The 55,107-nt window shown below is 71.2% G+C and carries 53 protein-coding genes and 5 pseudogenes (2 of these 58 running past the window's edge); 37 read left to right on the top strand and 21 right to left on the bottom strand.

The window, feature by feature from the left end; translation table 11 throughout:
* On the top strand, window positions 1-821 hold the 3' portion of the coding sequence (locus ACSU6L_RS16160) for a glycoside hydrolase family 11 protein (RefSeq protein ID WP_437057487.1). The gene continues 133 nt to the left of window position 1, outside the view; only the last 821 of its 954 coding nucleotides appear in the window; the start codon falls outside the window, past its left edge; it ends in the stop codon at window positions 819-821.
* A gap of 35 nt (window positions 822-856) precedes the next feature.
* Window positions 857-1,813, top strand: coding sequence for a polysaccharide deacetylase family protein (locus ACSU6L_RS16155; RefSeq protein WP_437057485.1), 957 nt, complete (start codon window positions 857-859; stop codon window positions 1,811-1,813).
* A gap of 77 nt (window positions 1,814-1,890) precedes the next feature.
* On the opposite strand, the gene argS is transcribed toward ACSU6L_RS16155, so the two are convergent.
* Window positions 1,891-3,654, bottom strand: a complete 1,764-nt coding sequence (gene argS, locus ACSU6L_RS16150) for an arginine--tRNA ligase (protein ID WP_437064917.1) — start codon at window positions 3,652-3,654, stop codon at window positions 1,891-1,893.
* 131 nt (window positions 3,655-3,785) lie between these two features.
* On the opposite strand from argS, the gene lysS reads away from it, so the two are divergent.
* Window positions 3,786-5,528, top strand: a complete 1,743-nt coding sequence (gene lysS, locus ACSU6L_RS16145; protein WP_437057483.1) for a lysine--tRNA ligase — start codon at window positions 3,786-3,788, stop codon at window positions 5,526-5,528.
* 68 nt (window positions 5,529-5,596) lie between these two features.
* Here lysS and ACSU6L_RS16140 read toward each other — a convergent pair whose 3' ends face one another.
* The 3 genes from ACSU6L_RS16140 to ACSU6L_RS16130 form a co-directional block, all read right to left on the bottom strand.
* Window positions 5,597-6,877 carry a DUF2637 domain-containing protein gene (locus ACSU6L_RS16140; protein ID WP_437057481.1) on the bottom strand — a complete coding sequence of 427 codons (1,281 nt, stop codon included), beginning with the start codon at window positions 6,875-6,877 and terminating at the stop codon, window positions 5,597-5,599.
* 106 nt (window positions 6,878-6,983) lie between these two features.
* On the bottom strand, window positions 6,984-7,859 hold the full coding sequence (locus tag ACSU6L_RS16135) for a DUF3558 family protein (RefSeq protein ID WP_437057479.1): 876 nt from the start codon (window positions 7,857-7,859) through the stop codon (window positions 6,984-6,986).
* 105 nt (window positions 7,860-7,964) lie between these two features.
* Window positions 7,965-8,795 (bottom strand): DUF3558 domain-containing protein, encoded by an 831-nt coding sequence (locus tag ACSU6L_RS16130; protein ID WP_437057477.1) that lies wholly within the window; start codon window positions 8,793-8,795, stop codon window positions 7,965-7,967.
* 181 nt (window positions 8,796-8,976) lie between these two features.
* Here ACSU6L_RS16130 and ACSU6L_RS16125 point away from each other — a divergent pair, with 181 nt between their 5' ends.
* Window positions 8,977-10,170: an RtcB family protein gene (locus ACSU6L_RS16125; protein WP_437057475.1), complete on the top strand. Its 1,194-nt coding sequence runs from the start codon at window positions 8,977-8,979 to the stop codon at window positions 10,168-10,170.
* A 30-nt stretch (window positions 10,171-10,200) separates the two neighbouring features.
* Here ACSU6L_RS16125 and ACSU6L_RS16120 read toward each other — a convergent pair whose 3' ends face one another.
* From ACSU6L_RS16120 to ACSU6L_RS16105, 4 genes are all read right to left on the bottom strand, one after another.
* Window positions 10,201-11,466: a GNAT family N-acetyltransferase gene (locus tag ACSU6L_RS16120; protein ID WP_437057473.1), complete on the bottom strand. Its 1,266-nt coding sequence runs from the start codon at window positions 11,464-11,466 to the stop codon at window positions 10,201-10,203.
* Between the two features lie 26 nt (window positions 11,467-11,492).
* Window positions 11,493-11,681: a hypothetical protein gene (locus ACSU6L_RS16115; RefSeq protein WP_437057471.1), complete on the bottom strand. Its 189-nt coding sequence runs from the start codon at window positions 11,679-11,681 to the stop codon at window positions 11,493-11,495.
* The gene (locus ACSU6L_RS16110) at window positions 11,678-12,448 is read right to left on the bottom strand and encodes an SDR family NAD(P)-dependent oxidoreductase (RefSeq protein ID WP_437057469.1); all 771 of its coding nucleotides are present in this window, start codon (window positions 12,446-12,448) and stop codon (window positions 11,678-11,680) included. The genes ACSU6L_RS16115 and ACSU6L_RS16110 overlap by 4 nt, the downstream gene beginning before the upstream one ends.
* Before the next feature lie 128 nt (window positions 12,449-12,576).
* Window positions 12,577-12,912 (bottom strand): YnfA family protein, encoded by a 336-nt coding sequence (locus ACSU6L_RS16105; protein ID WP_437064915.1) that lies wholly within the window; start codon window positions 12,910-12,912, stop codon window positions 12,577-12,579.
* Between the two features lie 142 nt (window positions 12,913-13,054).
* Here ACSU6L_RS16105 and ACSU6L_RS16100 point away from each other — a divergent pair, with 142 nt between their 5' ends.
* From ACSU6L_RS16100 to ACSU6L_RS16065, 8 genes are all read left to right on the top strand, one after another.
* Window positions 13,055-13,522 carry a hypothetical protein gene (locus ACSU6L_RS16100; RefSeq protein ID WP_437057467.1) on the top strand — a complete coding sequence of 156 codons (468 nt, stop codon included), beginning with the start codon at window positions 13,055-13,057 and terminating at the stop codon, window positions 13,520-13,522.
* An 89-nt stretch (window positions 13,523-13,611) separates the two neighbouring features.
* Complete coding sequence (locus ACSU6L_RS16095; protein ID WP_437057466.1) at window positions 13,612-14,637, top strand: permease; 1,026 nt, start codon at window positions 13,612-13,614, stop codon at window positions 14,635-14,637.
* Window positions 14,634-15,380, top strand: coding sequence for a TIGR03943 family putative permease subunit (locus ACSU6L_RS16090; RefSeq protein ID WP_437057464.1), 747 nt, complete (start codon window positions 14,634-14,636; stop codon window positions 15,378-15,380). Before ACSU6L_RS16095 ends, ACSU6L_RS16090 begins: the two co-directional genes overlap by 4 nt.
* A 99-nt stretch (window positions 15,381-15,479) precedes the next feature.
* Window positions 15,480-16,565 (top strand): LLM class flavin-dependent oxidoreductase, encoded by a 1,086-nt coding sequence (locus ACSU6L_RS16085; RefSeq protein WP_437057462.1) that lies wholly within the window; start codon window positions 15,480-15,482, stop codon window positions 16,563-16,565.
* Entirely contained in the window at window positions 16,562-17,164 is a 603-nt protein-coding gene (locus ACSU6L_RS16080; protein WP_437057460.1) for an FMN reductase, read from the top strand. Before ACSU6L_RS16085 ends, ACSU6L_RS16080 begins: the two co-directional genes overlap by 4 nt.
* A 97-nt stretch (window positions 17,165-17,261) precedes the next feature.
* The gene (locus ACSU6L_RS16075; RefSeq protein ID WP_437057458.1) at window positions 17,262-17,996 is read left to right on the top strand and encodes a response regulator transcription factor; all 735 of its coding nucleotides are present in this window, start codon (window positions 17,262-17,264) and stop codon (window positions 17,994-17,996) included.
* Complete coding sequence (locus ACSU6L_RS16070; protein WP_437057456.1) at window positions 17,997-19,403, top strand: HAMP domain-containing sensor histidine kinase; 1,407 nt, start codon at window positions 17,997-17,999, stop codon at window positions 19,401-19,403.
* A gap of 25 nt (window positions 19,404-19,428) precedes the next feature.
* On the top strand, window positions 19,429-19,575 hold the full coding sequence (locus ACSU6L_RS16065; RefSeq protein WP_437057454.1) for a hypothetical protein: 147 nt from the start codon (window positions 19,429-19,431) through the stop codon (window positions 19,573-19,575).
* Window positions 19,576-19,581: 6 nt separating this feature from the next.
* Here the strand turns inward: ACSU6L_RS16065 and ACSU6L_RS16060 are convergent, their stop codons facing one another.
* Window positions 19,582-20,229: a peroxiredoxin-like family protein gene (locus tag ACSU6L_RS16060; protein ID WP_437057452.1), complete on the bottom strand. Its 648-nt coding sequence runs from the start codon at window positions 20,227-20,229 to the stop codon at window positions 19,582-19,584.
* 159 nt (window positions 20,230-20,388) lie between these two features.
* On the opposite strand from ACSU6L_RS16060, the gene ACSU6L_RS16055 reads away from it, so the two are divergent.
* Complete coding sequence (locus tag ACSU6L_RS16055) at window positions 20,389-21,006, top strand: TetR/AcrR family transcriptional regulator (RefSeq protein ID WP_437057450.1); 618 nt, start codon at window positions 20,389-20,391, stop codon at window positions 21,004-21,006.
* A gap of 38 nt (window positions 21,007-21,044) precedes the next feature.
* Here ACSU6L_RS16055 and ACSU6L_RS16050 read toward each other — a convergent pair whose 3' ends face one another.
* Window positions 21,045-21,731, bottom strand: a complete 687-nt coding sequence (locus ACSU6L_RS16050; protein ID WP_437057448.1) for a class II glutamine amidotransferase — start codon at window positions 21,729-21,731, stop codon at window positions 21,045-21,047.
* Here ACSU6L_RS16050 and ACSU6L_RS16045 point away from each other — a divergent pair.
* Window positions 21,663-22,316, top strand: a pseudogene (locus ACSU6L_RS16045) (helix-turn-helix domain-containing protein); the annotation flags it as partial. The gene ACSU6L_RS16050 and the pseudogene ACSU6L_RS16045 sit on opposite strands and share 69 nt — an antisense overlap.
* Window positions 22,313-22,859, top strand: a pseudogene (locus tag ACSU6L_RS16040) (flavoprotein). The pseudogenes ACSU6L_RS16045 and ACSU6L_RS16040, both read left to right, overlap by 4 nt.
* Window positions 22,860-23,247: 388 nt before the next feature.
* Here the strand turns inward: ACSU6L_RS16040 and ACSU6L_RS16035 are convergent.
* Window positions 23,248-23,874: a hypothetical protein gene (locus ACSU6L_RS16035; protein ID WP_198948478.1), complete on the bottom strand. Its 627-nt coding sequence runs from the start codon at window positions 23,872-23,874 to the stop codon at window positions 23,248-23,250.
* Window positions 23,875-24,136: 262 nt separating this feature from the next.
* Between ACSU6L_RS16035 and hemL the strand changes: the two genes are divergently transcribed.
* The 8 genes from hemL to ACSU6L_RS15995 all read left to right on the top strand — a co-directional run bounded on the left by hemL (window position 24,137) and on the right by ACSU6L_RS15995 (window position 32,259).
* Window positions 24,137-25,453 (top strand): glutamate-1-semialdehyde 2,1-aminomutase, encoded by a 1,317-nt coding sequence (gene hemL, locus ACSU6L_RS16030; protein WP_437057446.1) that lies wholly within the window; start codon window positions 24,137-24,139, stop codon window positions 25,451-25,453.
* Window positions 25,450-26,136 carry a histidine phosphatase family protein gene (locus tag ACSU6L_RS16025; RefSeq protein ID WP_437057444.1) on the top strand — a complete coding sequence of 229 codons (687 nt, stop codon included), beginning with the start codon at window positions 25,450-25,452 and terminating at the stop codon, window positions 26,134-26,136. The genes hemL and ACSU6L_RS16025 overlap by 4 nt, the downstream gene beginning before the upstream one ends.
* 146 nt (window positions 26,137-26,282) lie before the next feature.
* A complete protein-coding gene (locus ACSU6L_RS16020) occupies window positions 26,283-27,515 on the top strand; it encodes a polysaccharide deacetylase family protein (protein WP_437057442.1) in 1,233 nt (410 codons plus the stop codon).
* Window positions 27,516-27,581: 66 nt separating this feature from the next.
* Complete coding sequence (locus ACSU6L_RS16015; RefSeq protein ID WP_437057440.1) at window positions 27,582-28,181, top strand: TlpA family protein disulfide reductase; 600 nt, start codon at window positions 27,582-27,584, stop codon at window positions 28,179-28,181.
* A gap of 1 nt (window position 28,182) precedes the next feature.
* Window positions 28,183-28,950, top strand: a complete 768-nt coding sequence (locus tag ACSU6L_RS16010; protein WP_437057438.1) for a cytochrome c biogenesis CcdA family protein — start codon at window positions 28,183-28,185, stop codon at window positions 28,948-28,950.
* 4 nt (window positions 28,951-28,954) lie between these two features.
* Entirely contained in the window at window positions 28,955-30,655 is a 1,701-nt protein-coding gene (gene resB / locus ACSU6L_RS16005; RefSeq protein ID WP_437057436.1) for a cytochrome c biogenesis protein ResB, read from the top strand.
* Entirely contained in the window at window positions 30,652-31,764 is a 1,113-nt protein-coding gene (gene ccsB, locus ACSU6L_RS16000) for a c-type cytochrome biogenesis protein CcsB (protein WP_437057434.1), read from the top strand. The genes resB and ccsB overlap by 4 nt, the downstream gene beginning before the upstream one ends.
* A 75-nt stretch (window positions 31,765-31,839) precedes the next feature.
* Window positions 31,840-32,259, top strand: a complete 420-nt coding sequence (locus tag ACSU6L_RS15995) for an SRPBCC domain-containing protein (RefSeq protein WP_437057432.1) — start codon at window positions 31,840-31,842, stop codon at window positions 32,257-32,259.
* Window positions 32,260-32,263: 4 nt separating this feature from the next.
* On the opposite strand, the gene ACSU6L_RS15990 is transcribed toward ACSU6L_RS15995, so the two are convergent.
* The 3 genes from ACSU6L_RS15990 to ACSU6L_RS15980 form a co-directional block, all read right to left on the bottom strand.
* A complete protein-coding gene (locus tag ACSU6L_RS15990; protein ID WP_437057430.1) occupies window positions 32,264-33,805 on the bottom strand; it encodes a hypothetical protein in 1,542 nt (513 codons plus the stop codon).
* Window positions 33,805-35,898 (bottom strand): hypothetical protein, encoded by a 2,094-nt coding sequence (locus ACSU6L_RS15985; RefSeq protein ID WP_437057428.1) that lies wholly within the window; start codon window positions 35,896-35,898, stop codon window positions 33,805-33,807. Before ACSU6L_RS15985 ends, ACSU6L_RS15990 begins: the two co-directional genes overlap by 1 nt.
* 102 nt (window positions 35,899-36,000) lie before the next feature.
* On the bottom strand, window positions 36,001-36,966 hold the full coding sequence (locus ACSU6L_RS15980; protein ID WP_437057426.1) for an isopenicillin N synthase family dioxygenase: 966 nt from the start codon (window positions 36,964-36,966) through the stop codon (window positions 36,001-36,003).
* A gap of 186 nt (window positions 36,967-37,152) precedes the next feature.
* Here ACSU6L_RS15980 and ACSU6L_RS15975 point away from each other — a divergent pair, with 186 nt between their 5' ends.
* Complete coding sequence (locus ACSU6L_RS15975; RefSeq protein ID WP_437057424.1) at window positions 37,153-37,923, top strand: CDP-alcohol phosphatidyltransferase family protein; 771 nt, start codon at window positions 37,153-37,155, stop codon at window positions 37,921-37,923.
* Here ACSU6L_RS15975 and ACSU6L_RS15970 read toward each other — a convergent pair.
* Window positions 37,862-38,623: a TioE family transcriptional regulator gene (locus ACSU6L_RS15970; protein ID WP_437057422.1), complete on the bottom strand. Its 762-nt coding sequence runs from the start codon at window positions 38,621-38,623 to the stop codon at window positions 37,862-37,864. The genes ACSU6L_RS15975 and ACSU6L_RS15970 overlap by 62 nt on opposite strands.
* An 81-nt stretch (window positions 38,624-38,704) precedes the next feature.
* On the opposite strand from ACSU6L_RS15970, the gene uvrA reads away from it, so the two are divergent.
* The 4 genes from uvrA to ACSU6L_RS15950 all read left to right on the top strand — a co-directional run bounded on the left by uvrA (window position 38,705) and on the right by ACSU6L_RS15950 (window position 43,799).
* Complete coding sequence (gene uvrA / locus ACSU6L_RS15965; RefSeq protein WP_437057420.1) at window positions 38,705-41,146, top strand: excinuclease ABC subunit UvrA; 2,442 nt, start codon at window positions 38,705-38,707, stop codon at window positions 41,144-41,146.
* Between the two features lie 208 nt (window positions 41,147-41,354).
* Window positions 41,355-42,020, top strand: coding sequence for a DUF4097 family beta strand repeat-containing protein (locus ACSU6L_RS15960; protein WP_437057418.1), 666 nt, complete (start codon window positions 41,355-41,357; stop codon window positions 42,018-42,020).
* A 34-nt stretch (window positions 42,021-42,054) separates the two neighbouring features.
* Window positions 42,055-43,011, top strand: a complete 957-nt coding sequence (locus ACSU6L_RS15955) for an ATP-binding cassette domain-containing protein (RefSeq protein WP_437057416.1) — start codon at window positions 42,055-42,057, stop codon at window positions 43,009-43,011.
* On the top strand, window positions 43,008-43,799 hold the full coding sequence (locus tag ACSU6L_RS15950; protein ID WP_437057415.1) for an ABC transporter permease: 792 nt from the start codon (window positions 43,008-43,010) through the stop codon (window positions 43,797-43,799). Before ACSU6L_RS15955 ends, ACSU6L_RS15950 begins: the two co-directional genes overlap by 4 nt.
* 476 nt (window positions 43,800-44,275) lie before the next feature.
* Here ACSU6L_RS15950 and ACSU6L_RS15945 read toward each other — a convergent pair whose 3' ends face one another.
* Window positions 44,276-44,701: a DUF7848 domain-containing protein gene (locus ACSU6L_RS15945; RefSeq protein ID WP_437057413.1), complete on the bottom strand. Its 426-nt coding sequence runs from the start codon at window positions 44,699-44,701 to the stop codon at window positions 44,276-44,278.
* A 153-nt stretch (window positions 44,702-44,854) separates the two neighbouring features.
* On the opposite strand from ACSU6L_RS15945, the gene ACSU6L_RS15940 reads away from it, so the two are divergent.
* Both ACSU6L_RS15940 and ACSU6L_RS15935 read left to right on the top strand, forming a co-directional pair.
* On the top strand, window positions 44,855-45,766 hold the full coding sequence (locus ACSU6L_RS15940; protein ID WP_437057411.1) for a helix-turn-helix domain-containing protein: 912 nt from the start codon (window positions 44,855-44,857) through the stop codon (window positions 45,764-45,766).
* Window positions 45,714-45,836 carry a DUF397 domain-containing protein gene (locus ACSU6L_RS15935; protein WP_437057409.1) on the top strand — a complete coding sequence of 41 codons (123 nt, stop codon included), beginning with the start codon at window positions 45,714-45,716 and terminating at the stop codon, window positions 45,834-45,836. Before ACSU6L_RS15940 ends, ACSU6L_RS15935 begins: the two co-directional genes overlap by 53 nt.
* An 84-nt stretch (window positions 45,837-45,920) precedes the next feature.
* Here ACSU6L_RS15935 and ACSU6L_RS15930 read toward each other — a convergent pair.
* The 3 genes and pseudogenes from ACSU6L_RS15930 to ACSU6L_RS15920 form a co-directional block, all read right to left on the bottom strand.
* A pseudogene (locus tag ACSU6L_RS15930) lies at window positions 45,921-46,297 on the bottom strand (MFS transporter); the annotation flags it as partial.
* Between the two features lie 40 nt (window positions 46,298-46,337).
* Window positions 46,338-46,933 (bottom strand): annotated as a pseudogene (locus tag ACSU6L_RS15925) (TetR/AcrR family transcriptional regulator).
* A gap of 9 nt (window positions 46,934-46,942) precedes the next feature.
* Entirely contained in the window at window positions 46,943-47,557 is a 615-nt protein-coding gene (locus ACSU6L_RS15920) for a TetR/AcrR family transcriptional regulator (protein WP_437057407.1), read from the bottom strand.
* A gap of 87 nt (window positions 47,558-47,644) precedes the next feature.
* On the opposite strand from ACSU6L_RS15920, the gene ACSU6L_RS15915 reads away from it, so the two are divergent.
* The 3 genes and pseudogenes from ACSU6L_RS15915 (at window position 47,645) to ACSU6L_RS15905 (ending at window position 49,586) form a co-directional block, all read left to right on the top strand.
* Complete coding sequence (locus ACSU6L_RS15915; RefSeq protein ID WP_437057405.1) at window positions 47,645-48,226, top strand: LppU/SCO3897 family protein; 582 nt, start codon at window positions 47,645-47,647, stop codon at window positions 48,224-48,226.
* A pseudogene (locus ACSU6L_RS15910) lies at window positions 48,223-48,528 on the top strand (serine/threonine protein kinase); the annotation flags it as partial. The gene ACSU6L_RS15915 and the pseudogene ACSU6L_RS15910, both read left to right, overlap by 4 nt.
* Window positions 48,529-48,614: 86 nt before the next feature.
* On the top strand, window positions 48,615-49,586 hold the full coding sequence (locus tag ACSU6L_RS15905) for a DMT family transporter (protein WP_437057404.1): 972 nt from the start codon (window positions 48,615-48,617) through the stop codon (window positions 49,584-49,586).
* On the opposite strand, the gene ACSU6L_RS15900 is transcribed toward ACSU6L_RS15905, so the two are convergent.
* Both ACSU6L_RS15900 and ACSU6L_RS15895 read right to left on the bottom strand, forming a co-directional pair.
* On the bottom strand, window positions 49,483-50,364 hold the full coding sequence (locus ACSU6L_RS15900) for a LysR family transcriptional regulator (RefSeq protein WP_437057402.1): 882 nt from the start codon (window positions 50,362-50,364) through the stop codon (window positions 49,483-49,485). The two genes, ACSU6L_RS15905 and ACSU6L_RS15900, sit on opposite strands and share 104 nt — an antisense overlap.
* Window position 50,365: 1 nt before the next feature.
* Entirely contained in the window at window positions 50,366-50,713 is a 348-nt protein-coding gene (locus ACSU6L_RS15895; protein WP_073940672.1) for a PLD nuclease N-terminal domain-containing protein, read from the bottom strand.
* A gap of 88 nt (window positions 50,714-50,801) precedes the next feature.
* Between ACSU6L_RS15895 and ACSU6L_RS15890 the strand changes: the two genes are divergently transcribed.
* The 4 genes from ACSU6L_RS15890 to ACSU6L_RS15875 form a co-directional block, all read left to right on the top strand.
* Window positions 50,802-52,259: a menaquinone biosynthesis decarboxylase gene (locus ACSU6L_RS15890; RefSeq protein WP_073940671.1), complete on the top strand. Its 1,458-nt coding sequence runs from the start codon at window positions 50,802-50,804 to the stop codon at window positions 52,257-52,259.
* Complete coding sequence (gene mqnP, locus ACSU6L_RS15885) at window positions 52,256-53,161, top strand: menaquinone biosynthesis prenyltransferase MqnP (protein ID WP_437057399.1); 906 nt, start codon at window positions 52,256-52,258, stop codon at window positions 53,159-53,161. The genes ACSU6L_RS15890 and mqnP overlap by 4 nt, the downstream gene beginning before the upstream one ends.
* Window positions 53,162-53,247: 86 nt before the next feature.
* Window positions 53,248-54,132: a nucleic acid/nucleotide deaminase domain-containing protein gene (locus ACSU6L_RS15880; protein WP_437057397.1), complete on the top strand. Its 885-nt coding sequence runs from the start codon at window positions 53,248-53,250 to the stop codon at window positions 54,130-54,132.
* Window positions 54,129-55,107, top strand: partial view of a WD40 repeat domain-containing protein gene (locus ACSU6L_RS15875; protein WP_437057395.1) — the 5' portion only. It continues 665 nt past the right edge of the window; only the first 979 of its 1,644 coding nucleotides appear in the window; the start codon lies at window positions 54,129-54,131; its stop codon lies off the right edge, out of view. The genes ACSU6L_RS15880 and ACSU6L_RS15875 overlap by 4 nt, the downstream gene beginning before the upstream one ends.

Raw genomic sequence — 55,107 nt, 5'->3', positions numbered from 1 at the left:
ACTACTACTCGTTCTGGACCGACGCCCCCGGAACGGTCTCCATGAACCTCTCCTCCGGCGGCTCCTACAGCACCAGCTGGAGGAACACGGGCAACTTCGTCGCCGGCAAGGGCTGGGCCACCGGCAGCCGGCGGACGGTGCAGTACTCGGGCACCTTCAACCCGTCCGGCAACGCGTACCTGACGCTGTACGGCTGGTCGACCAACCCGCTCGTCGAGTACTACATCGTCGACAACTGGGGCACCTACCGGCCCACGGGGACGTTCAAGGGCACCGTCACCAGTGACGGCGGGACCTACGACATCTACGAGACGACGCGCTACAACGCGCCCTCGATCGAGGGCAACAAGACCTTCAAGCAGTTCTGGAGCGTCCGGCAGTCGAAGCGCACGGGCGGCACCATCACCACCGGCAACCACTTCGACGCCTGGGCGAGCAAGGGCATGAACCTCGGCACCATGAACTACATGATCATGGCCACCGAGGGCTACCAGAGCAGCGGCAACTCCAACATCACCGTCGGCGGCACCGGTTCCGGCGGCGGTGGCGGCGGCACGGGCTGCACCGCCACGCTGTCCGCCGGGGAGAAGTGGAGCGACCGGTACAACCTGAACGTCTCGGTGAGCGGATCCAGCAACTGGACGGTGACGATGAACGTGCCGTCCCCGGCGAAGGTGCTGTCCACCTGGAACATCAGCGCCAGTTACCCCAGCAGCCAGACCCTCGTCGCCAAGCCCAACGGCAGCGGCGACAACTGGGGCGCCACCATCCAGGCCAACGGCAACTGGACCTGGCCTTCCGTCTCGTGCAGCGCGAGCTGACCGCCGTGCCGACGACGTCCGGAGGAGCACTCCGTATGAGGAACGGAATCGTCACCGGGCTGGCCGCCGTCGCCCTGGCCGCCGCGGGCACTGTCACCGTCGGCTCCGGGCCCGCCCAGGCCGCCGCCTGCACCGGCTATGTCGCCCTCACCTTCGACGACGGGCCGTCCGGCAGTACGTCCGCCCTGCTGGGCGCGCTCAGGCAGAACGGGCTGCGGGCCACCATGTTCAACCAGGGCCAGTACGCCGCCGCGAACCCGTCCCTGGTGAAGGCGCAGGTGGACGCCGGGATGTGGGTCGCCAACCACAGCTACACCCACCCGCACCTCACCCAGCTGAGCCAGGCGCAGATCGACTCGGAGGTCGGACGGACCCAGCAGGCGATCGCCAACGCCGGCGGTGGCACGCCCAAGCTGTTCCGGCCGCCCTACGGGGAGACCAACGCGACGGTGAAGGCCGTCGCGGCCAAGTACGGGCTGACCGAGGTCATCTGGGACGTCGACTCGCAGGACTGGAACGGGGCGAGCACCGACTCGATCGTGCAGGCCGCGAACCGGCTCACCAACGGCCAGGTCATGCTGATGCACGACTGGTCCGCGAACACGCTCGCCGCGATCCCGCGGATCGCCCAGGGGCTGGCGAGCCGCGGGCTGTGCGCCGGGATGATCTCGCCGCAGACCGGCAGGGCCGTCGCTCCCGACGGGGGCGGCTCGGGCGGAGGCGGGAGCGGCTGCACCGCCACGCTGTCCGGCGGGCAGAAGTGGGGCGACCGGTACAACCTGAACGTCTCGGTGAGCGGATCCAGCAACTGGACGGTGACGATGAACGTGCCGTCCCCGGCGAAGGTGCTGTCCACCTGGAACGTCAGCACGAGCTACCCCAGCGCCCAGACCCTCGTCGCCAAGCCGAACGGCAGCGGTGACAACTGGGGCGTGACGATCCAGGCCAACGGCAACTGGACCTGGCCGTCCGTCTCCTGCGCCACCGGCTGAGCACGGGCCGGAACGCCGAGCGGCGCGGTGACCGACCGTCGGTCACCGCGCCGCTTACAGGCCTCACAAGGCCGGGATCAGAGCCGCTCGGGCGTCCGGATGCCCAGCAGGGCCATGCCCCGGTGGAGGGTACGGGCCGTCACGTCACACAGGAACAGCCGGTTCTCGACCTGCTCCGGCGTCTTGGCCTTCAGCACCGGGCACTTGTCGTAGAACGAGGTGTACAGGGAGGCGAGCTGGTAGAGGTAGGCGGCCAGCTTGTGCGGGGCGTACTCCGTCGCCGCCTCGTTCACCGTCTCCGCGAACCCGTCCAGGTGCAGGCCCAGCGCCCGCTCCGCCGCGTGCAGCTCCAGCTCCGGGCGGGCGGCGGGGCGGACCTCGCCGGCCTTGCGGAGGATGGACTGAATACGGGCGTACGCGTACTGCAGGTAGACGGACGTGTCGCCGTTCAGCGAGACCATCTGGTCCAGGTCGAACTTGTAGTCCCGGTTCGCCGACGTCGACAGGTCCGCGTACTTCACCGCGCCGATGCCCACCTGGGCGCCCCGCTCGGCGATCTCCTCCTCGGAGAGGTCCTGCGCCTTCTCCCGCACGACGGCGGAGGCGCGGTCGATGGCCTCGTCAAGCAGGTCGACCAGCCGGACCGTCTCGCCCTCACGCGTCTTGAACGGCTTGCCGTCCTTGCCGAGGACCGTGCCGAAGGCCAGCTGGAACGCCTTCACGTCGTCGTTCAGCCAGCCGGCCCGGCGGGCGGTCTCGAAGACCATCTTGAAGTGCAGGGACTGCCGGGCGTCGACCACGTAGACCAGCGAGTTCGCCTTCAGGTTGAAGACACGGTCGCGGATCGCGGACAGGTCGGTCGCCGCGTAGCCGTAGCCGCCGTCCGACTTCTGGACGATCAGCGGGACCGGGTTGCCGTCCGGGCCCTTGACGTCGTCGAAGAAGACGCACAGGGCGCCCTCCGAGCGGACCGCCACGCCGGACTCCTCCAGGAGGCGGCAGGTCTCCGCGAGCATGTCGTTGTAGCCGGACTCGCCGACGATGTCCGGGTCCCGGACCTCCATGTCCAGCTTCTCGAAGACGGAGAAGAAGTAGATCTTCGACTCGTCGACGAACTTCTGCCACATGGCCAGCGTGTGCTCGTCGCCGGCCTGGAGGTCGACCACCCGGCGCCGGGCGCGGGTCTTGAACTCCTCGTCGGAGTCGAACAGCTTGCGCGCGGCCTTGTAGAGGCGGTCGAGGTTGGACATCGCCTCCTCGCCGGTGACCTCGGCGGCCTTGTGGTCCAGCTCGTGCGGGTGCTCGTCCAGGTACTGGATGAGCATGCCGAACTGGGTGCCCCAGTCGCCGATGTGGTGCCGCCGGACCACGTTCTCGCCGGTGAATTCGAGCAGCTGGACGACCGAGTCGCCGATCACCGCGGAACGCAGGTGGCCGACGTGCATCTCCTTAGCCACGTTCGGCTGGGCGTAGTCGATCACCGTGGTGCCGGTGTTCTCCGCGAACGGCACGCCGAGACGGCCCGTGTCGTCGGCGTAGCGCGCGGCGAGGTTCTCCGTGATCGCCTTGTCGGCGACCGTGATGTTGAGGAAACCGGGGCCGGAGACCTCGACGTCCTCGATCACCTCACCGGCGACGACCTGGGAGACGACCTGCGTCGCCAGCTCCCGCGGGTTCGCCTTCGCCTTCTTGGCCAGCGCCAGGATGCCGTTGGCCTGGAAGTCGGCCCGGTCGCTTCGTCGCAGCAGCGGGTCCGCGCCGGCGGCCTCCGGCAGGGTGGCCGAGAGGGCGGACGCGAGGTGCTGCTGGACGGAGTCGCTGAGGGACGTGACCGAGGCCATAGGTGGGGTGCCGTTCTCCTCGAGGGGATCGATAGACACGGCCAGTATCCCATGGGGGGTAAAGCCGTTTTCCCGGGCACGAGGCGGTCTGGGAGAATGGGTCAACCATCAAGCCTTCAGTAAAAGAGGACGTGCCGATCGTGGCTCAGAGCACCGAGACCACCGACTGGGTCTCCCGTTTCGCGGATGAGGTCATCGAGGAGTCGGAGCGTCGGGCCCCGGGCAAACCGGTCGTCGTCGCGTCCGGGCTCTCCCCGTCCGGCCCCATCCACCTGGGGAACCTGCGCGAGGTCATGACCCCGCACCTGGTCGCCGACGAGATCCGGCGGCGCGGCCGGCAGGTCCGCCACCTGATCTCCTGGGACGACTACGACCGCTACCGCAAGGTGCCCGCCGGTGTCACCGGCGTCGACGAGACCTGGGCGGAGCACATCGGCAAGCCGCTGACCTCCGTGCCGGCGCCGAAGGGCTCGCCGTACCCGAACTGGGCCGAGCACTTCAAGGCGGCCATGATCGAGGCGCTGGGCGAGCTGGGCGTCGAGTTCGACGGGATCAGCCAGACCGAGCAGTACACCTCCGGCGTGTACCGGGAGCAGATCCTGCACGCCATGAAGCACCGCGGTGACATCGACGCCGTCCTCGCGCAGTACCGGACCAAGCCGAAGGCGGCGAAGAAGCAGTCGCAGAAGCCGGTCGACGAGGCCGAGCTGGAGGCCGCCGAGGGCTCCGGCGCCGCGTCCGAGGACGACGGCAGCTCCGGCTCCGCCGGGTACTTCCCGTACAAGCCGTACTGCGGCAACTGCGAGAAGGACTTCACCACCGTCACCGCCTACGACGACACCACCACCGAGCTGACGTACGCCTGCACCACCTGCGGCTTCTCGGAGACCGTCCGGCTGAACGAGTTCAACCGCGGCAAGCTGGTCTGGAAGGTGGACTGGCCGATGCGCTGGGCGTACGAAGGGGTGATCTTCGAGCCGAGCGGTGTCGACCACTCCTCCCCGGGCTCCAGCTTCCAGGTCGGCGGCCAGATCGTCGGCATCTTCGGCGGCAAGCAGCCCATCGGCCCGATGTACGCCTTCGTCGGCATCTCCGGCATGGCGAAGATGTCGTCGTCGAAGGGCGGGGTGCCGACCCCCGCCGACGCGCTGAAGATCATGGAGCCGCAGCTCCTGCGGTGGCTGTACGCCCGGCGCAAGCCCAACCAGTCCTTCAAGATCGCCTTCGATCAGGAGATCCAGCGGCTCTACGACGAGTGGGACAAGCTGGACGCCAAGGTCGCCGACGGCACCGTGCTGCCCGCCGACGCCGCCGCGCACTCCCGCGCGGTGCGGACCGCCGCCGGTGAGCTGCCGAAGACGCCGCGCCCGATGCCGTACCGGACCCTCGCGTCCGTCGCCGACATCACCGCCGGCCACGAGGACCAGGCGCTGCGCATCCTCAGCGAGCTCGACCCCGAGCAGCCGCTCGGCTCCCTCGACGAGGTGCGGCCCCGGTTCGACAAGGCCGAGTCCTGGATCAACACCCAGGTGCCCGCCGACCAGCGGACCATCGTCCGTGACGAGCCCGACCTCGACCTGCTGAAGTCACTCGACGAGCAGGCGCAGGGCTCGCTCCGGCTGCTGCTCGACGGGCTCACCGAGCACTGGTCGCTGGACGGCCTCACCCACCTCGTCTACGGCGTGCCGAAGGTGCAGGCCGGGTTCTCCGCCGACGCCACGCCGAAGGAGCTGCCGCCGGAGATCAAGACGGCCCAGCGGTCGTTCTTCGCGCTGCTGTACCACCTGCTGGTCGGCCGGGACACCGGTCCGCGGCTGCCCACGCTGCTGCTGGCGGTGGGGCAGGAGCGGGTGCGGCGCCTGCTCGGCGAGTAAGCCGTTCTCCACGAAGGAGGGGGCGCCCGGTGTTCGCCGGGCGCCCCCTCCTTCGTCGTGTGCGGGCGTTACGCGATGTGGTCCTCTTCCAGCTCCGCGTTGAAGCGCTGCTGGAAGCGGTCCGAGAGCGCCTTCAGGGCACTCGGGGCCAGCTTGATGCCGTACGTCGCCTCGATGTTGTCGCCGAGGACGCCGGGCGTGGGGAAGCTGCCGTCTATCGACTGGCGGAACACCTGGTAGTACGCCTCCTCGTCCGGCTCCGGCGTGCCGCCGCCCTCGCCGAGTTCGCGGGTGCGGCCCGGGACGACCGGGATGGGGAAGCTGCCGGTGTCCTCCGGGGCGGGCAGCGGGTCCGGCTCCTCCTGGTACTGGTCCTCGTACTCCTCGGCCTGCCGCTGCTCCTCGTACCACTGGGCGTACGCGGCGTCCGGGTCGTAGTTCGGGTCGTAGCCGCCCTGGTACTGCACCGCCTGCGGGTCCCGGGCCTGCAGCCACGGGTTCTGGTCGGCCGCGACGTCGCCGGGCTGCTGCCCCGCGCGGCCGTTGGCGACGAGCTCCGGGCGCTGCCCGCCGGGTACCGCGCCCATCCGCGCCGGCCCGTCGCCGCGACTGCCCGCGGCGACCTCGGCCGGCTGCGGCGCCGGCGGGATCAGGGCCGGTTCGATGCCGGCCGCCGCCAGGCCCGCCGGGGCGGTCTCCGCGAGGGGCACGCCGTAGCGGGCCAGGCGCAGCGGCATCAGGGACTCCACCGGGGCCTTGCGGCGCCAGCTGCGGCCGAAGCGGGAGCGCAGCCGGGCCTGGTAGACGAGACGTTCCTGCTCCAGCTTGATGACCTGGTCGTAGGAACGCAGCTCCCACAGCTTCATCCGGCGCCACAGCAGGAAGGTGGGCACCGGCGAGAGCAGCCAGCGGGTGAGGCGGACGCCCTCCATGTGCTTGTCGGCCGTGATGTCGGCGATCCGGCCGATCGCGTGCCGGGCCGCCTCGACCGCCACCACGAACAGCACCGGGATCACCGCGTGCATACCGACGCCCAGCGGGTCCGGCCAGGCGGCGGCACCGTTGAAGGCGATGGTGGCCGCGGTCAGCAGCCAGGCCGTCTGCCGCAGCAGCGGGAAGGGGATCCGGATCCAGGTGAGGAGCAGATCCAGGGCGAGCAGGACGCAGATGCCCGCGTCGATGCCGATCGGGAACACATAACTGAAGTTCCCGAAGCCCTTCTTGATGGCGAGCTCGCGCACGGCGGCGTACGAACCCGCGAAGCCGATGCCCGCGATGATCACGGCACCGGCCACGACCACGCCGATGAGAACGCGGTGCATCCGTGTCAGCTGTATGGGCGCGGCCACCCGTACTCCCCTCCCACTGCGTGTTGTTGCGCGCAACAGAGTGGCACACCTGTGCGGAGGACGAGTGGCCGGACCGTGCGGGACTGCGCTTTCGTGACCTCGGGGGTCAGCTCTTCTTCGCCGGCGTCCTGGACGAAGTGGCCGCCTTGGACGGGGACTTCGACGCGGACTGGGACGGCGCCTTGGACGCGCTCGGCGCCTTCGACGAGGTGCTGCCCTTGCCCGCCTCGGCCTCGTTCGCCTCGGTCACCGCGGCGACCACCTCCTTGGCGGCCTTCGTCGCGTCCTTCATCAGCTCGTCGGCGTCCGGGGTCTTCTCGCCGGCCAGGCCCGCGCCGTTGTAGTCGAGGGTGACGACCACGTTCTCCACGCGGACGACGATCGTCTGCTGCTTGAAGGAGCCTTCCTTCTTCTTCAGGTCGTAGCGCACCGCCGTCGCCTGGTCACCGGTCCCGGTGAGCGGCTCGGCCTTGGTGTTCTTCGCGTCCTTCACCGACCGCGCGTCGGTGACCTGCTTCGCGTAGTACTCCTGCGCCAGCTCGTCCGCCGAGCCGCGCGTCACGTCGGACTCGAAGCGCAGCAGGGAGACGTTCAGCCAGCGGAACTGCGAGCCGTCCACACCGTTGTTGTCGAGGCTGTCCCAGGAGCAGTTGCTCCGCGACGAGGTGTCGTCCGAGTTGCCTTCCTTGCCCGACTTCGCACCCTTCGGGACAAGTTCGCCCAGCGTCTTCTTCGACAGCACGTCACACGGCTCCGGCAGCGTCCGGTACGCCGCCGCCTGCACCGTCGGCGACGGGCTCGCCGACGCGCTCGCGCTCTCGGACGCCTTCTTCGCGTCGTCGCCGGAGCCGGAGTCCGAGGAGCAGCCGGCGGCGAGCAGGATCGCGGGGACGGCGGCGGCGGAGACAAGGACGCGGTTCAGACGCCCGGCTCGTACATCACGCTGGTGCTGTGCTCGTCGCTGCATGGTTCCTTCACTCATGACGCTCTGTTCCTGCCGTCGGATCGGGTCCGAGGGGTCACGGTACGCGGTGAGGGAACCGCGCGGTTCCCGTTCGGCTGATGAGCCGACCGCCGGGGCGGGCCGTCAACCGGCCAGCGAGTCGTCCAGTTGAGAGGCCAGTTTCCGGGCCCTGTCCTGCATTTCCTCGCTGTCCGGGACCAGGCCGACGGTCGCCGCCTGCTCCTCGTACTTGACGGTCACGATGACGTTCGACGTGCGGAACACCACAGTCACCGTCCGCTGCTTGGCCGTCGAACCGGCGCTGCTCAGCTCGTCGTCCAGGAACGCCTCGTCGCCGAGGTCGTCGAGCACGCGGGGCTGAAGACCGGTCGGGGTGGCGCTCGGCGAAGGGCTGGAGGAACCGGAGGACGAGGCGGACGCGGAGGACGCGGAGCCGGCGGCGCTCGGCTTGCCGGAGGGGCTGCCGGACGGGCTCGGGGGTGCCTCCGACGGGGCGGACGTCGTCGGCGCCGGCAGGTCGGCCTCCGTCTGGCGTGCCGCGAAGAGCTGCTGGGCCTGGTCGTCGTCGCTGACCGCGTTGTCGTACGACACCACCCGCTCCAGGTCCACGAACAGATGGTCCGTGGCCGTCGCGGACGGCACCTGCCAGCGGCAGCCGATCTTGCGGTCGTTGTCGAAGGTGAGCGTGGCCTCGCCCGCGTAGGCCTTCTCGCGCTGCTCCTCGTCGGCGATCTGGGGGATGCCCGGCAGCAGGGAGTCGAGGGTGTCCTCGTCGACCCTGCACGGCTCCGGCAGGGTGCGGTAGCGGCCCGGCTCGGCGGTCCGGGTGGCCGCGGAGTCGCCGTCGGGGTTGGCGTCGTCCGTGCCGCCGCCGTCGTCCGAGCCGCCGGTGCAGCCGGCCAGCAGGGCCGCGAGGAGCGCGGCGATGCCGGATACGTACGCCTTCCGCTGCACGGTCAGGCTCCTCTCGACGGTGGTAAATCGGTTGCCGGGCCGATGACTGCCCTGGACACAATGTGTATCGCACGCACAGCCGTGGACGCCGGTCCGTTGCCCCTTTCGTCGACCTTGGCGCCGGTTTTTGCGATTCGAGAATTCCATTTGCTTTGCCGTATTTGACGGGGGATGAGCCGTTATGTCGTATGTGGAGATACCGGGCGCGAAGGTGCCGATCCGGATGTGGACCGACCCCGCGGCGGTCGAGGAGGGCGCCCTCCAGCAGCTCCGCAACGTCGCCACCCTGCCGTGGATCAAGGGCCTAGCGGTCATGCCGGACGTCCACTACGGCAAGGGCGCGACCGTCGGTTCCGTCATCGCCATGCAGGGGGCCGTGTGCCCCGCGGCGGTCGGCGTGGACATCGGCTGCGGGATGTCGGCGGTGAGGACGTCGCTGACCGCCAACGACCTCCCGGGGGACCTGTCCCGGCTGCGGTCGAAGATCGAGCAGGCGATCCCGGTCGGGCGGGGGATGCATGACGACCCCGTCGATCCAGGGCGGCTGCACGGGTTCGGCACGGCCGGGTGGGACGGGTTCTGGGGGCGGTTCGACGGAGTGGCCGAAGCGGTCAAGTTCCGTCATGATCGCGCCGAGAAGCAGATGGGAACGCTCGGATCCGGGAACCACTTTGTCGAGGTGTGTCTCGACACGACCGGTGCGCTCTGGCTGATGCTCCACTCCGGCTCCCGCAACATCGGCAAGGAACTCGCCGAGCACCACATCGGCATCGCCCAGAAGCTCCCGCACAACCAGGGCCTGGTCGACCGCGACCTCGCCGTCTTCGTCGCGGACACCCCGCAGATGGCGGCCTACCGCAACGACCTGTTCTGGGCACAGGAGTACGCCAAGTACAACCGCTCGATCATGATGGCGCTCCTCAAGGACGTGGTCCGCAAGGAGTTCAAGAAGGCCAAGCCGACCTTCGAGCAGGAGATCTCCTGCCACCACAACTACGTGGCGGAGGAGCGGTACGAGGGCATGGACCTGCTCGTGACCCGCAAGGGCGCGATCCGGGCCGGCTCCGGCGACTACGGGATCATCCCGGGCTCGATGGGCACGGGCTCGTACATCGTGAAGGGCCTCGGCAACGACAAGTCCTTCAACTCCGCGTCCCACGGCGCGGGCCGGCGCATGAGCCGCAACGCGGCCAAGCGCCGGTTCACGACGAAGGACCTGGAGGAGCAGACGCGGGGCGTGGAGTGCCGTAAGGACTCCGGTGTGGTGGACGAGATCCCGGGTGCCTACAAGCCGATCGAGCAGGTCATCGACCAGCAGCGGGACCTCGTGGAGGTCGTCGCGAAGCTCAAGCAGGTTGTTTGCGTGAAGGGCTAGGGGGCGAGACGCCCCCTAGGCCCGTTTGGATCAGGTGAGCCTCTTCTCCAGCAGGGTCACCGCGTACGGGCTGCCCGTGCCGTCCGTCTTGGCCTGCTGTTCGCCGACGGCCGTGTAGCCCGCCGACTCGTAGTACGCGCGCAGGCGGGGATTGGTGGTCAGGCAGTCCAGGCGGCTGTAGGGGCGGGAAGCCGCCTCGATGCGGGACTCGGCGTGGGTGAGGAGGGTGCGGCCCGTGCCGGGTGGGGCGAGGTGGGGGACCGTCATCAGGCGGTGGATGTAGCCGGCGTCCGCGGGCCGCGGGCCCCAGGCCGCCGGGTCGGTCCACCACAGCTCGTAGGCGCCGGCCAGGTGGCCGTCGGCGTGGGCCAGCCAGACCTCGCCCTCGCGGACGCGGGTGTGGAAGTGGGCCTCGTCCTTCTCGCCGGGCTGCCACTGGTCGATGCCGCGGGCCAGCTGCCACAGGGCGGCCGTGTCGCGCAGGCGGACCAGGAGTGGCGCGTCGGCGTCCGTCGCCCGGCGGAAGGTGAGGGGCGGCCGGTCGGCCGGGGGTGCCTCCAGGAGGTGGGTGCGGAGGGTTGCCGCGAGGGCGTCCGCGTCCAGGGAGAGCGACTTCTCGACGTAGTTCTCGACCGAGCCGTACCGGTCCTTCAGGGCTGCCAGGAACAGGCGCATCACCGCTTCCGGGGCGCGGGCGAAGCCCGGCCAGGTGGGAGTGCGGCCCTCGTTGCGGGCCGACCACTCCGCGAGGAGGGCCGGGGTCGCCAGTTCGGTGAGGCTGAAGTCCTCGACGACGGTGGGCTCGTCGACGCCGAGCAGGGTCAGGACGAGGGCCGCGATCTCGCCGGTGCGGTCCTTGCCGGAGGCGCAGTGGAAGACCAGCGGGGTGTCCGAGCGCGCCGCGTCGGCGATGACCTCCAGTGCCCGGCGGATCTCCTCGGTGCCGTCCTCGGCGACCTCCATGAACCGTTCGGCGAGGTAGGGCCCGGGGTCGACGTCGGCGGTCAACGCGGCCTGGTCGTACGGGCGGTGCTCGATGCTGAGGTTGTGGTAGGCGAAGGACGGGTGCTCGGGGATCCGGCCGCGGGCGTCGATCTCCCAGGGGTAGCGCAGGTCGATCACCGCGCCGACACCCAGGGACAGGAACCGGTCCCAGTCGGGGGTGCCGGGGGTGAGCTTGCCGAGGGAGTCGGAGCGGTAGAGGCGGCCGGGGCGGACGCGCAGGCCGTCCGCTGTCGAATAGCCGCCCAGGTCGCGGAAGTTGTGCAGACCGGCGAAAGGTATGTGTCTGTCCACGAGTGGTGAGCCTACGGGCCCGTCGATCACTTGGACGGGGCGTGGGTCACCGCGTAGATCATCACGAAGGCGATGAAGTGGATGCCGAAGAGGAAGTAGGCGAGCCACATCCACATGTGGCGCTCGCCGTACTTCTCCCTGGCGTGGCGGGCCGCCCGCTGCTCCTCCGGCTCCGGGCCGGGCGAGGTGGACGGGGAGGGCCCGTCGGTCGTCACGGGGCTTCCCGGTGCAGCTTGGTGTTGGACGCCTGGGCGCGGGGACGGACGACCAGCAGGTCGATGTTGACGTGGCTGGGTCGGGTCACCGCCCAGGTGATGGTGTCGGCGACGTCGTCCGCGGTCAGCGGGTCCGCGACGCCCTCGTAGACCTTCGCCGCCCGCTCGCTGTCGCCGCCGAACCGGGTGAGGGCGAACTCGTCGGTCTTGACCAGGCCGGGCGCGACCTCGATGACGCGGACCGGGCGGCCGACGATCTCCAGGCGCAGGGTCTCGGCGAGGACGTGGGCGCCGTGCTTGGCGGCGACGTAGCCCGCGCCGCCCTCGTACGTGCCGTGGCCGGCGGTCGAGGACACGACGACCACCGTGCCGTCGCCGCTCGCCTCCAGCTTGGGCAGCAGAGCCTGGGTGAGGTTGAGGGTGCCGATGACGTTGGTCTCGTACATCTGCCGCCAGTCGGCGGGGTCGCCGCTCTCCACCGGGTCGAGGCCGAGCGCGCCGCCCGCGTTGTTGACCAGGACGCCGACGGTCTTGAAGGCGGTGGCGAACTCGTCGACGGCCGCGCGGTCGGTGACGTCGAGCTGGTAGGCGGTCGCGGAGTGGCCGGCCGCGGTGATCTCCTCGGCCAGCGCCTCGATGCGGTCCTTGCGGCGGGCGGTCAGTACGACGCGGTAGCCGGCCGCGGCGAGCTGCCGGGCGGTGGCGGCACCGATTCCGCTGCTCGCCCCGGTGACGACGGCGATGCGGGACGCGGCGGCGGGGGTCATACGAGTGCTCCTCTGACGGGTGTGCGGTGCGGTGGCCGGCGGTGCGGGAGGTGCTTCCGGCCAGGATAGGCGGGGTGCCCGGCGGGGGTGCGGGGGGCCGGTCCCGGCGCGGGCCGGGGCCGTGCGGTTCACTCGCCGCGCGGCGCCCACATGATCACGGCCATGCCGGCGAGGCAGATCAGCGCTCCGACGACGTCCCAGCGGTCGGGCCGGTAGCCGTCGGCGATCACGCCCCACAGGATGGATCCGGCGACGAAGATCCCGCCGTACGCGGCGAGGATGCGGCCGAAGTGGGCGTCGGGCTGGAAGGTGGCGACGAATCCGTACGCGCCGAGGGCGAGCACGCCGCCGGTCACCCACAGCCAGCCGCGGTGCTCTCGCAGGCCCTGCCAGACCAGCCAGGCGCCGCCGATCTCGAAGAGGGCGGCGACGACGAAGAGGGCGGCGGAGCGGAGGACGAGCATGCCGGTCAGCTTGGCACGGCCCCGCGTGCCGGGGTCCGGCCGTGTCACCTGTTGGAGGGCGCCTGCCGGGTCCGCCGCGTGGGATACATCCGTCCTGGGAGCCGTACGGCGGCGGCATGAGCGGCGGATGAGGAGTGGTGGCATGGGCGCGCGAGGGTTCGTCGCGGGTACGGCGGTGCTGGCGGCGCTGGCGGTGGCCGCGCCCGGTGTCGCGCGGGCGGGGGAGGCGGAGGCGGACCTGGCGTATCACGGGGCGGCGGGGCTGGCCGGCGGATGGTTCGACGTGCGGTTCGTGCCGCGCAACCACGGTCCGGCCGCCGTGCCGGAGGCGACGGTGCGGCTGCGCTGGTCGGAGGCGCTGGAGGACCGGCAGTGGCTGCCCGGCGGGTGTGCGCGGGCGGGGGAGCGGACGGTGCTGTGCCGGATCGCCGGGGTGCCGGCGCAGGGGCTGGGCGAGCAGCTGCGGCTGCGGGTGCGGCTGGCCGGTGAGCCGTCCGAGGTGCTGGCGGAGATCGACACGGTGTGGGGCGGCGGCACGGTGGACCGGAACCGGGACAACGACCGGCGGCGGGTGCTGGTGCTGGACACCGGGGACACGTACTACTTCTGATTGTTTTACCGCTGATCGCTTCCGGGCGGTTTACTGGGGCCGACGGACAGGTGGGGCAGGCGGGGGTCGTGGGGAGGGCTGGTCCAGAGATGCGGGCCATCGAGGACACGGGCATACGGGCGCGGGAGGCGGACCCGGCCGACGAGGAGCCGGCGCGCGGGCTGCCCCGGAACTGGCTGCTGCTGCTGGTCGGCGCGGCCGTGCTGCCCGGTACCGCGCTGGTGCTCGTCGGGCGGTCGCTGGACGAGCCGGCCGTGCAGGCGTGGCGGACGGTGTGTCTGGCGGTGACCGTGCAGGCGATGCCGTTCCTGCTCCTGGGCACCGCCCTGTCGGGGGCGATCAACGCGTTCGTGCCCGCGCGTGTCTTCAACCGGCTGCTGCCGAAGCGGCCCGCGCTCGCGGTGCCGGTCGCGGGGGCCGCGGGAGTGGTGCTGCCGGGCTGCGAGTGCGCGTCCGTGCCGGTGGCGAGCAGCCTGATCGGCCGGGGTGTCACTCCGGCCGCGGCGTTCGCGTTCCTGCTGTCCGCGCCCGCCGTGAACCCGATCGTGCTGACCGCCACGGCCATCGCGTTCCCGGGCAGCCCGGAGATGGTGCTGGCCCGGCTGCTGGCCTCGCTGGTCACGGCGGCCGTGATGGGCTGGCTGTGGCTCTGGCTGGGGCGCGCCGAGTGGCTGAAGCCCGCCGTACGGCACACCGGGCACCGGCCGGGGCACAGCCGGTGGACGGAGTTCCGGCGCGGTTTCCAGCACGACTTCCTGCACGCGGGCGGCTTCCTGGTGGTCGGGGCGATGGCCGCGGCGACCTTCAACGTGGCGGTGCCGCGCTCGGTGGTCGACGCGTTCGCCGACTCGCCGTGGCTGTCGGTGCTGTTCCTGGCGGTGCTGGCGATCGTGCTGGCGGTGTGCTCGGAGGCCGACGCGTTCGTGGCGGCCTCGCTGAGCGGGTTCTCGCCGGTGGCCCGGCTGACGTTCATGGTGGTCGGGCCGATGGTGGACCTGAAGCTGTTCGCCCTGCAGGCGGGCACGTTCGGGAGGGCGTTCGCGATGCGGTTCTCCGCCGCGACGGCCGTGGTGGCGGTGGTGTGCAGCGTGCTGGTGGGAGGGGTGCTGCTGTGATGCGGTTCGTGCGGGTGGGGCTGCTGGCGCTGAGCGGTGTGGGGCTGCTGCGGGTCTCGCTGTTCACGGACGCCTACCTCCGCTACGTGAAGGAGGGCATGCGGCCGCTGCTGATCGCGTCGGGGGTGCTGCTGGTCGCGCTGGGCGCGGCGGAGGCGGTGTCCTGGTGGCGGGAGCGGGACCATGCCGAGGGGCACGGGGACGACGACGGCCACGGTCATGACCACTCCGGTGTGCCGCGCGTCGCCTGGCTGCTGCTCCTGCCCGCGCTGAGCCTGCTCTTCTACGCGCCGCCCGCCCTCGGCTCGTACACGGCGTCCCGTGGGGCGCCGAAGGCCGTCGCCGTCGTGGAAGAGGACGGTTTCGAGCCGCTGCCCGCGACCTCGCCGTTGCCGATCACGCTCACCGACTTCACCCAGCGGGTGCAGCAGGACACCGAGCGGGCCATCGAGGGGCGCACGGTCCGGATGACCGGGTTCGTGACGCCCGCCGACGACGGTGACGGCTGGTATCTGACGCGGCTCATGCTGTCGTGCTGCGCGGCGGACGCCCAGTCGGTGAAGGTGCGGGTGTACGGGCCGGCGGCTCCACCGGCCGACACCTGGGTGACGGTGACGGGCACCTGGCACGCGGGCGGCGAGCTGGGCACGTCGTCGGCGGCGGTCGCGCTGGACGCGCGGGACGTCGAGCGGGTGGAGCGGCCGGTGAACGGATACACGGACGCGCTGCCGATACCGTCCTGAGGACGGTTCGGCGGGCTCGGAAGCACACGGGAATAGGGGCGGCGGGGGTGTCGTTCAGCGGTATAGTTGAACGGTCAACCACTTGGAGGGTGAGCGACCATGCAGTTCGGGATCTTCAGCGTCGGGGACGTAACCCCGGACCCGACCACGGGCCGTACGCCGACGGAGCGTGAGCGGATCAAGGCCATGGTCGCCATCGCGTTGAAGGCCGAGGAGGTCGGACTCGACGTCTTCGCGACCGGTGAGCACCACAACCCGCCGTTCGTGCCGTCGTCCCCGACCACCATGCTCGGCTACATCGCGGCCCGCACCGAGCGGCTGGTCCTGTCCACGTCCACCACGCTGATCACCACCAACGACCCGGTGAAGATCGCCGAGGACTTCGCGATGCTCCAGCACCTGGCCGACGGCCGGGTGGACCTGATGATGGGCCGCGGCAACACCGGCCCGGTCTACCCCTGGTTCGGCCAGGACATCCGCCAGGGCATCAACCTCGCCATCGAGAACTACGCCCTGCTGCACCGGCTGTGGCGCGAGGACGTCGTCGACTGGGAGGGCAAGTTCCGCAGCCCGCTCCAGGGCTTCACGTCCACGCCCCGCCCGCTGGACGGCGTACCGCCGTTCGTCTGGCACGGCTCCATCCGCTCGCCGGAGATCGCCGAGCAGGCCGCGTACTACGGCGACGGCTTCTTCCACAACAACATCTTCTGGCCGGCCGACCACACCAAGCGGATGGTCGAGCTGTACCGGAGCCGGTACGCCCACTACGGGCACGGCACCCCCGAGCAGGCGATCGTCGGACTCGGCGGGCAGGTGTTCATGCGGAAGAACTCCCAGGACGCGGTGCGCGAGTTCCGGCCGTACTTCGACAACGCGCCGGTCTACGGGCACGGCCCGTCCCTGGAGGACTTCACCGACCAGACCCCGCTGACCGTCGGCACGCCGGAGCAGGTGATCGAGAAGACACTGAGCTTCCGCGAGTACGCCGGTGACTACCAGCGCCAGCTGTTCCTGGTCGACCACGCCGGACTGCCGCTGAAGACCGTGCTGGAACAGATCGACATGCTGGGCGAGGAGGTCGTGCCCGTGCTGCGCGAGGAGTTCGCGGCGCGGCGTCCGGAGGGAGTGCCGGACGCGCCGACCCACCAGTCCCTGCTCGCCGCCCAGGAGGTGACCACCGTATGAGCGACCGTACGAAGCTCGTCGTCGTCTCGGCGGGGCTGAGCGTCCCGTCGTCCACCCGGCTGCTGGCCGACCGGCTGGCGTCGGCCGTCGTCCAGCGGGTCCCGGCGGACGTGGAGGTCGTCGAACTGCGTGACCTCGCCGTCGAGATCGCGCACAACTTCACCAACGGCTTCCCCGGCCGGAAGCTGGCCGCCGCCATCGACTCGGTGACCGGGGCGGACGGGCTGATCGTGGTGACGCCGGTGTTCTCGGCGTCGTACAGCGGACTGTTCAAGTCGTTCTTCGACGTGATCGACAAGGACGCGCTGACCGGGAAGCCGGTGCTGATCGCCGCGACCGGCGGCACCGCCCGGCACTCCCTGGTGCTGGAGCACGCCCTGCGGCCGCTCTTCGCCCACCTGCGGGCCGTCGTCGCCCCGACCGGCGTCTACGCCGCCTCGGAGGACTGGGGCGCGGAGGGGCTGCCGGAGCGGATCGAGCGGGCGGCGGGGGAGCTGGCCGCGCTGATGGCCCGGCTGCCGGCCGCCCGCCCCGCCCGGGACGACCTGGCGGTCACCCCGTTCGAGGAGCAGCTCGCCGCGCTGCGCGGGAGCGGGTGAGGCGCCGGGGCCCGGACCGGGTGAGAGGCCAGTAAGAAGCGGGGCCGGGCGTCCACCGTGCGGTCGTACGGGAGTACGGCTTTGCCACACTGGACGCGTGGCCCCGACTGTTCTGCTCGCCGAAGACGACCGCGCGATCCGGCACGCCCTGGAGCGGGCCCTGACCCTGGAGGGCTACCGGGTCACCGCGGTCGCCGACGGCGTCGAGGCGCTGGCGCAGGCCCACCGCATCCCGCCGGACGTGCTGGTCCTGGACGTGATGATGCCGGGCATCGACGGCCTCCAGGTGTGCCGGGTGCTGCGCGCCGAGGGCGACCGGACGCCGATCCTGATGCTGACCGCGCTGGTGGAGACCGCGGACCGGATCGCGGGCCTGGACGCCGGCGCCGACGACTACGTGGTGAAGCCCTTCGACGTCGAGGAGGTCTTCGCCCGGCTGCGGGCACTGCTGCGGCGCACCGCCGCCCCGGCCGGGGCCGACGCGCCCGCCTCGCCCGCGCAGCCGCTGCCGCCGGTCAGGCCGCCCGAGGGGCGGACCGTCGAGGCCGCCGGGCTGCGGCTGGACCCGCAGGCGCGCCGCGTCTGGCGGGGCGAGCGCGAACTCGAGCTGACCCGCACCGAGTTCGAGCTGCTGGAACTGCTGGTGCGCAACGCGGGCATCGTCCTCGACCACTCCACGATCTACGACCGCATCTGGGGCTACGACTTCGGGCCCGGCTCCAAGAACCTCGCCGTCTACGTCGGCTACCTGCGCCGCAAACTCGACCAGCCCGGCGCGCCGCAGCTGATCCACACGGTGCGCGGCGTGGGCTACGTGCTGCGGGAGGACTGAGTGGGGTGGCGGCCGCGGCTGGTGTCCCTGCGCACCACGTTCGCGGTGTCCTTCGCGACGGTCACGGCCGCGGTGACCCTCCTGGTGGGCTTCCTGTCCTACACCGCCGCCGCGCGGCTGGTCCGGGTCGACCAGGTGTCGGTGTTCGACGAGGTCGTGCAGGACCTGCGGGGCGAGGTGCGGCAGTACCGGATGAGCCCGGCGGACTTCTCCTCCTCCGCGCCGGGACACGACCTCGTCCGCCCCGCCCGCACGGACGTGCAGGTGCTGGGCCCGGACGGCGGCGTCGTCGACAAGGGCAGCCCCGGGCTGCCGGTGACCGGCCCCGACCGCGAGATCGCGGCCGCGCGCACCGCGGGGCAGCTCGTCGTGCACGAGGACGTCGACGTCGGCAACGACATCTACCGGGTCGCCACCGTCTCGCTCGGCGGCGGCCGGGGCGCCGTACAGGTGGCGCAGGAGTTCAGCGACACCGAGGACCTGCTGCGGGCGCTCCAGCAGCGCACGCTGCTGTTCATGGCGGCGGTGGTGGTCGGCGCCGGACTGTTCGGCTGGTGGCTGGCCCGGCGCATCACCCGCCGGCTGGTGATCCTCACCGACGCCGCCGAGGCCGTCGCCCGCACCCGGCGGCTCGGCATCGAGGTGCCCGTCACCGGCCACGACGAGGTGGGCCGGCTGGGCCGCGCCTTCGACCGGATGCTCGGCCGGCTCGCCCAGTCCGAGGAGGACCAGCGGCGCCTCGTCCAGGACGCGGGCCACGAACTGCGGACGCCGCTCACCTCCCTGCGCACCAACATCTCCCTGCTCCGCCGCATCGACGAACTCCCGCCCGCCAGCCGGGAGGAACTGGTCGCCGACCTGGGGCAGGAGGCCCGCGAACTGACGGACCTGGTCAACGAGTTGGTGGATCTGGCGGCCGGTCAGTCCGACGCCGAGCCGCCGCAGCGGGTCGACCTCGCCGAACTGGCCGAGGACGTCACGGGCCTGGCCCGCCGCCGCACCGGCCGCGAGATCGCCCTGCGCGTCACCGGCGACACGACGGCCGAGGGGCGGCCCGGGATGCTGAGCCGGGCGATGTCCAACCTGGTGGAGAACGCGGCGAAGTTCGACCGCGCGGGCACGGCGCCGATCGAGCTGGTGGTGTCCGGCCCGGACCCGGGCCGCCGCGGCCCGGTCCGCGTCGAGGTCCTCGACCGGGGTCCCGGGATCGCCGACACCGACCTCGACCGCATCTTCGACCGCTTCTACCGCGCCCCCGACGCCCGCTCCCTGCCCGGATCCGGGCTGGGCCTGTCCATCGTGCGGGAGGTGTCACTGGCGCACGGGGGAACGCCGTTCGCGTGCCCGCGGGACGGGGGAGGGGTGGCGATCGGGTTCACGGTGGCCGGCGGCGGCGAGACGGCCTGAGCCGGGGTGGACGGGCATCCGGGACGTGTACCGGCTGCTGGGCGAGCACTACGGACTGAGCCTGCCCCGCGGGACGATCGCCGACGACGACCTGGTCGGGGTGTTCACCTCACCGCGCGTCTACGCGAGCGGCGAGCCGAACACCCCGTACGGCAACCTCAGGCTGCCCTGACCCGGTTCAGCCGAGCGCGTCCAGCGCCGCGAGCACGTCGGCGGGTTCGGCCCGGTTGACGTAGTCGGTGTCGGCGAAGGCCCAGCGGATCACCCCGTCGCGGTCGATGACGTACGTCGCGGGCAGCGGGAGCGTGCGCGGGTGACCGCCGTTGACGCGCTGGAGGTCGAAGCCGAGCTTGTCGTAGACGGCGGCGAGGTCCTCGGGGAGGTCGAACGCGAGACCGTACTGCTTGGCGGTGCCGGAGCCGACGTCGCTGAGGACGTCGAAGGCCAGCTCGTGCTTCTCGGTCAGGGAAAGCGCCTCGTCGGGGACCTGCGGGGAGACGGCCACGAGCCGGGCGCCGCGTTCGGTGATGGCGGAGTGGTGCTGCTGGAGCGAGCGCAGGGCGATGTTGCAGAACGGGCACCAGGCGCCGCGGTAGAACGTCAGCACCACCGGCCCGGCGGCGAGCAGGTCGTCCAGGGCGACGATCCGCCCGGTCGCGGAGGGCAGGGCGAAGCGCGGGGCGCGGGCGCCGGCCGTGAGGGCGCGGTCGGCCTGGCCGGAGTCGGCGAGCTCCTGTCCGGCCCGGTGCATGACCTCGCGGAGCTCGGCGGGGATCTCCTCCTTGCGGGACTCGTAGAAGGCGCGTAATTCGGCGTTGAGCGACATGGAAACGGTCCTCCTGGACGCACGGGCACATGGATCGAGCGATCAACTGGGAGCAGCGGCTTGGAACGACAACTCGGAACGACAACTCGAAACGACCGTTCCAAGATAGCCGCGGCGAGCGTATCCTGGAACCCTCGTTTCAAGATTGGTCGGTGAGACATGCCGGACATCAAGCACTTCGACCCGGACGCGGCTCTGGAGACCGTGGTCCGGCTGTTCTGGCGCCAGGGGGTCGCCTCGACCGGCATCCAGGACGTCGTGACCGCGACCGGGCTCAACCGCTCCAGCCTCTACGCCACCTTCGGCGGCAAGCAGGACCTCTACCAGGCCGCCCTGCGCCGCTACGTCGAACGCCACTCCCACCCGGCGTTCCGTCACCTGGCCGAGGACGCACGGGGCCTGCCCGCCGTCGAGGACTTCTTCGCCGGCCTGATCGAGACCCGGTGCTCGGGGGAATTCGCCCGCTGGGGCTGCATGGTGGTCAACGCCCACGCGGCGGCCGAGGACGCCGATCCCGAGGTCCGCGACCTCCTCGACCGCCACCACCGGCAACTGCGCGACGCCCTGCGCGCCGCGCTGGTCACCGCCGGGGCCCGGGGACAACTCGCTCCGGGAGCCGACCCCGCAAGCGCCGCCGAACTGCTCGCCCTGCTCGCCTACGGCGTGAACCTGCGCTCCCGGGCGGGCGCGCCGGCCGAATCACTGCGGGCGACCGTGACGACCGCGCTGGAGGCACTCGGCGCCACGTTCGCGGGCGGTCCGGGCGCGGTCGGCTGAGGCGCACCCCGAGGAGGGCTTCGGCTTGCCGGTCGGCTTCAGGCCGAGTCGCCTTGCAGGGCGGGCCGGAAAGGATGGAGCACGTCCCCGCCCGGCTGGATGATGCCGTAACTGCTCTCCGGCACCTCGTTCCAGACGCCGGGGAGGGTGCCCAGCAGTTCGGAGACGACGAGGCGGGTCTCCTCGGAGATGTCCCGCAGGAACGCGGCATCCGGGTGGAGCGCACGCAGGGTGTCCACCCTGGTGCTGTAGAACAACGACCGCGAGCGGCCCTCGCTGGAGTAGCGGAAGGTCCATACGCGGTCGCCGTCGGCCACCGCGATGGTCATCTGCAGTGGGTTCGGGATGCCGTGCGCGTGCCCCGCCTTCTCGATCAGGCCGGCCATGCGTGCCACGGCACCGGGAGGATCCTCCCTCAGGTCGAACGTGAGAGCCAGGAAGAACATGAGCTCGGAGTCGGTGGAACCCTCGATGTCGGGATACAGGGCCGGATCGACGGCCAGGGCGAGGTCACGCCGGAGGCGGTGGAATCCGCTGATCGCCCCGTTGTGCATCCACATCCAGCGCCCGTGACGGAAGGGGTGGCAGTTGGTCTGCTGCACGGCCGTCCCGGTCGAGGCCCTGATGTGCGCGAAGAACAGACCCGAACGGACGTTGGCCGCGCCATGGCCGAGGCGGAAAGGTCCGGGGACCCTGTCGTCCTCGCCGCCAGCGTCCGCGTTCACGCTCACGTGCTCGTACGGGAGAAGCACACAGCCCAAGCCGTGAACATGGTGCGCCACACCGTCGACCAGCTCAGCGGCTCCTACGACCAACGCTCGCCCCGATACCTGGCAGCGGTCGGCCTGCTGCTGCTCCGCGGAGCTACCGCCGCCAGCAGAAACGGCGACCGCGACACCACCCAGGACTTCCTCACCGAGGCCAAAGAGGTGGCCCGCTACGTCACATTCGACAGGCCGGACGCCTGGGCGAACTTCAGCCCGACCAACGTAGCCCTGCACGAGATCAGCGCGGCTGTCTCATTCGGCGACGCCGGAATCGCCCTTCAAACCGCTCGCCCCCTCATGCGGCGGCACATCCCCGTCCCCGAGCGACGGGCCGCGCTCTGGGTGGAGGCCGCCCGCGCCTACAGTCAGCAGGGCAGACTCGCCGACGGCTACCAGGCCCTGCGCATCGCCGAGAGCTGCGCGGCACAGGATGTCCGCCGCCCGGCCGTACGCGAACTGGTCGCCGACATGGCAGCCCGTGACCGTCGTCGGGCGCTGCCCGAGCTCCACCACTTCGGCCGCCAACTGGGAGTGCCCGCGTGAGTGACCAGCACGACAAGCCGTTCCTCCAGATCGTGGTCTGCGCGGCCGGGGTCGCCGCCGACGTCGGCCGGCTGATCACGGCAGCACAGGAACGGCACTGGGACGTCGGCGTCGTAGCCACCCCGCAAGGAGTCGGCTTCCTTGATGCGGAGGCGGTCGAGGCCCAGACCGGCCGCCCCATCCGCTCGGCCTGGCGGTCACCGGGTGAGCCACGCCCGAGCCGGCCTGCGGATGCGATCGCGGTCGCCTCGGCCACCTTCAACACGGTCAACAAGTGGGCCGCCGGGATCTCGGACAATCTCGCGCTGGGCATCCTGTGCGAGGCGCCCGCAATGGGTGTACCGGTCGCCGTGCTGCCGTACCTGAACTCCGCCCAGGCCGCCCATCCTGCATACCGCCGGAGGTCTGGACCTCCTGCGAGAGATGGGCGTCCTGATCGGCTCCTACGAGCCTCACCGGCCGAAGGCGGGCGGCGGGGCCGACCGCTACCGCTGGGAGGAAGTGCTGGAGCTGCTCGCCCCCAGGCTGTCCCTGCGGTCGTGATCAGCGCCTTCGTGCTTGCGACGGTCGTGAGAGCGAGACCGCAGATGCTTCTTGAGGCGCTCGCGACACTCAGCAAGTGCGCCCCGCTCGAATGGCAGCGGGCGACGGGGGCTGACCTGGGCCGAGCGACTGACCGGCGGCAGCCTGAGTACGCCGACCACTCGGAGCCGGACTTAACGCTGCGGACGTACACGCACCCGCTGTCGTCCAGCGAGACGCGTACCCGCAAGACGATCGACGACGCCTTCAGACAGCAGCCAGCACCAGAAGCCCAGGGCACATCAGTGCCCTTGGCTAAACCAATGTGCCCTGGCCGGCTGAGGGCCCTTTTCCTGCAAGCACAAGGGCGAGGCCCGAAGACCCCGCCCGACCCCTACGAAACCCCAGCTCAGGGCCACACCAGGCAGTACGGCTGATGCCCCGCCTCATGCAGCCGATGGCTGAAGTCCTGCCACTCGTGCAGCAGCTGGTACACGTTGAACGCGTCCCGTGGTCCGCCCCGGTCCGGGACCGTCGACCAGATGAACGCCGCCGCGCCGACCGCCTCCTCGCCGATGCCGCGGAGCGGGTCGACGACGGTCATCGGGAGCTTGACCACCGCGTAGTCGGGATGCAGGACGACGAGTTCCAGTGGCGGCACCTTGTGGAGGGGGACGCCCTCGATGCCGGTGAGGACCATCGCGGCCATCGTCTCCGGCTTGATCTTGGTGAACATGCCGTTCATGCCGAGCTCGTCGCCGCCGAGTTCCTCGGGACGCATCGAGATCGGGACGCGGGCCGCGGTCGCGCCGTCCGGCGCACCGAAGTACTTGTACGTCACCCCCACCCGACCACCATTCCTGCTCCCCGCCCTCAACCCGTCGACCGTGCGGTCGACGCGCTCGGGCTCCCTCGGTCCACCATGTGCCTGACGTGCTTCGGTCGTGTCCTCCGCGTCGCGTCGGTGCCTTCCCCGCCGGGCACGTCGAGGACCCAGGTCATCAGTCCCCTCGCCCAGTCCGCCACCGCGATGCATATCTCCACCCGACTGCTTTTCTAGGACGCGTGGCCCCCGCCGCGCAACCCGATCATCGTGTCAGTGACCTCCCCCACGGCCGCGCGCCGAAACGTGCGGGGACCACCTGTCCGCAGGATCCATGCGCCGGGGAGCCGGTCCCTCTGACCAAGCCATGCCCAGTTTCGCAGATGGGTGGGGCCGACGCCGGGTTGTCCGGACGCCTACCCTGAGGAGGTCACCCCAGCAACCGGAGTCCGAGAAGTCGGAGAAGTCGCAGGTCATGAGCGAACTGCCCTATTCATACGAAGCGCCTGTCTCACAGGCTCTATTCGACCGTGCGGCCGCCGTCACGCCTGGCGGAGTGAACTCCCCGGTGCGCGCCTTCCGCGCCGTCGGCGGCACACCCCGGTTCATGGTGTCCGGCCGGGGGCCGTATCTGACGGACGCGGACGGGCGGGAGTACGTGGATCTGGTGTGCTCCTGGGGCCCCATGATCCTCGGCCACTCGCACCCCGAGGTCATCGCCGCCGTCCAGGAGGCCGTCGCCCGCGGCACCTCCTTCGGCACGCCCGGTGAGGGCGAGGTCGCGCTCGCCGAGGAGATCGTCGCCCGGGTCGCGCCGGTCGAGCAGGTGCGGCTCGTCTCCAGCGGCACCGAGGCCACCATGTCGGCGATCCGGCTCGCCCGCGGGTTCACCGGCCGGTCCAAGGTGATCAAGTTCGCCGGCTGCTACCACGGGCACGTCGACGCGCTGCTGGCCGCCGCGGGCTCCGGCGTCGCCACCTTCGCGCTGCCCGACACGCCCGGCGTCACCGGTGCGCAGGCCGGCGACACCATCGTGCTGCCGTACAACGACCTCGACGCCGTGCGGGCCGCCTTCCAGGCGCACCACGGCGAGATCGCCTGTGTGATCACCGAGGCCTCGCCCGGCAACATGGGCGTCGTGCCGCCGCTGCCCGGGTTCAACCAAGGGCTGAAGGACGTGTGCGCCGAGAACGGCGCGCTGTACATCTCCGACGAGGTCATGACCGGCTTCAGGACCAGCCGCGCCGGGTGGTTCGGCGTCGACGGGGTGGTCCCGGACCTGATGACCTTCGGGAAGGTCATGGGCGGCGGCTTCCCCGCCGCCGCGTTCGGCGGGCGTGCCGACGTGATGGCGCACCTCGCCCCGGCCGGGCCCGTCTACCAGGCCGGCACCCTCTCCGGGAACCCGATCGCCACCGCCGCGGGCCTCGCCCAGCTGCGGCTGCTCGACGACGCGGCGTACACCAAGGTCGACGCGGTGTCGCAGCAGATCCAGGCGCTGGTGAGCGAGGCGCTGACGAAGGAGGGTGTGACGCACACGCTGCAGAACGCATCCAACATGTTCTCCGTCTTCTTCACCGACCGCCCGGTGCGCGACTACGAGGACGCCAAGGCGCAGGAGTCGTTCCGCTTCACCGCGTTCTTCCACGCGATGCTGGCGAACGGCGTCTACCTGCCGCCGTCCTCCTTCGAGTCCTGGTTCGTCTCCACGGCCCACGACGAGCGGGCGGTGCAGCGGATCGCCGACGCGCTGCCGGCGGCGGCCCGGGCGGCCGCGGAGGCGACGGCATGAGCGGCACCCGCAGGGACATCACCGTCGTCCATCTGATGCGACACGGTGAGGTCGCCAACCCGGACGGGATCCTGTACGGGCGGCTGCCCGGCTACCACCTGTCCGACCTGGGGCGGCGGATGGCCGACCGGGTCGCCGAGCACCTGGCCTCCCGTGACGTCACCCACGTCGGCGCCTCGCCGCTGGAGCGGGCGCAGGAGACGGCGGCGCCGATCGCCAAGGCGCACGGGCTGGACGTCGCCACCGACGAGCGGCTGATCGAGGCCGACAACGTCTTCCAGGGCAAGACCTTCGGCGTCGGCGACGGCGCCCTGAAGAAGCCCGACAACTGGAAGCACCTGGTCAACCCGTTCAAGCCGTCGTGGGGCGAGCCGTACATCGACCAGGTGGTGCGGATGATGGGGGCGCTGGACGCCGCCAAGGACGCGGCCCGCGGGCATGAGGCGGTGCTGGTCAGCCATCAGCTGCCGATCTGGATCGTGCGGTCGTACGTTGAGCGGCGCCGGCTGTGGCACGACCCGCGCCGCCGGCAGTGCACCCTCGCCTCGCTGACCTCCTTCACCTACGACGGCGACCGGATCGTCTCCGTCGGCTACAGCGAGCCGGCCCGCGATCTCGTCCCGCCGCATCTCCTCGCCGGTGCCAAGCCGGTGAAGGGGAAGGGCAAGGCGTTCGGGGCGTGAGCCCCGGCCCGGTCGCGGTTCTCAACCCGGCCTAGGCCCCATACCTCCGCACTTGTTACGAAAAGCGGATAATCCGGGGCAACCTCCCCGTTCGTCGTGCCCTCTGACTGGGTGACCACCACAGAGCACGACGGACGGGGGACGGCATGCGTCACATCAGCCGACGGGGAGCGATCGGACTCGGGGCGGGAGCCGCCGCCGCGCTCGGCGTCGCGGGGTGCGGGACCCACACCTCCTCAGACGGCTCCTCCCATGCCGGGGGTTCCGGCAAGGGCAAGGGCAAGCCGAGCGCGCCGGCCGCCCGGCCGATCGGGGACGGCTCCACCGCCTACACCGGCAAGCAGCCCCACCAGCCCCCGGCCCCGGAGCCGTTGGAGCCGGGGCAGACGCCGCCGCAGTTCGTGGTGTTCTCCTGGGACGGGGCCGGCGAGGTCGGCAACGGGCTCTTCCCGCGCTTCCTGGACCTGGCGAAGGAGCACGGGGCGCACATGACCTTCTTCCTCTCGGGGCTGTATCTGCTGCCCGAGTCGAAGAAGCGGCTCTACGACCCGCCGAACAACCAGCGCGGCGCCTCCGACATCGGCTATCTCACCGACGCCCACATCAAGGACACGCTGAAGAACCTCCGCCGGGCCTGGCTGGACGGCCACGAGATCGGCACGCACTTCAACGGTCACTTCTGCGCCGGTTCCGGGTCGGTCGGCAACTGGACACCGCAGCAGTGGCGCAGCGAGATCGAGCAGGCCAAGTCCTTCGTGAAGGAGTGGCGCACCAACACCGGCTGGAGCGACCTGCCGTCCCTGCCCTTCGACTACGACAAGGAACTCGTCGGCGGCCGTGCGCCCTGTCTCCTCGGGCAGGAGAACCTGCTGCCCACCGCGCGGGAGCTGGGCTGGCGTTACGACGCCTCCTCGCCGGGCGGACGTCAGGTCTGGCCGGACAAGAAGCAGGGGATATGGGATCTCCCGCTTCAGCAGATACCTTTCCCCGGGCGTTCGTTCGAGGTCCTGTCCATGGACTACAACATGCTCGCCAACCAGTCCGTGAACTCGACGAACGCGCCCGCGCACAACTACCCGGCCTGGCGCGAGCAGTCGGCGCAGGCGTACATACAGGGATTCAAGCGGGCGTACGAGACAAACCGGGCGCCCTTCTTCGTCGGCAACCACTTCGAGCAGTGGAACGGCGGCATCTACATGGACGCCGTCGAGGAGGCGCTGAAGCACATCGCACGGGAGAAGGAGAAGGGCGAGGACGTACGCCTGGTCTCCTTCCGGCAGTTCACCGACTGGCTGGACGTACAGCGGCCCGAGGTGCTGGCCAAGCTGCGCACACTGGAGGTGGGGCAGGCGCCGGCCGGGGGCTGGAAGCGGTTCTGAAATGGGGGTTTCCGCCTGTAAGGGGGGTGCCCAAGATCCCCAGAACGGGCATGCGAAACTTTTCACATGACTGCCGCCAGCCGTACCACTCTGCTCGCCGCCGGTGCCGTCGTCACCGCGCTGGCGCTGTCCGCGTGCACGTCCGGGGGAACATCGGGCGGCGGCGGCAACACCAACCTCGTCACCGGCAAGGAAGGCATCGCCACCGCTGCCCAGGGCAAGCGTGCCGAGGCCCCCGAGCTGTCCGGGAAGACCATCCACGGCAAGCAGCTCAGCACCGCCGACTACCAGGGCAAAGTCCTCGTGGTGAACTTCTGGGGCTCCTGGTGCGGGCCCTGCCGGATCGAGGCGAAGAACTTCCAGAAGGTGCACGAGGACCTCAAGGACGAGGACGTCCAGTTCGTCGGCGTCAATACCCGAGACACCAGCCTCACCCCGGCCCTCGCCTTCGAGGAGGAGCAGGGGATCACCTTCCCGAGCCTGTACGACCCGACCGGCAAGCTGATGCTCCGCTTCGAGAAGGGCACCCTCAACCCGCAGCTCGTCCCCTCCACCCTGGTCATCGACCGGGAGGGGAAGATCGCGGCCCGTGCCCTCTCGGCGCTCAGCGAGGAGAAGCTGCGCGGCATGATCGAGCCGGTGCTCGCGGAGAAGTCGGGGAAGTGACGTGACCGTCACGCTCGCCGCGGCCACCGACCCCAACCAGACCGTGCTGAACGGGGCGCTGCTGCTCGCCCTGCCGATCGCCGTGCTCGGCGGTCTCGTCTCCTTCTTCTCCCCGTGCGTCCTGCCGCTGGTCCCCGGCTACCTGTCGTACGTCACCGGGGTCACCGGCACCGACCTCGCCGAGGCCCGGCGCGGCCGGATGGTCGCCGGCGCCTCCCTGTTCGTGCTGGGCTTCACCGCCGTCTTCGTCTCCGGCGGGGCGCTGTTCGGCTACTTCGGCGAGTCCCTGCGCGAGCAGCAGACCGTCCTGTCGAAGGTGCTCGGCGTGCTCATGATCCTCATGGGCGTCTTCTTCATGGGCCTGATGCCCTGGCTCACCCAGCGTGAGTTCCGCTTCCACAAGCGGCCGGTGGCCGGCCTGGCCGGCGCCCCGCTCCTCGGCGCGCTGTTCGGCATCGGCTGGACGCCCTGCATCGGCCCGACCCTCGCCTCCGCGCAGGCCCTGGCGATGCAGCAGGCGAGCGCGGGCCGCGGCGCGCTGCTGACCGTCGCCTACTGCCTCGGCCTCGGCGTCCCCTTCGTGCTCGCCGCGGTCGCCTTCCGCAAGGCCCTCGGCGCCTTCGGCTGGATCAAGCGCCACTATGTCTGGGTGATGCGCATCGGCGGCACGATGATGATCGTCACGGGCGTGCTGCTGCTGACCGGTGCCTGGGACCGCTTCGTGCAGGAGATGCAGGTTTGGTCCAACGGCTTCACTGTGGGGATCTGAATCGATGAGCAAGACGACAACCAGCGCCCCCGAGGGCCAGGACGACGACCAGGACCTCGGCGCCGCCGGTTCCCAGCTGTCCACCGCGCCCCGCGAGGAGGCCGCCAACCTGCCCGCGCTCGGCGTGGTCGGCTGGATCCGCTGGTTCTGGCGGCAGCTCACCTCGATGCGGGTGGCGCTGCTGCTGCTCCTGCTGCTGTCGCTGGCGGCGATCCCCGGCTCGCTGATCCCGCAGACCGGCATCGACGCGATGAAGGTCGAGGACTTCCGGGAGCGGCACACCACCCTCGCGCCGGTCTACGACAAGCTCGGCCTCTTCAACGTCTACAGCTCGGTGTGGTTCTCCGCGATCTACATCCTGCTGTTCGTCTCCCTCATCGGCTGTATCGTCCCGCGGACCTGGCAGTTCGTCGGCCAGCTGCGCGGCCGTCCGCCGGCCGCCCCCAAGCGGCTGACCCGGCTGCCCGCGCACACCACCTGGCGCACCGGGGCCAAGCCGGAGGAGGTGCGGGAGGCCGCGCTGGAGCTGCTGCGGAAGCGCCGCTTCCGCGCGCATCTCGCCGGTGACGCCGTCGCCGCCGAGAAGGGCTATCTGCGCGAGGTCGGCAACCTCGCCTTCCACATCGCGCTGATCGTGATGCTGATCGCCTTCGGCTGGGGGCAGCTGTTCAAGTCGGAGGGCAACAAGCTGGTCGTGGAGGGCGACGGGTTCGCCAACACGCTCTCCCAGTACGACGACTTCAAGTCCGGCAGCCTCTTCAGCAACGACGACCTGGAGCCGTTCAGCTTCGACCTGAAGAACTTCACCGGCACCTACGAGGCGTCCGGCCCCAACCGGGGCACCCCGCGCATCTACGAGGCCGACCTGACCTACAGCGCGGGCGCCTACGGCGAGGAGCGCTCGACCACCGTCAAGGTGAACGAGCCGCTGGAGATCGGCGACGCCAAGGTCTACCTGGTCAGCCACGGCTACGCGCCGGTCGTCACGGTCCGCGACGGCAAGGGCAGGATCGTCTACCAGGACGCCGTGCCCCTCCTGCCGCTCGACGGCAACGTCACCTCGTCCGGCGTGGTCAAGGTGATGGACGGCTACAAGGACGCCAAGGGCAAGAGCGAGCAGCTCGGCTTCAACCTGTTCTTCCTGCCGACCTACGGCGGCGGCACGATGCTGTCGCAGTTCCCGGCGCTGGTGAACCCGATGCTCGCCGTCTCCGCCTACCACGGCGACCTCGGCGTCGACTCGGGCATCCCGCAGAGCGTGTACCAGCTGGACAAGAAGCACCTCAAGGAGTTCAAGGACGACAAGGGCGAGCTGCTGAAGAAGCAGCTGAAGCCCGGCGACACCCTGACGCTCCCGAACGGCGCCGGCTCGATCACCTTCGAGCGGGAGGTCCGGGAGTGGGCCGGGTTCCAGATGGTCCAGGAGCCGGGCGGCGGCTGGGCGCTCGGCGGTGCCGTCATCGCGATCCTGGGCCTGTCGGCCTCGCTGTTCGTCCAGCGCCGACGGGTGTGGGTGCGGGCGACCGAGGGCCCCGACGGCGTCACCGTGGTGGAGATGGCCGGGCTCGGCCGCAGCGAGTCCGCCAAGGTGCCCGAGGAGCTGGGCGACCTCGCCGAGACCCTTTACGAGAAGGCACCGGGCGCGCCCGATGCCGACGACCCCTCAGAATCCCCTGTACCTGCCGAAGGGTCTGACCAGCAGTGACTCTCGCCGCCGCGACGAACGAAAATCTCGCGAACCTCAGCAACACGCTGATCTACTCCGCGATGGCCGTCTACACCGTGGCCTTCTTCGCGTACATCGCCGAATGGCTCTTCGGCAGCCGCAGCAAGGTGGCCCGCACCGCCGCCGCGCTGACCTCCGACGAGGCGGCGGCGAAGGCCGGCCCGGCCGTGACCGTGAAGAAGGCCGGCGGCACCGCCGTACTGGAGCGGCCGCAGGTCACGGTGCGGGCGCAGGCCGGGACGCGGGACGTGCCGGACGGGCCGGGGGCGCACGGCGGGAACGAGAAGGGCGACCTCTACGGGCGTATCGCCATCTCGCTCACCGTGCTGGCCTTCCTGCTGGAGTTCGGCGGGGTGCTCTCGCGGGCCCTCTCGGTGGAGCGGGCGCCGTGGGGCAACATGTACGAGTTCAACATCACCTTCACCACGGTGGCCGTCGGCACGTACCTCGTGCTGCTGGCACTGAAGAAGAACGTCCGCTGGATCGGGCTGTTCCTGACCACCACGGTCCTCCTCGACCTCGGTCTCGCCGTCACCGTCCTGTACACGGCCAGCGACCAGTTGGTTCCCGCCCTTCACTCGTACTGGCTGTACATCCACGTCTCCACGGCGATCTTCTGCGGCGCGGTCTTCTACCTGGCCGCGGTCAGCACGGTCATCTACCTGTTCCGCGACTCCTACGAGACCAAGCTGGCCCGCGGCGGACAGCCCGGCCGCTTCGCGTCCTCGGTCCTGGAGCGGCTGCCCGCCGCGGCCTCGCTGGACAAGTTCTCCTACCGGATCAACGCGGCGGCCTTCCCGCTGTGGACGTTCACGATCGTCGCGGGCGCCATCTGGGCGGGTGACGCGTGGGGCCGCTACTGGGGCTGGGACCCCAAGGAGGTCTGGTCCTTCATCACCTGGGTCGCCTACGCCTGCTACCTGCACGCCCGCGCCACCGCCGGCTGGAAGGGCCGCAAGGCCGCCTACCTGGCCCTGGGCGCCTTCGCCTGCTGGCTGTTCAACTACTACGGCGTGAACATCTTCGTCTCCGGCAAGCACTCCTACGCCGACGTCGGCCTCGGGGCGCTCCAGGCCGTCGGGTTCTGACCCGCGTACGACAGCACGCGGGGCGGGCGTCCCCGACCACGTGCGCAACTTTGCGCGAGGGGTCAGGCTGGAATCATGACCGGAACGGCCGGAGCGAGCGGATCCATCGAGCAGGGGACCAGCCAGACCCACGGGAACACGCACATCCTGCACTTCCTGGTCCGGCTGCCGTGTTCCATGGAGTCGGTCTGGTCGGCGCTGGCCACCGCGGAGGGGCTGGCGACCTGGTTCACCCCGGCCGACGAGCTGGAGCACCGCCTGGGCGGGGCGGTCACGCTGCGTGATGTCGGGTCCGGGCGGGTGACCGCGTGGGACGTGGACCGGGTCGCCGAGTACACGGTGGAGGGCGGCGGCCGGATCCGTTTCCATCTGGAGCGGGCCGGTGCGCGGGCCAGCGTGCTCCGCTTCACCCATGAGTTCGAGGGGGAGGGGGAGACGGAGCAGGGCTGGCGCACCCGCTTCGAACGTCTGATCGAAGAGCTGGGGCCGGGCTGAACGTCTACGACGGCGGCAGGCAGTCCTTCCCCGGCGGCTTCCCCTCCGGCCACGCGATCTCCACGAACCGCGCCCGCCCCCGCGGGGTCAGCTCGACGATCGGTACGGCCTTGTCGTACGGGTTGCCGTGCACGTCCAGGCAGATCCACCCGCTGGCACCGTTCACCCGCAGCGAGCCCTTCACCTGCGGCCACTGCAGGCCCACGTCCGTCAGCGGAGGGTCCGTCCGCCCGTCCGGGGTGGCCTCGCGGATGCCGTGCACCGCGAGCCGCATCGCGTCGTACGCGATGATCAGCTGCCCGTCCTCCAGGTCGACCGGTCCGATCGGCCCGACCGGCTCCCGCACGCTGTCCGTCAGGAGCCCGTCCAGCACCCGGGTGTCGGCCTCCGAGCCGCCGGTCCTCGGCGGGTCCTCGGTGAAGGCGTCGGGGTGGGCGAGCGCGGTGTAGCGCACGGAGAGGTTGCGCAGCGCGCTCCGGTCGAGGTCGTGGTCGCCGGTGAGGTAGGACCCCTCGTCGCCGGTGAGGACGGTGAACTTCCGGTCCTGGCAGCCGCGTCCGCCGAGCGCGTTGACGAACTGCCGCAGCTGGGTGTGCCGCCCGGCGAACAGGATGGTGTCGGTGTCCCGGGAGGTGTCGCACACCAGGTGGGTGATCTGCCGGAACGTGTTGGCGGTGGTGCCCTCCTGGCTGCGGTCGGCGGGCGGGGTGAACGGCTGCGGCTCGTACGGCGAGCCGTCGATGAGCCGCTCGAACGACTCCTGGAGGGTGCGCGTGTACGGGTCGCCCGGCTTGTCGTACACCAGCAGCGCCCGCCCCGCCGTCACCTTGGCGAACGAGGCGAGCGCGCGGGCCTCGTCGGTGTTGGTGGGGGAGACCCGGGCGAGACCGGGGAACGGGTCGGCGCCGCCCTGCCCGTTGGCGAGGTCGTCGGCGGTGATGGAGGAGCCGATCACGGGGATGCCGCGCCGGGTCAGCTCCCGTACGGCCTTCTTGGTGAAGTCGGTGCTCTGCCCGATCCCCGTCACGGCCCGCAGCCGTTCCGGGCCCTTCGCCAGCCGCTCCAGCTCGTCGACGGTGTGCTCCCAGTGGTCCCCGCCGGCCCCCGGGTTGGCCAGCGCCAGCCGGATCGCCGGGGTCTGCCCGTTCGCGGAGTGGTTGGCCTGGTACTGCGCGAGATAGGTGCCCTGGAGCTGGTGCAGGACGTGGTTGACGGTGTCGCGGTCGGTCGCGGTGAACGGCTCCAGCAGGGCGACGGTGACGTAACCGCCCTCCTTCAGCGACCGGTTCTCCCGGTCGATCGCCCGCAGCAGCTCACGCAGCCGCGGCTGCCCGAAGTCGTACGCCGTCGTCGACACGCCCACGCACTCGTCGCTGCCCTCCAGGCGTACGACGCCGGGTGCGCAGGAGGGGTCCTCACGGGTGACCGCACGGACGGCGAGGGCCAGCCCGGCGACCAGCGCGGCAGACAGCAGCAGGGCGAGATACCGGCGCAGCGGGATCTCCCAGACGTGCTCGCGCAGCCAGACCCAGAATCCACGTCGCATCACGCACCCCCTGCGTTCTGGTCGTCGTCCTCCGGCAGCCGCAGCGGCCGTCCGGCGAGCGCGTCCTCGGGCCACTCCCGGGACGCCCGCCACAGCAGTTCGTTGCCCGCGGGGCGAAGGTTGGACAGCTGCTCCAGCTCGAACCGCAGCCGGTCCGACACCGTGCTGTCGGGCAGCACCAGCGGGTCGGACAGCTGCCACACCGCGTGCAGCAGCCGCCGCACCCGCAGATGCAGCGTCGGATCCGCCCCGTCCGGCACGTCGTATCCCGCGTCGGTTCGCCCGAGCGCGACCGCCGCCCGCCCGTCGCCCCGCCCGGTGAAGTCGCGGCCCTGCGCGTCGTGCGCGTGGAAGTAGGGCGCGGAGGCGACGAAGCGCAGGGCGGCGAGCCAGCCGCGGGTGCCGAGGACGGGGAAGGCGTCCCGGAGCCGCGCCACGGCGGGTTCGGTGTCGCCGAGGGCGAGCTGGTGGTGCAGCCGGTAGCCGGTCCCTACGGTGCCGTCCCCGGCGGACGCGTAGTGCCGGATCAGCGTCTCGTGCGCCAGACGCCAGCGCGCGTGGTCCGCGTCCAGGTGGTGCAGCCGGAGCAGCAGCAGAGTCCGTACGAAGGGGTCCCCGACGAACTGCCCCGGCGTGGGGGGCAGCCCCTCCTGCGCGAGCCGGGTCTCCAGGGCCCGGACGTCGGCGGGGCCGAACGCGTCGGAGAGGAGCACGGCGGCGAGGGCGCACGCGGAGTCGTGGTCGTGGGCGGCGGCGAGCACGGTCAGCTCGTCCAGGCGGTCGGCAGGGACGAGTTGGTCGAGGAGTTCGAGGTAGGCGGGGGCGCCGGGCTGGTCCTGCGCGAGCCGGACCTCCCCGGTCAGCAGCTCGCCGAGCGAGCCGGCGCCGGGCTGCCGCTGGGCGGCGGCCTCCGCGAGCACGGTGATGCCGAGCGGGTTGCCGCCGGTCAGCCGGTGGGTGGCGTGCGGCAGCTGGGGCGGTACGGCGAGCTCCCCGCAGGCGGCGCCCACGATGTGCAGGGTGTCGTCGGGGCCGAGCGGCGGCAGCGGCACCAGCAGCGCCCGCGACGAGGGCGCCCCCGCGTCCGGCGTCCAGTCGGTGCGCCGCGCCAGCTCGGACAGCTCCCGCCGGACGGCGCTGCGCAGCAGGTCGCCGGTGCCGCGCAGCCCGGCGACGAACACCACCTGGTCGGCGATGTCCTCCGCCCGATCCCGCAGCACGGCGTCCATCAGGCCCGGCCCCGGCGGGCTCTGCGCGTTGTCGACGAGGACGAGGGGCCGCCCGATGCGCTGCATCCGGGGCAGCACACCGGCGTAGGCCTCGGTGAGGTCGGCGAGCAGCGCCCGCACGAGGTACCGCTCGGCGTGCTGCCGTGAGGTGCCGCCCGCCCGGAAGTGCCCGGAGAGCAGCATCAGACCGCGCCGCGCGTGCCCGCCCGCGTTGGGGTAGTCCCGGTACCAGATGGAGGCCCGCTGGTGCCGCCGGTTGCCGAAGCCCTCGGAGAGCGAGTCGAGGGTGGCCTCGATGGCCGCCGTCAGCAGCTGCCCGGTGCCGCTGACCGCCGTGACCACGTTGGCGGCGACCCGCCCGGCCCACCGCCCGGCGATCCCCGACAGCCACGATCCGCTCTCGTTCAGCAGCAGGATCCGTTCCACCTCGCGCCGGATGCGCTCCGAGTCGGCGTCGCCCCAGCCGCCGGCCGCGACCGCGACCAGCCCCGACATCAGCCGCGGGAACTGGATCCGCCCGGCCCCGGTGACCGGCGCGGCCAGCTGCTCGGCGATCACCAGCAGCGCGTGCGCCAACGGCGACCAGGCCTCGGCGGGCCGCCCCGAGGGCGGTGCGGCGAACTCCGGTGCGGCACAGTCGACGAGCGCGACCGGCGTGTGCCCCCGGTAGGCGTCCCGCAGCTCCTCCAGGACCGCGCTCTTGCCGAGCCCGCGCGCGCCGGTGAGCACGACGAACGGCACCTCGCGCGGATGCTCCACGGACACCGCACGGTGCTGGTGCGGACGCAGCCCCACCAGCCGCGGAGCGAGTCCGGCCGGATCCGTCCCGAACAACGCCGCGCGCCCGTGCAACCGTCTGTGCACCGAACCTCCCCCGTCCGACGCGACCCCAACTCCAGGGTAAATAGAGGGCGTTGATTCGGACCAGATTCAGTGGTGACCGTTGGGTCACGAAATGCCGGAGCGTCAGTTCACGGCGATCGAATCGAGCTTGGCCCGCAGGTAGACGTGCGAGTCGACCGGCTCGTACGCGACCCGGCCCACCGGCGCGGGCACGGACTCCACGAGGGTGCCGGGGGTGCACTCCCCGAAGTAGACCAGGGACATCAGCTCCTCGGCGGGCGCGTCGGCGGGCGGCGGCAGCACCCGGTGCCGCCCGGAGCGCCACCGGTCGCCGGTCCACCGGGCCATCAGGTCACCGACGTTGACGGTGAACGCTTCGGGGTCGAAAGGCGCGTCCTGCCATCCCCCGTCGTCCGTGTACACCTGGAGCCCGCCCTTGCCGGCCTGCCGGTCGAGGATCGTCACCGTCCCGAAGTCGGTGTGCGGCCCGATCCGGAACTGCCCCGGCTCGGGCGGCCCGGTCACGTCCCGCCCCGGATACCAGTTGATGTTGAACCCGTACGTCGGATGGTCCATGTGCCGGGTGAAGAAGTCGGCGTCGAGACCGAGGGCGTGGCCCAGCAGCTCCAGGAGGCGGTTCTCCAGCTCGGCCATGCGGGCCAGGTACTCCTCGCACAGCGGCCGCAGCGCGGGCACCTCGGCGGGCCAGACGTTCGGCGCGTACCACTCGGCGTTCACGACCGGGTCGTCGAACGGCTCGTGCGTCGCGAACGTCAGCGACTCCTTCAGGTCCGGCGGGGTCTCGGTCCCCTCCGCGTACCCGTTGGCCTCCGCCCCCGGCCCCAGCCAGCCGCGCCCGCCGACCCTCGCCTCGTACGCCCGCTTCACCCCGGTCGGCAGCAGGAAGAACTCCCGCGCCGCCGCCCGGATCCGCGCCCGCAGCCCCGGATCGACCCCATGCCCGGTGACCAGCAGGAACCCGGCCCTCCGCAGCGCCTCGTCGACGGTGCGGGCGATCCGGGCACGGTCGTCCGGGCCGCCGCCGAGCCAGGGGCGCAGGTCGACGGCCGGGACACGGGCTTCACTCACCGATGTCCTCGTTCCGCAGCCGGGGATGTAGCCGGGGATGTTCCATCACGAGGGTCCATGCCCCCACTCTTCCCCCCGGCGGGCCCCGGGCAACGCGGCGTTCGGCGGACGTCCGGCGGTCTGTAACCTGAGCCGATCATCGCCGCGCGCAGAGCGGCAGTCGGGGTCCCGTCGGGAGGAACGTCCATGGTTGCTGCTCCGGTGCTTCAGGAGCTGCGCGAGGTGTGCCAGCCGCACGCGAAGCTGGCGAGCCGCAACGGCGAGCACTGGGCGGGCCGCCTGTACATGCGCAGGATCTCCCTGCGCTTCACCCGGCAGCTGGTGCGCACCCCGGTCACCCCCGACCAGCTGACCTGGACGATGGTCGTGTGCGGGGTCGCCTCCGGGGCGGCGCTGATGATCCCGGGACTGACGGGCGCCGTCCTGGCCGCCCTCATGATGCAGCTCTTCCTCCTCTTCGACTGCGTGGACGGCGAGGTCGCCCGCTGGAAGGGCCAGAACAGCGCGACCGGCATCTACGTCGACCGCCTCGGCGCCTACCTGGCCGACGCGGCCCTGCTGGCGGGCGCCGGTTACCGGGCCGCGGAGTCAGGCCTGGGCGGCTGGCTGTCGCTGGGCATCGCCACGGCCCTGGGCGTCGTCCTCCTCAAGGCGTCCACCGATCTGGTCGACGTGGCGCGCGCCCGGCGCGGCCTCGCGGTCGCCGACGACGAGGCGACCCGGCCGCGCTCCCAGGGCGTGGCGACGGTACGGCGGGTGGCCGCCGCGTTCAAGATCCACCGCGTGACGAACGGCATCGAGGCGTCCCTCGTGCTGCTGGCCGCGGCCGTCGCGGACACCGTCCTGGGCGGCGGCGTGGAGGTGACCCGCTGGGCGCTGGCCGCGCTCGCGCTCATCACCTGGCTGATGGTCCCGGCCCACCTGCTGTCGATCCTGGCGTCGTCGCGGCTTCGCTGAGCACGTCCAGATAGCCGTACAGGCGGCCCGCACCTCCGAGCATCGCCCGGGTGCGGGCCGTCAGTGTCTCGCCGCGTGCCGCGACCGCCGCCCGCAGGGCCTCGCTGCTGCCCTCCCGGCGCAGCCCCTCCAGCACCGGGCGGATCTGGTCCAGCGGGTAGTGGCTGCGGCGCAGCGTGTGGATCAGCCGGGCGTCCCGCACGTCCACGGGCCGGTACACGCGGTACCGCGTGCCGCGCTCCCGCTCCGGGGTGACCAGCCCGGCCGCCTCCCACACCCGCAGCGCCGACGTCCGTACGCCGATCAGCGCGGCGGCCTCGCCGATCCGCAGTCCGCCGCTGGGCAGTTCGGCCGGTTCCCGCCCCGCCAGCGTCTCCAGGGCCTGGCGCGCGGCCTCCAGAGCGACGCGTTCCGCGTGCAGCGCGGCGTGCGCTGCGTCCACGAGGGCGAGGGCACCCGGCACGTCACCGGCGTGCACGGTCTGCATGATCCTGGCGGCGCCGGTCGTCCCGTACCCCTTCGACAGCGCCCGGTAGGTCAGCAGCGCCTGCCGGTGGACGGGCGTGAAGGCGCGGTGGCCGGACTCCGTGCGCGCGGCGGGCGGGAGCACTCCCGCGTCCTCGTAGTTGCGGATCTGCTGGGTCGACACCCCGGCGAGACGGGCCAGGTCGACGGGCCGGAGCCGCTTGTCTGCACTCACGGATTTGAAGGTTACGCGACCCTGCGACGGCAGTTCCCGGGCAAAAGTCCCAACAGGAAGTTCAATGGAAGACTTGAAGCCATGGACGACTCCATTCACGTCACGGGTGCCCGTCTCCACAATCTCAAGAACGTCTCCCTCTCCCTCCCCAAGAACAAGCTGGTCGTCCTGACCGGCCTGTCCGGCTCCGGAAAGTCCACGCTCGCCTTCGACACCCTCCACCGGGAGGGCCAGCGGCAGTACATGGAGTCGCTGGGCATGGTCACCGGCTTCGTCAGCAAGCCCGCCGTCGACTCGATCACCGGCCTGTCCCCGTCCATCAGCGTCGACCAGCACCACACCAACCGCAGCCCGCGCTCCACGGTCGGCACGGTCACCGAGGTCTTCACCTACCTCCGCCTGCTCTGGTCGCGGATCGGCGTCCGGCCCTGCCCGTCCTGCGGCGAGCGCGTCCCGCCCGCCCACTCCTCGGCGTCCCCGTACGACGAGGACGCCGAGCCCGGCACGACGCCCTGCCCGCACTGCGGCACCGCCGTGCCCGAACTGGTGATGGGCACGTTCTCCTTCAACAAGCCGGCCGGGGCCTGCCCCGAGTGCACCGGGCTCGGAGAGGTGATCCGCGCGGACGTACGGCAACTCGTCGACGAGGAGCGGTCCGTCGCGGACGGGGCGGTCGTCGGCTGGCACCCCAAGGCGACCGAGCGCAACCTCGTCCTGCTGCGGGCGGCGGCCGAGCACTACGGCCTCGCCTTCTCCGCGAACACCCCGATACGCCAACTCGCCCCGCTCACCCGGACCCTGCTCCTCCACGGCGTGGAATCCCCCGAGTTCCGCACGCACTTCCCGGACACCGAACCGCCCGCCACCGTCTCCGCGGGCCGCTTCGAAGGCGTGGCCACCGCGCTGATGCGCCGGTACGCCGAGCGGATCGACGACGTCGAGTACCGGGAGAAGACCGAGCGCCTGATGCTGAAGGAGCCGTGCCGGGCGTGCGCGGGGACCCGGCTGCGGGCGGAGAGCCGGGCGGTGACCGTGCGCGGTCTCGGCATCGTGGAGGCGGCACGGCTGCCGCTGACCGGACTCGCCGCCTGGCTGGCCGGGCTGCGGGAGCAGGTGACACCGGACGAGTGGCTGTTCGTGGAACCGGTCGTCGCGGACCTCACCGAGCGGGTGCGCCGCCTGGTGGACGTCGGCGTCGGCTACCTCACCCTGGACCAGCCCACCCCCAGCCTCTCGGCGGGCGAGACCCAGCGGCTGCGCCTCGCCGCACTGCTCGGCTCCGGCCTGACCGGCGTGCTCTACGTCCTCGACGAGCCGACCATCGGCCTGCACCCCTCGGACACCGCCCGCCTCATCGACGTCCTGCGCCGGCTGCGCGACCTCGGCAACACGGTCCTCGTGATCGAGCACGACCTGGACGTCCTGCGCGCCGCCGACCACGTCGTGGACATCGGACCGGGCGCGGGCCGGGACGGCGGCCGGGTGGTCGCCGAGGGCACACCGGAGGAGGTGGCGGCGACCGAGGGCTCGGTCACCGGGGCGTACCTGTCCGGCCGGCTGCCCGCACCGGCGTCGAAGGGCCGGGGCGACGCGGACCGCGCCCTGGTCGTCCGGGGGGCACGCGAGCACAACCTGAAGGACATCACCGTACGGATCCCACTGGGCCGCCTGGTCACGCTGACCGGCCCCTCCGGCTCCGGCAAGTCGACCCTGCTGCTGGACATCGTCGACCGCGCCGCCCGCCGGCATTTCTACCGCGCGGGCGACCTGCCCGGCGCGCACGACGGCATCGACGGCTGGGAGCACCTGGGCAAGGTCGTCACCATCGACCAGGAGCCCATCAGCCGCGTGCCGCGCTCCAACGCGGCGACCTACTCGGAGGCGTTCACCCCGATCAGGGAGGCGTTCGCGGCCCGTTCGGGCGGCCGTCTGACGGCCGGCCACTTCTCCTTCAACGTGCCCGGCGGCCGCTGCGAGCGCTGCGAGGGGGCGGGCGTGCTGACCGTGCACATGCACTTCCTGCCCGCGGTGGAGGTCCGCTGCCCCGCCTGCCAGGGCCGCCGCTTCCGCGGCGAGGTGCTGTCCGTCCGCTACGAGGGGTACGACATCGCCGAGGTGCTGGAGGCGACGGTGGAGGAGGCCCTGGACGTCTTCGCGGAGGTCCCGGCGGTCGCCACCCGCCTGCGCCGCATGGCGGACGTGGGCCTCGGCTACCTGCCCCTGGGCCAGCCCGCGACGACCATGTCGGGCGGCGAGGCCCAGCGCATCAAACTGGCGAAGGAACTGGGCCGCAGGACCACCGCCCGCACCCTCTACCTCCTCGACGAACCGACGACCGGCCTGCACGCCGCCGACACCGCCCGTCTGCTGGACGTCCTCCAGCGGCTGGTCGACGCGGGCCACTCCGTCGTGACGATCGAACACAACGAGGACGTCGTCCGAGCCTCCGACTGGCTGATCGACCTGGGGCCGGAGGGCGGGGCGGGGGGCGGACAGCTCGTGGGCGAGGGGGCCGCGCTGTAGCGTTCACGGCAGTCTCATTGCAACGATGTGAGAGAGAGCTCGTTGCATTAGTTCGACAACCGTTGCAACGAAATAATGGCTCTGAGCTGTAATAACACTTATAGCGCGCAACAAGTTCGTTGCCAGATATCTGAACGCAACGTAGCGTTTCCTTCATCGGAAACGCCGGGTCGCAAAAAGGCCCGGCGTCGGATGAAGGAGAAGAACGATGCAGAAGTTCGACACCCCGGCCGCCGTCACCGCCGTCCTGGACATCCCCGCCGGACGCATCCAGCTCATCGCCGCCGACCGCGCCGACACCACCGTCGAGGTCCTGCCGGCCGACGCCGCCAAGAGCCGTGACGTGAAGGCCGCCGAGCAGGTGCAGGTCGTCTACAGCGACGGCGTGCTGCGGATCGAGGCGCCGGAGGCGAAGAACCGGGTCCTCGGTCAGTCCGGGTCCGTCGAGGTGACGGTCCAGCTGCCCGCCGGATCGCGGGTCGAGGCGAACGCGGCCGCCGCCGAGTTCCGCGGCGTCGGACGGCTCGGTGACGTCGCCCTCGCGGGCGGCCACCGCTCGGTCAAGCTCGACGAGGCCGCGAGCGCCCGCCTCGCCGCCCTCGACGGCGACATCACGGTCGGCCGTCTCGGCGGCCCCGCGGAGATCAGCACCCAGCGGGGCGACATCCAGATCACCGAGGCCGTACACGGCATGGTCACCCTGCGCACCGAGCAGGGCGGCATCTCGGTCGGCGCCGCCCGCGGAGTCTCCGCCTCCCTGGACGCCGGCACCGGCTACGGCCGCATCAGCAACACCCTCAAGAACGACGGCACCGCCGAACTCGACATCCACGCCACCACCGGTCAGGGCGACATCACCGCCCGCAGCCTGTAACCGCTCGAAGTCACTGAAACAGGGGGCACTTCTCATGACCAGCTTGGCCATCGCGGCGAACGGGCTGCGCAAGTCCTACGGCGACAAGACCGTCCTCGACGGCATCGACCTGGCCGTCCCGGAAGGGACGATCTTCTCCCTCCTCGGTCCGAACGGCGCGGGCAAGACCACCGTCGTGAAGATCCTGTCCACGCTCATCACCGCCGACGCCGGCGAGCTGCGGGTCGCGGGCCACGATCTCGCCGCCGACCCGCAGGCCGTGCGCGCGGCGATCGGGGTGACGGGGCAGTTCTCCGCCGTCGACGGCCTGATCACCGGCGAGGAGAACATGCTCCTCATGGCCGACCTGCATCACCTGTCCAAGCGTGAGGGGCGGCGGGTGGCCGCCGAACTGCTGGAACGCTTCGACCTCACCGAGGCCGCGAAGAAGCCCGCCTCCACCTACTCCGGCGGCATGAAGCGCCGCCTGGACATCGCCATGACCCTGGTCGGCAGCCCGCGGATCATATTCCTCGACGAGCCCACCACCGGCCTCGACCCCCGCTCCCGCCACAACATGTGGCAGATCATCCGCGAACTCGTCACCGGCGGCACCACCGTCTTCCTCACCACCCAGTACCTCGAAGAGGCCGACGAACTCGCCGACCGCATCGCCGTCCTCAACGACGGCAGGATCGCCGCGGAGGGCACCGCCGACGAACTCAAGCGGATCGTCCCCGGCGGACACGTCCGCCTCCGCTTCACCGACCCGACCGCCTACCACCACGCCGTCTCCGCACTGCGCGAGGCCTCCCGCGACGACGAATCCCTCGCCCTGCAACTGCCCAGCGACGGCAGCCAGCGCGAACTGCGCTCCATCCTCGACTGGCTGGACTCCGCCGGCATCGAGGCCGACGAACTCACCGTCCACACCCCCGACCTCGACGACGTCTTCTTCGCCCTGACCAGCCCCACCGTCATCCCCGCCCAGTCCAAGGAGGACGTCCGATGAGCTCCCTCTCCCTCGCGATGCGCGACTCGTCGACGATGCTGCGCCGCAACCTCCTGCACGCCCGGCGCTACCCATCCCTGACGCTGAACCTGCTGCTCACGCCGGTCATGCTGCTGCTGCTCTTCGTCTACATCTTCGGCGACACGATGAGCGCGGGCATCGGCGGCGGCGGTGGCGGCCGCTCGGAGTACATCGCCTACATCGTCCCGGGCCTGCTGCTGATGACCATCGGCAGCACCACCATCGGTACCGCGGTCTCCGTCTCCAACGACATGACCGAGGGCATCATCGCCCGCTTCCGCACGATGGCGATCCACCGCCCCTCGGTGCTCGTCGGGCACGTCGTCGGCAGCGTGCTGCAGTCCGTGATGAGCGTGATTCTCGTCGGCGCCGTAGGCGTGGCCATCGGCTTCCGTTCCACCGACGCCTCCGCGCTGGAGTGGCTGGCCGCGTTCGGACTGCTCGTCCTCTTCGCCCTGGCCCTCACCTGGATCGCGGTCGGCATGGGCCTGGTCAGCCCCAACGCCGAGGCCGCCAGCAACAACGCGCTGCCGCTGATCCTGCTGCCGCTGCTGTCCAGCGCCTTCGTGCCGGTCGACTCCATGCCGGGCTGGTTCCAGCCGGTCGCCGAGTACCAGCCCTTCACCCCGGCCATCGAGACCCTGCGCGGCCTGCTCCTCGGCACCGAGATCGGCAACAACGGATGGCTCGCCGTCGCCTGGTGCCTGGGCCTCGTGATCCTCGGCTACTTCTGGTCGACCTCCAAGTTCGACAACGACCCGAAGTAACCACGATGGCAACGCGGGCCACTCCCCGCAGACTCGTCCCACCCCCCGGGGCGGCGTGCACCGACATCCCGTCGGATTACGCCGCCCCGTTCTCGTGAGGTGATCGGAAACTTCGGGCCACCCCCACCCCCACCCACCCAGGCACCGTTCCAGGGGCTCCTCCCCCCCGGCGTCCCAAAACTTCCGATCAACCACCCACCCGCCTTCAGCCGCCAAGCCCACCCGGCGTGCCGCCGCCGCGCTGACGCGCCTCCTGCGCAGGGTGCAACTCAGCCCACGGTGCCGGAAACCGGCAGGGGGCCACCGTCTTTCCGGGCCGTCCGCTCGCTTCTCACCCGTGCTGGAGCGAGCCGAGTCAAGGGTGGCCCGGAGGGCCATCGCCGAAGGCGACGCGGAACGCAGCGCAGCGGAGTGAAGCGCCCTTTACTCGGCTCGCGGAAGCACGACACTGGCCAAGAAGCGGGCGGCCCCTCCCTTCACTGTCTCTCCAGTACGGCATAGTCCGCGAAGCTGCGCCGGTAACGCAGGTGGCGGGTCTCCTGGGTGTGCTTGCGCTGCCACTCCTCGACGTCCGCCGGATGAGCCCGCGGCCCCGACGCCGCCCCGCAGTCCGCCTCGTCCCCCGAGACGCAGTACGCCTCGTACTCCGGCTGCGCGGACGGGTCCTGGACGATCGAGTACGGCACGAAGCGGAAGAGGCGGCGGCCCGTCGACCGCTCGTTCGCCGCTCTTACGCCGGCGCTCAGCCGTTCCTCCGGAGTGGCCGCCCTGATCCTCGCCGGGTCCGCCTCCCACTCCCGGCCGCCGCCGACGGGGCGCACCAGCGCGTACGGGCCGACCCTGGCCTGGAATGCACCCACCTTGCGCGTCTGCGGGTCGTACACGAGCGTTCCCGGTTCCATCCGTACACCTTTCGTGACTCTGGGTGTATCGAGCGTCGCGGACGGGAACAGCCGCAATCAACGCTGGACGCGTGCGACTGGCTGTTTGGCACGGAGGGGGAAGCGGTGACCAGGCGGAACGCGGAGGGGACCTCCGGTGCGACGAACGCGGAGATGTTCGGCGAAGTGCTGCGCCATTTCCGGGAGATGGCGTTGCTGACGCAGGAGCGGCTGGCGAAGGAGGTCTACTGCGACCGGTCCCATGTGGCGCGGGTCGAGGCGGGGGCGCGGGTACCTCAGGACACGTTCGCGAAGAGGTGCGATGAGGTGCTGGGTACGGGTGGGGTGCTGGCGCGGCTGTGGGCGAAGGTCGACTGGTATCCGCAGGTGGAGCATCCGGACTGGTTCCAGCGCAGGGTCGACATGGAGGCGCAGGCTCTGGCCTTGCGGGAGTACCAGGAGTTGCTGGTGCCCGGCCTGTTGCAGACTGAGGACTACGCCCGAGCGCTGTTCAGCCGTCGGGGCAGAAGCGCCGAGAAGGTGGAGTCGAGCGTACGGGCCCGGCTCAGCCGACAGCATCGGTTCCTTGCGGACGACGGCCCGATGTACGCAGTGATCCTGGACGAGAGTTGCCTGCGCACCATGGTCGGGAGCCCCGAGATCATGAGGGGCCAGTGCGCCCATCTGCTGAGCGTCGGCCGACGTCCCAACATCCGCATCCAGGTGGCCCCGGCCGGCCTTCTCGGGCTTGTCCGGCCCCGCATTTCCATGTCTCTCATGGAGCTGCCCGGCAGCCGGTGGGTGTACTCCGAGTCGTTGGACCGGGGCCATTTCAGCAATAATCCGGCCGTCTACGCGGGCCATAGCCAGACCTATGATGTGCTCAGGGCGGACATCCCGTCAGCTCGCGAATCTGCCGCTCTGATCAGCGACGCGAGGGAGGGGTTCGAGCACCATGAACAGGTACGACCTGAGCGCGGCGACCTGGGTCAGGAGCAGCTACAGCGGCGACAACGGCGGCAACTGCGTCGAAGTGGCCCCCGACTTCCCCACCGCCGTCCCCATCCGCGACAGCAAAACCCCTGACGGCCCGGTCCTCCTGATATCCCGCCCCGCCTGGGCGGAGTTCACCGCCTCGCTCGCAGATCTCGCATGAGCGGGGGCGCAACCGTCGCCAGCCCGGCCACCGCCATCCCCGCTCCCAACCACAGTGGCGCCCGCAACCCCCATGTGATCGAGGGGCGATCAGCAGGACCGGCACCGTGCCGGTGGAGAAACCGGTGACCTCGGTGAGGATCGGGTTGAAGTAGCTGAACGCGCAGGACGTCGCGCCGATGACGAGCGTGCTGGTGGCCAGCGCCGGCAGCAGCCCCGGTCGCCGGAAGACGCGCAGTTCCTCGCGGAAGCCGCCGCCGGTCTCCGCGGGGTCGAGGCGGGGGACGTCGACGGGGTGGCCGCCGCGGCGACGACGGTGATGAGGGTGATCGCCCGGAACGCCGCCCGCCAGCCCCGGTGTTCGCCGATCAGCGTGGACAGCGGCAGGCCGCCGAGGAGTGTGCCGAGCATGAGGCCGTTCATGGCGACGGCGATCGCGCGGCCCCGCGTTTCGGGGCGGGTGGGCCCCATGAAAATCAGCGCCGGCGTCGCGGTGCGCTCCTCAGCCCGTGAGCGCGTCCATCGTCACCTCGGCGATCGCCTCCAGCGTCGCCCGGTCGGCGCCACCTTGGCTGGAGACGCGCATGCCGCCGATCGCCGCGTTGACGAAGCGGGCGAGGGAGGCGGAGTCCCGGGGTGAGGTGATGCTGCCGTCGCGCCGGCCCGCCTCCACGGCCGCGCGCAGGGCCGCCAGGCGGCGGGCCGTGTCGCGTTCCAGCAGTCGGTGGCGCGGTCGTCGCGGCCGGCCGGTTCGACCGTGGTGTTGACGGTGAGGCAGCCGAGGCTCCGGCCGCCCGCGCGGTGTTCCGTCTCGCCGTCCACCACCCAGGCGAACAGCGCGCGGACGCGTTCCGCGCCGCTGAGCCGGGTGTCCTTTAGGAGGGCCAGCTGGGCGGTCGTCATGGTGTCGATGTAGTGGGCCAGCGCGCGCTCGAACAGGTCGTGCTCGCTCTTGAACGTGTTGTAGACGCTGCTGCGTCCCAGTCCGGTGGCGTCGCACAGGCCCTGGGTGGAGGTGGCTTCGTAGCCCTTCTCCCAGAACGTGCGCATCGCCGCGTCCAGGGCCCGTCCCTCGTCGAAGTTCCGTGGTCGGGCCATGAGGCGAGATCACGGTTCTGGATCGGACGTTCCAATAGCGATGGACCGCCAGATCCGGTCCGGCAGCACCCGCATCGCCTCCTCGAGGTCGGCGTCGTCCAGGCCGGACAGCCAGCGCCGGGCCGTCGCCACGACGGGCCCCAGGACCAGGGACTCCATCAGCGCCTGGGGCAGTGGCGCCACCTCGCCCGAGTCGACGTGCGTCTGGATCCACAGCCCGAACGCCGAGACGCGGGCCTCCTGGGTGTCCCGGAGCTCCTTCGCCTGGGTCATGTTCTGGCGGTCGGCCCGCGAGGAGTGGAGCAGGCGGGAGGCGGCCGGGTGCTTCCGCACGAAGGTCAGGTATGTCCGTGTGAGCGCCCGGATGCCCGTGCGGGCGGTGCGGGTCTGCTGGAGCGCTCCCAGCAGCTCGCCGAGCAGCTCGTTCAGCCAGCGCCGGGTCAGGGCGTCCAGGAGGCCGTCGATGCTGCCGAAATGGTGGTAGAGGCTTCCGAGGCTGACCCCGCTCGCTCTGGTGACGGCGCTCACGGTCAGCCCCTGCTCGCCTGCCTCCGCGTAGACGCGCAGGGCGGTGTCCAGGAGGACTTCGGCGGTCGCCGCACCTCGTTGCTGCTTGGGGCTCATGTCGTGCAGGGTAGATCACGTGAATTTCTAGAATCAGTTTCTAGAAAGATCTTCCAGTACGACATCGCGCTGCACCACACTGACGGCATGTCACAAACAGCGCAGCAGTCCGGTGCGGGGGCTCGTGGCCGCCTTGCGGTGGTCGCGGTCGCCGGAGCCGTGCTCTTGACCGTCGGCTGCACCGGCCAGACGAACGACGACAGCACCAACTCGTCCTCCGATTCCTACGCGACCTCCTCGCCGTACGACCCGTACACCGAGGACCCCTCCACGGAAGATCCGTATGCGGAGGACACGTACTCGGATGACTCGGACGACTCGTACTCCGACGGCTCCGACGACTCCGGTTCCGGCGACTCGTACGAAGACCCCTACGCGGAACCCTCCGAGACCGAGGAGCCCGACCCGTACACCTCCGGCACCTGCCTCAACGGCGAGCTGCCGAACTCCACCACCGCCCAGAGCGTCAGCAACGTCGACGAGGTCGACTGCAACGCCTCCGACGCGCACTACAAGGTCATCGAGTCCATCCCCATGACCTCCGACATGAGCCGCTGCAACGACAACCCGCAGACGCAGTACGCCTTCTCGTCCCGCTACACCCTCAACGGAGTCACCATCAGCGAGTACGTGTACTGCCTCGTCGGACTCGGGGCGTACGCCCGATGAGCGGTGCTCCCGGAACCGAGCCGCTGGGGGACGACGACCCCCGGCGGATCGGTCCGATCCCGCTGCTCGGACGGCTGGGCGCCGGCGGCATGGGGCGGGTCTACCTCGGCGTGCACGAGGGCCGGTACGCCGCCGTCAAGCAGTTGCTGCCCTCCGTCGTCGGCGAGGACAGGGACTTCGTTCGGCGCTTCGGGCACGAGCTGGACAACCTCGCCCGGCTCCCCGAGACGGCCACCGCGCCGCTGCTCGCCAGCGACCGGGACGCCACGCCGCCCTGGTTCGCCACCGCGTACGTGCCCGGGGCCATCGGCGCCGCCGATGGCCCCATCGTCAGGACGCCCCACTGGCGCGTGGACCCGTGCCTTCACCCGCTCGTAGCGTCCTGGGCATGACCTCGCAGACCTCCTCGCGGACCTCCTCGCAGCACAAGGGCACCGCCCAGCTGACCGCCGCCATGGTGCTCTCCGGCACCCTCGGCGTCTTCGTCGTCGAGTCCGGCGCCTCGCCCTTCAACGTGGTCTTCTTCCGCGTCCTGTTCGGCGCCCTCGCCCTCGGCGGCTACGTCCTCGCCCGCGGCTGGCTCAGGAACCACGGCTTCACACCCCGCACCCTCGGACTCGCCGTCCTCGGCGGGGTGTTCATCGTCTTCAACTGGGTGCTCCTCTTCCAGTCGTACGAGAACACGTCCATCTCCGTGGCGACCGTCGTCTACCACACCCAGCCGTTCTACGTGGTGCTGCTCGGCGCGCTGCTCTTCCGGGAACGGCTCACCGCCGCCAAGGTCGGCTGGATCGCCGTAGCCTTCGCCGGGCTGATCCTCGTCTCCGGAGTGACCCCGGGGGACTTCGCCGACGGCGGCGGGTACCTCCTCGGCATCGGCCAGGCCCTGCTCGCCGCGCTGCTCTACGGCCTGTCCACCGTCGTCACCAAGCGCATCACCGGCGTCCGCCCGCACCTCATCGCCCTTGTCCAGGTCCTCGTCGGCATCCCGCTGCTGCTGCCCTTCGCGGACTTCGGCGCGATGAGCGGGACCGGCGCCGACTGGGGCTGGCTGGTCGGGCTCGGCGTGATCCACACCGGGCTGATGTACGTGCTGATGTACGCCGCCTACGCCCAGCTGCCCACCGCCAAGATCGCCGTGCTCGCCTTCGTCTACCCGGCCGTCGCGATGGTCATGGACTGGGCGGTGTACGGCCACCACATCGGGCTCGTGCAGGCGCTGGGCGTCCCGCTGATCGTCGCCGCCAGCCTCAAGGTCACCCTTGCTCGGACGCCAGCTTCCGCGCCTGCTCCAGGAACAGCCGGGCGTGCGCCGGAAGCCGCTTCCCGGACCGCCACGCCAGTTGCGTCCGAAGCGTGAACGGCGGCTCCCAGTCCAGCCGTACCAGGGAACCCCCGGCGAGTTCGGCGGCGACCGTGATCTCGGGCAGCAGCGAGACCCCGAGACCGGCCGCCGCCGCCCGTTTGGTCGCCTCGATCGTGCCGAACTCCATGAACGCCACGGGAGCCAGCGAGGTCAGCTCCTGTTCGAACAGGTCGCGGTAGGCGCAACCCGGTTCGGTGGCGAGGAGGGACTGGGGGAGGAGGTCGGCGGTGGTGAGCGGGCGGCCGGCGAGCGGGTGGCCGGGGGCGGCGACCAGGGCCAGCGGCTCGACCGCCAGCACCTCCGTCTCCAGCCCGGCGTGCTCGGTCTCCCGCTCCATCAGGAAGCCCAGGTCGTAGGTGCCCTGGCGCAGGGCCTGCCGGGTCTCGTCGCCGATCGTCGTGCGCAGCGAGAGGCGGACCTTCGGGTAGCGGTGGTGGAAGAGCTCCAGGAGCGGCGGCAGGCGGTGGTTCGTCAGCGACTCCATGGTCCCGACGGTGAGCGAACCCGCCGGCTCCTCGGCGTCCGCGACCGCCGACCGCGCCTCCTCGGCCAGCTCCAGGATCCGGCGGGCGTACGGCAGCAGCCGCTCACCCGCCTCCGTCAGCCGGATGCGGCTGCCGAGCCGGTCGAACAGCTCCGCGCCCAGCGAGGACTCCAGGGCACGGATCTGGCTGGTCACACTGGACTGGGCGTACTTCAGCTCGGCCGCCGCCCGGGTGAAGCTCAGGACGGTCGCGACCTTCTCGAAGGTGACCAGCAGCCGCAGCTCCACGTCAGGGCTCGTCCCGCTTCTTCTTGTCGCTCTCGCCCTCGCCGCCGCCGTCGTTGTCGTCGCCGTCCTTGTCGAGGGACTTCAGGAACTCCGGGTTGTCGTCCGGGGCGACCCACTGCCGCGACCGGCCGCCGCCGCCCCGCACCCCGGACCAGCCGTCGGCGGCGAGCGCGCGCTTCTTGCCGGCGATCAGCCAGGAGATGGAGCCGACCAGGGGGAACAGGAGGACGAGGATCGCCCACAGCGGCTTCGGCATGTGGCGGATGTCCTGCTCGTCCGTGCTGATGCAGTCGATGAACGCGTACACGCTCAGCGCCAGTGGCACGACGAACATCAGGACGCGGAGCATGGTGCACCCCCAGTGGAACGGCGGTCGGGACCCGCGCAGGCGGCCCCCGTGACGGGGCCAGGGTAGCCCCTCGGGGATACTTGACCCCATGGCTTACGACGATCTTCGCTCCCTGCTCAGGGCACTGGAGCGCGAGGGAGACCTGAAGCGCATCAAGGTGGAGGTCGACCCCCATCTGGAGGTCGGGGAGATCGTCGACCGGGTGAACAAGGCCGGCGGTCCCGCGCTGCTCTTCGAGAACGTGAAGGGCTCGTCGATGCCCCTCGCGATGAACGTCTTCGGGACCGACCGGCGGCTGCTGAAGGCCCTCGGGCTGAAGTCGTACGACGAGATCAGCGGCAAGATCGGCGGGTTGCTGAAGCCCGAGCTGCCGCACGGCTTCGTCGGTGTGCGGGAGGCCTTCGGGAAGCTCGGCGCGATGACCCACGTACCGCCGAAGAAGGTCAAACCGGACAACGCGCCCGTGCAGGAGGTCGTGCTGCACGGCGACGACGTGGACCTCGACCGGCTGCCGGCGCTGTTCACCTGGCCCAAGGACGGCGGCTCCTTCTTCAACCTCGGGCTCACCCACACCAAGGACCCCGAGACCGGCATCCGCAACCTCGGGCTGTACCGGCTGCAGCGCCACGACAAGCGCACCATCGGCATGCACTGGCAGATCCACAAGGACAGCCGCAACCACTACCAGGTGGCGGCCCGGCGCGGGGAGCGGCTGCCCGTCGCGATCGCGTTCGGCTGCCCGCCCGCCGTGACGTACGCCTCCACCGCCCCGCTCCCCGGCGACATCGACGAGTACCTGTTCGCCGGGTTCGTCGCGGGCAAGCGGATCGAGATGGTCGACTGCAAGACCGTGCCGCTGCAGGTGCCGGCGAACGCCGAGGTCGTGCTGGAGGGCTGGCTGGAGCCCGGCGAGATGCTGCCGGAGGGGCCGTTCGGCGACCACACCGGCTTCTACACCCCGCAGGAGCCGTTCCCCGCACTGAGGATCGACTGCGTGACCATGCGGAAGCGCCCGCTGCTCCAGTCGATCGTCGTCGGCCGCCCGCCGACGGAGGACGGCCCGCTGGGCCGCGCCACGGAACGGTTCTTCCTCCCCCTGCTGAAGATCATCGTCCCGGACATCGTCGACTACCACCTGCCCGAGGCCGGCGGCTTCCACAACTGCGCGATCGTCTCGATCGACAAGAAGTACCCCAAACACGCGCAGAAGGTGATGAGCGCCATCTGGGGCGCGCACATGATGTCCCTGACCAAGCTGATCGTCGTCGTGGACTCCGACTGCGACGTCCACGACCTGCACGAGGTCGCCTGGCGGGCGCTCGGGAACACGGACTACGCCCGTGACCTGACGGTCGTCGAAGGCCCCGTCGACCACCTCGACCACGCCTCCTACCAGCAGTTCTGGGGCGGCAAGGCGGGCATCGACGCGACGAGGAAATGGCCGGAGGAGGGCTACACCCGGGACGGCGGCTGGCCGGACATGGTGGAGTCCGACCCGGACACGGCGGCGAAGGTGGACCGCAGGTGGAAGGAGTACGGACTGTGAGCGGCGCGGCCTCCGCGGCGATCCCCCAGCCCGGGCGGACCAAGGCGTTCCTGCGCCTGGTGATGATCGAGCACTCGATCTTCGCCCTGCCCTTCGCCTACATCGCCTCCCTCACCGCGATGTTCCAGCTGGACGAGAACATCCACTGGGGCCGGCTGCTGCTCGTCACGGTCTGCATGGTCGGCCTGCGCACCTTCGCCATGGCCGTCAACCGGATCATCGACCGCGAGATCGACGCCCGGAACCCGCGCACCGCGCACCGGGAGCTGGTGACCGGCGCGATGTCGGTGAAGCACGCCTGGACGGGCGCGCTGATCGCGGTCGTGGTGTTCCTGGGCTCGGCGGCCCTGCTGAACCCGCTCTGCCTGGCCCTGGCGCCGGTCGCCGTCGTGCCGATGGTCGTCTACCCGTACGGCAAGCGGTTCACGAACTTCCCGCAGGCCATCCTGGGCCTCGCCCAGGCGATGGGCCCGGTCGGCGGCTGGCTGGCGATCACCGGGGAGTGGTCCTGGGACGCGGTGATCCTGGGGCTCGCGGTCGGCATCTGGATCGGCGGCTTCGACCTCATCTACGCCTGCCAGGACGTCGAGACCGACCGTGAGATCGGCGTCCGCTCGGTCCCGGCCCGGTTCGGCATCCCGGCGGCGATCTGGGGCGCGCGGGCCTGCCACGCCGTGACGACGGGCCTGTTCGTCTGGTACGCGCTGGCGACGGACGCCGGTGCCTTCTTCTGGCTGGGCCTGCTGATCGTCGCGGGCGCGTTCGTCTACGAGCACACCATCGTCCGCCCCCACGACCTGTCCCGCCTCAACCGGGCGTTCTTCTCCGTCAACGGGTTCATCGGCATCGCCCTGTTCGCTTGCGCGCTGCTCGACCTGCTGGTGCGGGGACTGACGGTCTGAGCCGCGGGCCTGGACTGTCGGTCCGCGCGGCCCGGCGGCTAGGGTCGGTTCGGTTCCGTTCCGCCGCCTGTCTGTGAGAGGCCCCGATGCCGTCCGAGAACACGCCTCCGCCGGATCCGTCCGCCCAGCACTTCGGCCCGGAGGGCATGCGCCGCATCGACGTCCCGGCCGCGTACGCCGGCGGGATCCCGGAGGAGGCGCGGGCGCTGCTCGCCCGTACCGGGGTGCCGCTGCACGTCGGCTCTTACTTCACCGCCGCCCGTGAGACCGACGCCCCGACGCTCGGCCTGTTCGCGGGCCACCACGGGGTGACCGTCCCGGACACGATCGCCGACCTGGTGCGGCTGGGCACCGACCGGCTGGGCCAGATCTGCGTCCGCGCCGACGGGGCCGTGCAGGCGCTGTTCCTCGGCCAGTTCGGCATGGACGACCTGTACGTCAGCTCCGGCGTCGACGCCTTCAACCGGTCGCTCGCCGCGCTCGACCGCCGGATGCCCGTCATCGCCGCCGCCGAGAGCCTGCCGGTCGCCGCGGCCGCGTTCCGGGAGCTGAACGCCGAGCTGCGGTCCCTCGACCCGGCCGCGTTCGAGAACCGGGAGAGCTGGTGGCCGCGCGTCCTGGACGACGTACGCCACACCCTCAACTTCCCGTTCTCAGCCGCCTTCGAGTACGTCGACGGCGACGGGCAGAAGCAGATCGTCACCGACGCGACCGGCCCCGGCCGCCCGCACCCCGAGGAACTGGTCTGGGACCGGCTCGCCGGGCAGGGCGTCCAGCCCGAGCAGGTGCGGCGCGTCTACTGCGAACTCGAACCGTGCATGATGCCGGGCCACTACTGCGCCGTCTGGCTCCAGCGGCTCTTCCCGCACGCCGAGTTCACCCACAGCTTCGACTACGGCGACACCGCAGACTCCCGCGAGGAAGGCATGAAGGAGCTGATCACGCACGCCGCCCAGCAGGGGCCGCGGTGACCGCGCCCGCATCCGGCGAGCAGCGCTGGGCACGGCCCGCCGCCGGACGCGAACCCGCCGCGGCGGCCCTGCTCGGCTGGCTCGCCGACCCGAAGGCGCCCGGCCTGTGCGTCGTCACGGGCTCCGCGGGCTGCGGCAAGTCGACGCTGCTCGCCTGGCTGGTCGGGCACGGCACCCGGCCGGGCACGGCCGCGGAACGCCGGGTGCACGCCTTCGCCCCGGCGGGCGGGCTCGGCGTACGGGCACTGGCGTGGATGCTCGCCGACCAGCTGGACGTGGCGGCGCGGACACCGGGGGAGCTGGCGCGGGCGCTGGCGGCGGACGCCCGCCGCACGGTGATCGTCCTGCCGGAACTGCACGGCGCGGCCGACCCGGAGGCGACGGCCGCCCTCGTCGACCTGCTCGTCGGGGTGAGGCACGTCCGCCTGGTCGTCGAGGTCCGCACCGGGGACACGCCCCGGCCGGCCGCCGCCGGCAACGCCGCCGTCCTGGACCTGGACGACCCCCGCTGGACGGACGAGGCACGGCGGGCGGCGTGGGAGCGGGACGGGCACGCGGAGCGCCCCGAGGCGCCGCCGGAGCAGACGGACTCCCTGCCCGGCCTGGCCGACCCGGTCGCGGTCCTCGCCGCCGAGCCGTACCGGGTGACGACGGCGTACGAGACCGCCGCCGACGCGCACGGAGGGCTGCGGGACGCCTGGCTGCGCGCCGGGCAGGCTCTGGTCGCCGATCAGCCGCCCGCGGCGCGGGCCCTGGCGCTGCGGGCCGTGCTCGGCGACACGGCGGACCCGCGGCTGGCGCCCGCTCTGGACGAGGCGGCGGCGGACGCCCCGTGGCGGATGGCGTGGTCCCGGGTACGGGGTGACGTGCGGCCTCCGTGGCCGGGGCCGGCGCTCGCCCTCGCCCACACCGGCGGGCGTCTGCTGAGCTGCGACCACCAGGGCACCGTACGGGTCCTGGACGCCGGGACCGCCG

Source organism: Streptomyces sp. enrichment culture (assembly GCF_964272855.1).
In the GTDB taxonomy this organism is placed as follows: Bacteria; Actinomycetota; Actinomycetes; order Streptomycetales; family Streptomycetaceae; genus Streptomyces.
Note: the sequence above shows the minus strand (reverse complement) of the source record. Positions and strands in the feature narration are given on the sequence as shown.

What these genes read in the sequence shown, in the direction of transcription:
- ACSU6L_RS16155 (WP_437057485.1), top strand. Translation starts at nt 857, where the DNA reads ATGAGGAACGGAATCGTCACCGGGCTGGCCGCCGTCGCCCTGGCCGCC.
- argS (WP_437064917.1), bottom strand. Translation starts at nt 3,654, where the DNA reads ATGGCCTCGGTCACGTCCCTCAGCGACTCCGTCCAGCAGCACCTCGCG.
- ACSU6L_RS16135 (WP_437057479.1), bottom strand. Translation starts at nt 7,859, where the DNA reads ATGAGTGAAGGAACCATGCAGCGACGAGCACAGCACCAGCGTGATGTA.
- ACSU6L_RS16125 (WP_437057475.1), top strand. Translation starts at nt 8,977, where the DNA reads ATGTCGTATGTGGAGATACCGGGCGCGAAGGTGCCGATCCGGATGTGG.
- ACSU6L_RS16110 (WP_437057469.1), bottom strand. Translation starts at nt 12,448, where the DNA reads ATGACCCCCGCCGCCGCGTCCCGCATCGCCGTCGTCACCGGGGCGAGC.
- ACSU6L_RS16105 (WP_437064915.1), bottom strand. Translation starts at nt 12,912, where the DNA reads ATGCTCGTCCTCCGCTCCGCCGCCCTCTTCGTCGTCGCCGCCCTCTTC.
- ACSU6L_RS16100 (WP_437057467.1), top strand. Translation starts at nt 13,055, where the DNA reads ATGGGCGCGCGAGGGTTCGTCGCGGGTACGGCGGTGCTGGCGGCGCTG.
- ACSU6L_RS16095 (WP_437057466.1), top strand. Translation starts at nt 13,612, where the DNA reads ATGCGGGCCATCGAGGACACGGGCATACGGGCGCGGGAGGCGGACCCG.
- ACSU6L_RS16085 (WP_437057462.1), top strand. Translation starts at nt 15,480, where the DNA reads ATGCAGTTCGGGATCTTCAGCGTCGGGGACGTAACCCCGGACCCGACC.
- ACSU6L_RS16080 (WP_437057460.1), top strand. Translation starts at nt 16,562, where the DNA reads ATGAGCGACCGTACGAAGCTCGTCGTCGTCTCGGCGGGGCTGAGCGTC.
- ACSU6L_RS16060 (WP_437057452.1), bottom strand. Translation starts at nt 20,229, where the DNA reads ATGTCGCTCAACGCCGAATTACGCGCCTTCTACGAGTCCCGCAAGGAG.
- ACSU6L_RS16055 (WP_437057450.1), top strand. Translation starts at nt 20,389, where the DNA reads ATGCCGGACATCAAGCACTTCGACCCGGACGCGGCTCTGGAGACCGTG.
- ACSU6L_RS16035 (WP_198948478.1), bottom strand. Translation starts at nt 23,874, where the DNA reads ATGCATCGCGGTGGCGGACTGGGCGAGGGGACTGATGACCTGGGTCCT.
- hemL (WP_437057446.1), top strand. Translation starts at nt 24,137, where the DNA reads ATGAGCGAACTGCCCTATTCATACGAAGCGCCTGTCTCACAGGCTCTA.
- ACSU6L_RS16025 (WP_437057444.1), top strand. Translation starts at nt 25,450, where the DNA reads ATGAGCGGCACCCGCAGGGACATCACCGTCGTCCATCTGATGCGACAC.
- ACSU6L_RS16020 (WP_437057442.1), top strand. Translation starts at nt 26,283, where the DNA reads ATGCGTCACATCAGCCGACGGGGAGCGATCGGACTCGGGGCGGGAGCC.
- ACSU6L_RS16015 (WP_437057440.1), top strand. Translation starts at nt 27,582, where the DNA reads ATGACTGCCGCCAGCCGTACCACTCTGCTCGCCGCCGGTGCCGTCGTC.
- resB (WP_437057436.1), top strand. Translation starts at nt 28,955, where the DNA reads ATGAGCAAGACGACAACCAGCGCCCCCGAGGGCCAGGACGACGACCAG.
- ACSU6L_RS15995 (WP_437057432.1), top strand. Translation starts at nt 31,840, where the DNA reads ATGACCGGAACGGCCGGAGCGAGCGGATCCATCGAGCAGGGGACCAGC.
- ACSU6L_RS15990 (WP_437057430.1), bottom strand. Translation starts at nt 33,805, where the DNA reads ATGCGACGTGGATTCTGGGTCTGGCTGCGCGAGCACGTCTGGGAGATC.
- ACSU6L_RS15975 (WP_437057424.1), top strand. Translation starts at nt 37,153, where the DNA reads ATGGTTGCTGCTCCGGTGCTTCAGGAGCTGCGCGAGGTGTGCCAGCCG.
- uvrA (WP_437057420.1), top strand. Translation starts at nt 38,705, where the DNA reads ATGGACGACTCCATTCACGTCACGGGTGCCCGTCTCCACAATCTCAAG.
- ACSU6L_RS15960 (WP_437057418.1), top strand. Translation starts at nt 41,355, where the DNA reads ATGCAGAAGTTCGACACCCCGGCCGCCGTCACCGCCGTCCTGGACATC.
- ACSU6L_RS15955 (WP_437057416.1), top strand. Translation starts at nt 42,055, where the DNA reads ATGACCAGCTTGGCCATCGCGGCGAACGGGCTGCGCAAGTCCTACGGC.
- ACSU6L_RS15950 (WP_437057415.1), top strand. Translation starts at nt 43,008, where the DNA reads ATGAGCTCCCTCTCCCTCGCGATGCGCGACTCGTCGACGATGCTGCGC.
- ACSU6L_RS15945 (WP_437057413.1), bottom strand. Translation starts at nt 44,701, where the DNA reads ATGGAACCGGGAACGCTCGTGTACGACCCGCAGACGCGCAAGGTGGGT.
- ACSU6L_RS15940 (WP_437057411.1), top strand. Translation starts at nt 44,855, where the DNA reads ATGTTCGGCGAAGTGCTGCGCCATTTCCGGGAGATGGCGTTGCTGACG.
- ACSU6L_RS15920 (WP_437057407.1), bottom strand. Translation starts at nt 47,557, where the DNA reads ATGAGCCCCAAGCAGCAACGAGGTGCGGCGACCGCCGAAGTCCTCCTG.
- ACSU6L_RS15915 (WP_437057405.1), top strand. Translation starts at nt 47,645, where the DNA reads ATGTCACAAACAGCGCAGCAGTCCGGTGCGGGGGCTCGTGGCCGCCTT.
- ACSU6L_RS15905 (WP_437057404.1), top strand. Translation starts at nt 48,615, where the DNA reads ATGACCTCGCAGACCTCCTCGCGGACCTCCTCGCAGCACAAGGGCACC.
- ACSU6L_RS15895 (WP_073940672.1), bottom strand. Translation starts at nt 50,713, where the DNA reads ATGCTCCGCGTCCTGATGTTCGTCGTGCCACTGGCGCTGAGCGTGTAC.
- ACSU6L_RS15890 (WP_073940671.1), top strand. Translation starts at nt 50,802, where the DNA reads ATGGCTTACGACGATCTTCGCTCCCTGCTCAGGGCACTGGAGCGCGAG.
- ACSU6L_RS15880 (WP_437057397.1), top strand. Translation starts at nt 53,248, where the DNA reads ATGCCGTCCGAGAACACGCCTCCGCCGGATCCGTCCGCCCAGCACTTC.